At 39.0% G+C, this 49,067-nt stretch carries 46 protein-coding genes and 2 tRNA genes; 27 read left to right on the top strand and 21 right to left on the bottom strand.

Features of this window, described 5'->3' with window-relative positions; all coding sequences use genetic code 11:
• Positions 1-32 precede the first annotated feature (32 nt).
• Together ispG and B3E92_RS20125 are read right to left on the bottom strand one after the other, a co-directional pair.
• Positions 33-2,048, bottom strand: a complete 2,016-nt coding sequence (gene ispG / locus B3E92_RS20130) for a (E)-4-hydroxy-3-methylbut-2-enyl-diphosphate synthase (RefSeq protein ID WP_286753094.1) — start codon at positions 2,046-2,048, stop codon at positions 33-35.
• A gap of 45 nt (positions 2,049-2,093) precedes the next feature.
• Positions 2,094-3,041 (bottom strand): LiaI-LiaF-like domain-containing protein, encoded by a 948-nt coding sequence (locus tag B3E92_RS20125; protein ID WP_286898060.1) that lies wholly within the window; start codon positions 3,039-3,041, stop codon positions 2,094-2,096.
• Between the two features lie 246 nt (positions 3,042-3,287).
• On the opposite strand from B3E92_RS20125, the gene B3E92_RS20120 reads away from it, so the two are divergent.
• From B3E92_RS20120 to B3E92_RS20110, 3 genes are all read left to right on the top strand, one after another.
• On the top strand, positions 3,288-4,022 hold the full coding sequence (locus B3E92_RS20120; RefSeq protein WP_112375483.1) for an MlaE family ABC transporter permease: 735 nt from the start codon (positions 3,288-3,290) through the stop codon (positions 4,020-4,022).
• A 9-nt stretch (positions 4,023-4,031) separates the two neighbouring features.
• Positions 4,032-4,790, top strand: coding sequence for an ABC transporter ATP-binding protein (locus B3E92_RS20115; RefSeq protein ID WP_070563195.1), 759 nt, complete (start codon positions 4,032-4,034; stop codon positions 4,788-4,790).
• 107 nt (positions 4,791-4,897) lie between these two features.
• Complete coding sequence (locus tag B3E92_RS20110) at positions 4,898-5,803, top strand: class I SAM-dependent methyltransferase (RefSeq protein ID WP_070563192.1); 906 nt, start codon at positions 4,898-4,900, stop codon at positions 5,801-5,803.
• Between the two features lie 79 nt (positions 5,804-5,882).
• Here the strand turns inward: B3E92_RS20110 and B3E92_RS20105 are convergent, their stop codons facing one another.
• The 3 genes from B3E92_RS20105 to B3E92_RS20095 all read right to left on the bottom strand — a co-directional run bounded on the left by B3E92_RS20105 (position 5,883) and on the right by B3E92_RS20095 (position 10,478).
• Positions 5,883-7,661 carry a hypothetical protein gene (locus tag B3E92_RS20105; RefSeq protein WP_159333400.1) on the bottom strand — a complete coding sequence of 593 codons (1,779 nt, stop codon included), beginning with the start codon at positions 7,659-7,661 and terminating at the stop codon, positions 5,883-5,885.
• A gap of 83 nt (positions 7,662-7,744) precedes the next feature.
• A complete protein-coding gene (purU, locus tag B3E92_RS20100; RefSeq protein ID WP_112375486.1) occupies positions 7,745-8,587 on the bottom strand; it encodes a formyltetrahydrofolate deformylase in 843 nt (280 codons plus the stop codon).
• A 37-nt stretch (positions 8,588-8,624) separates the two neighbouring features.
• Positions 8,625-10,478 (bottom strand): DNA topoisomerase IV subunit B, encoded by a 1,854-nt coding sequence (locus tag B3E92_RS20095; RefSeq protein WP_070563183.1) that lies wholly within the window; start codon positions 10,476-10,478, stop codon positions 8,625-8,627.
• A gap of 167 nt (positions 10,479-10,645) precedes the next feature.
• On the opposite strand from B3E92_RS20095, the gene B3E92_RS20090 reads away from it, so the two are divergent.
• Together B3E92_RS20090 and B3E92_RS20085 are read left to right on the top strand one after the other, a co-directional pair.
• Positions 10,646-11,800 carry an SPFH domain-containing protein gene (locus tag B3E92_RS20090; protein ID WP_286770031.1) on the top strand — a complete coding sequence of 385 codons (1,155 nt, stop codon included), beginning with the start codon at positions 10,646-10,648 and terminating at the stop codon, positions 11,798-11,800.
• A gap of 23 nt (positions 11,801-11,823) precedes the next feature.
• Entirely contained in the window at positions 11,824-12,933 is a 1,110-nt protein-coding gene (locus B3E92_RS20085; protein ID WP_286770030.1) for a zinc finger domain-containing protein, read from the top strand.
• Between the two features lie 72 nt (positions 12,934-13,005).
• Here B3E92_RS20085 and B3E92_RS20080 read toward each other — a convergent pair whose 3' ends face one another.
• From B3E92_RS20080 to B3E92_RS20065, 4 genes are all read right to left on the bottom strand, one after another.
• Positions 13,006-14,001 carry a hypothetical protein gene (locus B3E92_RS20080; RefSeq protein ID WP_112375489.1) on the bottom strand — a complete coding sequence of 332 codons (996 nt, stop codon included), beginning with the start codon at positions 13,999-14,001 and terminating at the stop codon, positions 13,006-13,008.
• A 34-nt stretch (positions 14,002-14,035) separates the two neighbouring features.
• The gene (locus B3E92_RS20075; RefSeq protein WP_112375490.1) at positions 14,036-15,145 is read right to left on the bottom strand and encodes a hypothetical protein; all 1,110 of its coding nucleotides are present in this window, start codon (positions 15,143-15,145) and stop codon (positions 14,036-14,038) included.
• Between the two features lie 10 nt (positions 15,146-15,155).
• Complete coding sequence (locus B3E92_RS20070) at positions 15,156-15,902, bottom strand: hypothetical protein (protein WP_286770029.1); 747 nt, start codon at positions 15,900-15,902, stop codon at positions 15,156-15,158.
• 238 nt (positions 15,903-16,140) lie between these two features.
• Positions 16,141-16,638: a cupin domain-containing protein gene (locus tag B3E92_RS20065; RefSeq protein WP_046671961.1), complete on the bottom strand. Its 498-nt coding sequence runs from the start codon at positions 16,636-16,638 to the stop codon at positions 16,141-16,143.
• A 197-nt stretch (positions 16,639-16,835) separates the two neighbouring features.
• Here B3E92_RS20065 and B3E92_RS20060 point away from each other — a divergent pair, with 197 nt between their 5' ends.
• The 9 genes from B3E92_RS20060 to atpG all read left to right on the top strand — a co-directional run bounded on the left by B3E92_RS20060 (position 16,836) and on the right by atpG (position 25,044).
• Positions 16,836-19,061, top strand: coding sequence for a helix-turn-helix domain-containing protein (locus tag B3E92_RS20060; RefSeq protein WP_286898058.1), 2,226 nt, complete (start codon positions 16,836-16,838; stop codon positions 19,059-19,061).
• An 83-nt stretch (positions 19,062-19,144) separates the two neighbouring features.
• The gene (locus B3E92_RS24400; RefSeq protein ID WP_070563162.1) at positions 19,145-19,360 is read left to right on the top strand and encodes an AtpZ/AtpI family protein; all 216 of its coding nucleotides are present in this window, start codon (positions 19,145-19,147) and stop codon (positions 19,358-19,360) included.
• Positions 19,357-19,743 carry a hypothetical protein gene (locus B3E92_RS20055; protein WP_286898056.1) on the top strand — a complete coding sequence of 129 codons (387 nt, stop codon included), beginning with the start codon at positions 19,357-19,359 and terminating at the stop codon, positions 19,741-19,743. Before B3E92_RS24400 ends, B3E92_RS20055 begins: the two co-directional genes overlap by 4 nt.
• A gap of 106 nt (positions 19,744-19,849) precedes the next feature.
• On the top strand, positions 19,850-21,046 hold the full coding sequence (atpB, locus tag B3E92_RS20050) for a F0F1 ATP synthase subunit A (RefSeq protein WP_070563159.1): 1,197 nt from the start codon (positions 19,850-19,852) through the stop codon (positions 21,044-21,046).
• Positions 21,047-21,080: 34 nt separating this feature from the next.
• Positions 21,081-21,269, top strand: coding sequence for an ATP synthase F0 subunit C (gene atpE / locus B3E92_RS20045; RefSeq protein WP_021188666.1), 189 nt, complete (start codon positions 21,081-21,083; stop codon positions 21,267-21,269).
• 96 nt (positions 21,270-21,365) lie between these two features.
• Positions 21,366-21,866 carry a F0F1 ATP synthase subunit B gene (locus tag B3E92_RS20040; protein ID WP_112375495.1) on the top strand — a complete coding sequence of 167 codons (501 nt, stop codon included), beginning with the start codon at positions 21,366-21,368 and terminating at the stop codon, positions 21,864-21,866.
• Positions 21,867-21,895: 29 nt separating this feature from the next.
• Positions 21,896-22,438, top strand: coding sequence for an ATP synthase F1 subunit delta (atpH, locus tag B3E92_RS20035; protein WP_201640117.1), 543 nt, complete (start codon positions 21,896-21,898; stop codon positions 22,436-22,438).
• Positions 22,439-22,492: 54 nt separating this feature from the next.
• The gene (gene atpA / locus B3E92_RS20030; protein ID WP_070563151.1) at positions 22,493-24,067 is read left to right on the top strand and encodes a F0F1 ATP synthase subunit alpha; all 1,575 of its coding nucleotides are present in this window, start codon (positions 22,493-22,495) and stop codon (positions 24,065-24,067) included.
• Positions 24,068-24,144: 77 nt separating this feature from the next.
• The gene (gene atpG, locus B3E92_RS20025) at positions 24,145-25,044 is read left to right on the top strand and encodes an ATP synthase F1 subunit gamma (protein WP_070563149.1); all 900 of its coding nucleotides are present in this window, start codon (positions 24,145-24,147) and stop codon (positions 25,042-25,044) included.
• Positions 25,045-25,114: 70 nt separating this feature from the next.
• Here the strand turns inward: atpG and B3E92_RS20020 are convergent, their stop codons facing one another.
• Complete coding sequence (locus B3E92_RS20020) at positions 25,115-26,161, bottom strand: 3-oxoacyl-ACP synthase III family protein (RefSeq protein WP_070563148.1); 1,047 nt, start codon at positions 26,159-26,161, stop codon at positions 25,115-25,117.
• A gap of 78 nt (positions 26,162-26,239) precedes the next feature.
• Here B3E92_RS20020 and B3E92_RS20015 point away from each other — a divergent pair, with 78 nt between their 5' ends.
• From B3E92_RS20015 to B3E92_RS20005, 3 genes are all read left to right on the top strand, one after another.
• On the top strand, positions 26,240-26,521 hold the full coding sequence (locus B3E92_RS20015; RefSeq protein ID WP_046671971.1) for an ATP-dependent Clp protease adaptor ClpS: 282 nt from the start codon (positions 26,240-26,242) through the stop codon (positions 26,519-26,521).
• A gap of 99 nt (positions 26,522-26,620) precedes the next feature.
• Positions 26,621-29,062: a TonB-dependent receptor domain-containing protein gene (locus tag B3E92_RS20010; protein ID WP_286898053.1), complete on the top strand. Its 2,442-nt coding sequence runs from the start codon at positions 26,621-26,623 to the stop codon at positions 29,060-29,062.
• Positions 29,063-29,129: 67 nt separating this feature from the next.
• Positions 29,130-29,939, top strand: coding sequence for a 3-keto-disaccharide hydrolase (locus B3E92_RS20005; RefSeq protein WP_083295832.1), 810 nt, complete (start codon positions 29,130-29,132; stop codon positions 29,937-29,939).
• A gap of 32 nt (positions 29,940-29,971) precedes the next feature.
• Here B3E92_RS20005 and B3E92_RS20000 read toward each other — a convergent pair whose 3' ends face one another.
• Positions 29,972-30,676: a YjjG family noncanonical pyrimidine nucleotidase gene (locus B3E92_RS20000; protein ID WP_286898052.1), complete on the bottom strand. Its 705-nt coding sequence runs from the start codon at positions 30,674-30,676 to the stop codon at positions 29,972-29,974.
• 213 nt (positions 30,677-30,889) lie between these two features.
• Here B3E92_RS20000 and B3E92_RS19995 point away from each other — a divergent pair, with 213 nt between their 5' ends.
• The 6 genes from B3E92_RS19995 (at position 30,890) to B3E92_RS19970 (ending at position 35,709) form a co-directional block, all read left to right on the top strand.
• Entirely contained in the window at positions 30,890-31,765 is an 876-nt protein-coding gene (locus tag B3E92_RS19995) for a sensor histidine kinase (protein ID WP_070563141.1), read from the top strand.
• Positions 31,755-32,462 (top strand): response regulator transcription factor, encoded by a 708-nt coding sequence (locus B3E92_RS19990; protein ID WP_070563139.1) that lies wholly within the window; start codon positions 31,755-31,757, stop codon positions 32,460-32,462. Before B3E92_RS19995 ends, B3E92_RS19990 begins: the two co-directional genes overlap by 11 nt.
• Before the next feature lie 10 nt (positions 32,463-32,472).
• Entirely contained in the window at positions 32,473-32,991 is a 519-nt protein-coding gene (locus tag B3E92_RS19985) for a hypothetical protein (RefSeq protein WP_286898051.1), read from the top strand.
• Positions 32,991-34,028, top strand: coding sequence for a uroporphyrinogen decarboxylase (hemE, locus tag B3E92_RS19980; RefSeq protein ID WP_070563136.1), 1,038 nt, complete (start codon positions 32,991-32,993; stop codon positions 34,026-34,028). The genes B3E92_RS19985 and hemE overlap by 1 nt, the downstream gene beginning before the upstream one ends.
• A 171-nt stretch (positions 34,029-34,199) precedes the next feature.
• Entirely contained in the window at positions 34,200-34,739 is a 540-nt protein-coding gene (locus B3E92_RS19975; RefSeq protein ID WP_070563133.1) for a CopD family protein, read from the top strand.
• 76 nt (positions 34,740-34,815) lie between these two features.
• Positions 34,816-35,709: a DUF4476 domain-containing protein gene (locus B3E92_RS19970; protein ID WP_286898049.1), complete on the top strand. Its 894-nt coding sequence runs from the start codon at positions 34,816-34,818 to the stop codon at positions 35,707-35,709.
• Between the two features lie 21 nt (positions 35,710-35,730).
• On the opposite strand, the gene B3E92_RS19965 is transcribed toward B3E92_RS19970, so the two are convergent.
• The 5 genes from B3E92_RS19965 to B3E92_RS19950 form a co-directional block, all read right to left on the bottom strand.
• On the bottom strand, positions 35,731-37,164 hold the full coding sequence (locus B3E92_RS19965; RefSeq protein WP_286753103.1) for an NAD-dependent succinate-semialdehyde dehydrogenase: 1,434 nt from the start codon (positions 37,162-37,164) through the stop codon (positions 35,731-35,733).
• Between the two features lie 77 nt (positions 37,165-37,241).
• Positions 37,242-37,637, bottom strand: a complete 396-nt coding sequence (locus B3E92_RS24395) for a thiol-disulfide oxidoreductase DCC family protein (RefSeq protein ID WP_353681989.1) — start codon at positions 37,635-37,637, stop codon at positions 37,242-37,244.
• A 141-nt stretch (positions 37,638-37,778) separates the two neighbouring features.
• Entirely contained in the window at positions 37,779-38,993 is a 1,215-nt protein-coding gene (locus B3E92_RS19960; protein WP_070563122.1) for a bifunctional 3,4-dihydroxy-2-butanone-4-phosphate synthase/GTP cyclohydrolase II, read from the bottom strand.
• Between the two features lie 71 nt (positions 38,994-39,064).
• Complete coding sequence (locus tag B3E92_RS19955; RefSeq protein ID WP_070563119.1) at positions 39,065-40,549, bottom strand: LptF/LptG family permease; 1,485 nt, start codon at positions 40,547-40,549, stop codon at positions 39,065-39,067.
• A 102-nt stretch (positions 40,550-40,651) separates the two neighbouring features.
• Positions 40,652-41,029, bottom strand: coding sequence for an START-like domain-containing protein (locus B3E92_RS19950; RefSeq protein ID WP_070563117.1), 378 nt, complete (start codon positions 41,027-41,029; stop codon positions 40,652-40,654).
• Positions 41,030-41,095: 66 nt separating this feature from the next.
• Here B3E92_RS19950 and B3E92_RS19945 point away from each other — a divergent pair.
• From B3E92_RS19945 to B3E92_RS19935, 3 genes are all read left to right on the top strand, one after another.
• Positions 41,096-41,169 (top strand) — tRNA-Met (locus tag B3E92_RS19945).
• Between the two features lie 293 nt (positions 41,170-41,462).
• Positions 41,463-41,536, top strand: a tRNA-Met gene (locus tag B3E92_RS19940).
• A 134-nt stretch (positions 41,537-41,670) separates the two neighbouring features.
• On the top strand, positions 41,671-43,587 hold the full coding sequence (locus B3E92_RS19935) for a peptide-N-glycosidase F-related protein (protein ID WP_286898046.1): 1,917 nt from the start codon (positions 41,671-41,673) through the stop codon (positions 43,585-43,587).
• A gap of 94 nt (positions 43,588-43,681) precedes the next feature.
• Here B3E92_RS19935 and B3E92_RS19930 read toward each other — a convergent pair whose 3' ends face one another.
• From B3E92_RS19930 to B3E92_RS19920, 3 genes are all read right to left on the bottom strand, one after another.
• Positions 43,682-45,361: a hypothetical protein gene (locus B3E92_RS19930; protein ID WP_286898043.1), complete on the bottom strand. Its 1,680-nt coding sequence runs from the start codon at positions 45,359-45,361 to the stop codon at positions 43,682-43,684.
• Position 45,362: 1 nt separating this feature from the next.
• A complete protein-coding gene (locus B3E92_RS19925) occupies positions 45,363-46,139 on the bottom strand; it encodes an ABC transporter ATP-binding protein (RefSeq protein WP_070563110.1) in 777 nt (258 codons plus the stop codon).
• 158 nt (positions 46,140-46,297) lie between these two features.
• Positions 46,298-46,681, bottom strand: coding sequence for a hypothetical protein (locus B3E92_RS19920; RefSeq protein WP_070563107.1), 384 nt, complete (start codon positions 46,679-46,681; stop codon positions 46,298-46,300).
• Positions 46,682-46,876: 195 nt separating this feature from the next.
• On the opposite strand from B3E92_RS19920, the gene B3E92_RS19915 reads away from it, so the two are divergent.
• On the top strand, positions 46,877-47,137 hold the full coding sequence (locus B3E92_RS19915; RefSeq protein ID WP_070563105.1) for a hypothetical protein: 261 nt from the start codon (positions 46,877-46,879) through the stop codon (positions 47,135-47,137).
• Here the strand turns inward: B3E92_RS19915 and B3E92_RS19910 are convergent.
• Together B3E92_RS19910 and B3E92_RS19905 are read right to left on the bottom strand one after the other, a co-directional pair.
• A complete protein-coding gene (locus tag B3E92_RS19910; protein WP_286898041.1) occupies positions 47,134-47,955 on the bottom strand; it encodes a helix-turn-helix domain-containing protein in 822 nt (273 codons plus the stop codon). The two genes, B3E92_RS19915 and B3E92_RS19910, sit on opposite strands and share 4 nt — an antisense overlap.
• A 139-nt stretch (positions 47,956-48,094) precedes the next feature.
• On the bottom strand, positions 48,095-48,964 hold the full coding sequence (locus tag B3E92_RS19905; protein WP_286709740.1) for an SDR family oxidoreductase: 870 nt from the start codon (positions 48,962-48,964) through the stop codon (positions 48,095-48,097).
• Positions 48,965-49,067: the final 103 nt, after the last annotated feature.

The following is a 49,067-nucleotide window of genomic DNA, read 5'->3' as shown; positions in this document are numbered from 1 at the left end:
CCCCTTTGCTGTTTTATGTATAGCTTGATTTGTTAATTTTGGTCTTGTTGTAGTTCTTCGATCCACAGTCCATCATCTTGAATGATCTTGATCAATTCATCTAAGGCATGGGCTGAACTCACATTTTTCTTAACCACCTGCTGACCTCTATATAATGTCACTTTATCAGGGCCCGCCCCAACATAACCATAGTCTGCATCTGCCATTTCTCCAGGGCCATTAACAATACAGCCCATGATTCCAATTTTTAAGCCTTTTAAGTGATTGGTACGGCTTCGGATCATCTGCGTGGTTTCTTGGAGATCAAATAAGGTTCTGCCACAGCTTGGACAGGAAATATATTCTGTCTTGGATATTCTGGATCGTGTCGCCTGTAAAATTCCGAACGAAAGTGAGGCGATATTTTCCAATGCCGTTGCCGGAGAGTCAATCCAAATTCCTGAACCTAAACCATCGATTAATAATGCCCCTAGATCTGTAGAAGCGTACAGCTGTATTTTTGATATCGGTTCTTCGGGATTCATAAAATCACCAATGGGTCCTGAGAATTCTTCCGCCAAATAAGAACGCTTGATAATGACAGGATTGTCAATACCGATTTCCTGCAGATTTCGAAAGAACTGTCTTTGATCTGCCATACCGTGCAAGTAATCGGTTTCTACGATAAATACGATTGTTTTGTCTAGCTGTAAGGATTCAAACAATGGGGTTAATAAATCTGAATTACAGATTTTGACCATATTCAGGACTTTATCCTTATTGTTTGACTTTACGAATTCTTCTAAGGTAAAGAGCGGATGAATATTGGTTTGATCGGTAAGTTTTGACCAGGTATTATAGTTATATACTTGCTTCAGATTTGCCGGCATCGTAAAGGATGGTAAACTGTCTGCGAGATAAACAAAGTCTACAGACTGCTCACCCATGTGGTATTTATCTAATAGGATATCGTAGCGATAACCTACTTTGGTAAGGATCTGAGCGTCCTTTAGATTTTCCTTAGAAATGTCGACCACAACCCTAGGTACCAAGGAGCCGCCGATGAAGGTATTTACTTCTTGGCTGGCATAAGGAATATGTGGTGTCTCCGGAGAGAGCTGAACAATCTCTTGTTTGGGCTGACTCGCGATGTTTGCCTTTCTTTTGCTATATCTATTGACAAGTGCTATAGCGACCGGAGCTTCCCGTTCAGGCTCTTCGGTTAGCGATACACGTACCGTATCGCCCAATCCATCTTCCAACAGTGTTCCGATTCCGACGGCAGATTTTACGCGACCATCTTCACCGTCTCCAGCTTCAGTTACACCGAGATGTAGGGGATAGTTCATGTTTTCGGAAACCATTTTTTCGACCAGCAATCGATAGGCTTTGACCATGACCTGCGGGTTGGACGATTTCATGGAGATACAGAGATTGTAGAAACTCAGATCTTCACACATCCGGATAAACTCCATGGCTGATTCGACCATCCCTTCCGGAGTGTCACCATAATGACTCATGATCCTATCCGAAAGTGAGCCGTGGTTGGTACCAATACGCATGGCGGTACCATTTTCCTTACAGATATTTACGAGCGGAGTGAATTTTTGATAGATGCGATCTAACTCGCGCTTGTATTCAGCATCGGTATAAGATAGCTGATCAAATTTCTTCTTGTCTGCATAGTTACCGGGATTGACCCTTACTTTCTCGACGATGCGCGCAGCGACCTCGGCAGCATTTGGTGTAAAATGAATATCAGCGACTAAAGGGACTTTATAGCCTCTTCTGCGAAGTTCATCTTTTATGTTAGCTAAATTTTGTGCTTCTTTAATACTTGGAGCGGTAATACGAACGTATTCGCAGCCCGCCTCTACCATTCGAATGGTCTGCTCAACTGAGCCCATCGTATCCATTGTATCTACCGTAGTCATACTTTGAATACGAATGGGATTATCGCCACCCATGGGAATATCACCGATCTGAATTTCCCTTGTTTTCCATCTCGAATAATCTACCTTGGAATTGCAATAGATTCCAGGTAATGTCAACATATTACTTGTGTCCATATCTAACACAAAGTTAGCTTTTCTTGACTAAAAATCGGGTGTCAATTAATATCTTCTAATTTTTATTGACGCGATGCCACCGTTGATATCGAAATCGAATTTTTGAGCGGCAGAGTCGTAATTTGTCGATTTTACTTCGCCTTCACTTTTTAGGAAATCGCCCTCATAATCTGTCGAGGATAATGCATTGTCGCTTGTAATACGACAGGCCGCGTTTTTGGGGATGGAGATTTCAATAGAGGAGGCTCCAGCATCCATAGAAATTTTAGTTGTTGCCAGCGGTTGACCTAATTTTAACTTTAGACTAGTCGCTCCAGCATCGATATCCAATGTTTCTATCTTGTAGGGTGAAAGATCTAACCTGGCATCAATTGCACCTACATCAAAATTCAGATTCCATAGGATGTTGGGGTTTAAAGCGATAAACGTATTGTTGTTTTTGCTGTTAAAATCCTTGTTTTTGAATTTTCCCTTTAGGTTGATATCTAATTTGTCTGCAGATTCTCCATGTACAGTTATGCCCAGTAGATATTCTTTTGAGGTGTTAAATGCCGAGAAGATTTCTGAAGTAGTGCTACTATCATTTCTTAATGAAGTGGCCCCCAAATCGAGGTTTAGGGTAGCACTATGGATTTTATCATCCAGCGGGACGTTTAATTTTTCTGTTGTATAATTTGTTTTATCGTTGGGATCGTCGACATTGATGTTGACGCCTTTACTTTTTAAAAGCTGTGTTAAAAGTGGTTCCTTTGGTGTCGACAGCCCTATGTAAGTCAAAAAACCTAAAATTACGACGGTAGAACCGATGGCGACAAACTGTCCAATCTGTTGGCCTTTGGGTACCAGCATACGAATTCCGGCAAGCACAATAAACAGCGGCCAGTATCTAAAAATACCTACCCAGTTGAAAGAAATTGTGTTGAGCTGTGATAATAATAAGACAACTCCTATAAAGAGAATGGTGATACCAGTTGTTATTCTTCGTGTATTCATAACTAATTCCGTTTGTTAATATATCTCAAAAGTAAGTCGCTTTGGGAGATACCGTATGAATGTTTAGGCTATTATACATAAAAAATCGGTAAATGTGACTAATTGATCGGTAAGTAATTTCGTTTTTCGTATACTTTTTGGGTTTTTGCTTGTTTATATATTTGCTGGAATTAATTACCTTTAATGGATAGCTTGGCTCAGTATAACCGTTAAATTGGTGTAATACATTGAAATTAAATAGATAATATGATCTTTCATCACATTGGTGCATATCTCATACTCCTGAAATCAGTTTTTAAAAGACCGGAGAAAGGGCGAATTTATTGGAAGGAAACCGTATTGGCAATGACCGATATTGGTATAGGATCTCTGGGACTTATCGTTATTATTTCCACCTTCATTGGCGCTGTTATGACCATGCAAATTGCCTTTCAGATGGTATCCGACTTGATCCCAAATTCTATTATAGGTTCGATCAACCGGGATTCAAATATTTTGGAATTAGGACCGACGATCTCGGGATTGGTCTTAATGGGGAAAATTGGGTCGTCTATATCTTCACAGATCGGATCCATGCGTGTTACAGAGCAGATTGATGCTTTGGAAATTATGGGGATCAATGCTCCTGGTTATTTGATATTACCCAAAATATTGGCGGGTATCACCATGATTCCGATGTTGGTGATTATTTCTATCGTGTGCGCTTTAGTGGGCGGTTTGTTAGGTGGATCCCTTTCGGGCGCTGTGACACAGGCGGATTATATTTTAGGAATTCAAGATGGCTTCAACGGCTTCACGGTGACAGTTGCCCTTGTTAAAGCTGTTTTGTTTGGGTTTATTATTACCTCGATATCTGCTTATAAAGGGTATAATGTAAAGGGCGGAGCGTTGGAAGTTGGGCAAGCTAGCACAGAAGCAGTTGTCGTTGGCTGTATAACTATTCTTGCGGCGGATTATGTGATAACCGCATTAATGCTTTAAAAAGATTTTATGATTCAAATCGAAGATATTAACAAATCGTTTGGTGACAACCATGTTCTGAAAGGAATTAGTGCAAATTTCGAACCCGGAAAGGTGAGTCTGATTATTGGAGGGTCGGGTTCGGGAAAGAGTACTTTATTGAAATGTATCGTAGGCCTGCACCAACCGGAAAAAGGAAAGGTAATTTTTGATGGCAAGGATTTTACTCGGATGAATTTTGAAGAGCGTGTTCCTATTCGAAAAGAAATAGGTATGCTTTTTCAAAATTCAGCGCTGTTTGATTCGATGACGGTCGAACAGAATATCATGTTTTCGTTGGACATGTTTACGGATATGTCCAAAGCGGAAAAATTAGACCGTGCAAATCATTGTTTGGAACAGGTTAATCTGGAGGGACGAAATAAACTGTTCCCTGCGGAGCTTTCGGGGGGGATGAAAAAGCGGGTTGGAATTGCACGTGCAATTAGTATGAACCCTAAATATCTATTTTGTGATGAACCCAATTCGGGATTGGATCCGGAGACTTCGATTGTTATTGATGAATTGGTACTAAAAATTACGCAAGAGTTGAAATGTACGACAGTCGTTGTTACACATGATATGAATTCTGTGATGGGAATTGGTGAGTATATTTTGTTTCTCTATAAAGGAGAGAAATTCTGGGAAGGTTCCAATAAGGATATGATGCGGTCGGATGTGGAGGAATTGAACAACTTTGTTTTTGCAAGCCCATTAATGAAAAGTGCGAAAGCTTCTATGGGGCAATAAGGGCTGGGAACGTGGCTTTATTGCGCGTAATTTTATGTGTTTGATCTGTGTTAGCATCATGCAGATTTCTTTTATATTGAAATTTAGCTTAGTTTTGTCGGAAAATTTTGATTTTGGCAGCAACAAATATACAACTATTGACCCCACAGCATTGGAAGGACTATGAACTCATTGATTGTGGTGATTTTGAAAAACTGGAACGTTTTGGTGATTTAATTTTAATCAGACCAGAACCTCAGGCTGTATGGCCTAAAGCATTGACTGATGCGGAGTGGAACAAGCGTTATCATATCAAATTCAAAGGTCGTTCGGCTACTTCAGGAGAATGGTTGAAGAAAAATCCTAAGGCCCAAGACCGTTGGCATATCGAATATAAAAATAAGGATGTGGCCATCAAATTTAGATTGGGCTTGACATCTTTTAAACACGTCGGGATATTTCCGGAACAGGCTGTAAATTGGGACTATATTTCGGAATCTGTACGTTCATTTAAGACGGAAAGACCGAAGGTTCTAAATCTTTTTGCATACACTGGTGGAGCATCTTTAATAGCAAAGGCTGCGGGCGCGGATACGACTCACGTAGATTCGATTAAACAGGTTGTTACCTGGGCAAATGAAAATATGGAAATTTCCAATTTGGATAACATTCGTTGGGTGGTTGAAGATGCTTTGAAATTTGTAAAGCGTGAGCTGAAAAGAGGTAATACGTATAATGGAATTATTTTGGATCCACCCGCATATGGGCATGGGCCAAAGGGTGAGAAATGGAAATTGGAAGATCACATTATGGAAATGATGACTGAAGTCGTTCAACTATTGGATCCTAAAGAGCATTTCTTGATTTTGAATACGTATTCATTAGGGTTTTCCTCTGTTATTGTTGAAAATTTAATTAAGACAGCTTTCCCAAAAGTGGAAAACTTGGAAATAGGCGAGTTGTTCTTACAAGCAACTGCAGGACCGAAACTTCCACTTGGGGTATTCGGTAAATTTCGCAAAATAGCGAAGTAAGGCTTGTCAAAAGATTCCTGATAATAACACGGGGCGCTTATTTAAGCGCCCCGTGTTTGTTTAAAGTTATATTAGGAGGTTACATATGGATGTCTTTTAAACGTAGTGATGCCAGTTCAAGCTGTCTGGGTATCGCTGTGCTGATATTTTGTGGAATAAGCGATAAGTGCTGGGTAAGTTCGTTGTAATAAGCTATTCCAGCTTGTAATTGTGCTTTGAATCTAGCTACATATTTTATCTTTTTATCGTTCATGATATTTTTATTGTCTGTGACATATTTTTGAATATGATCGATATACAGGTTGAGTTCGTTGATCATAACAAAAGGTCTGTTGTCATTTTCAAAAACTGATATACGGCCATAGATGTGGTCGATCATTTCCCGCAAAGAATATTGTTTTTTGAACCAGACAAGATTCGGGCCTGGGCAGATGGATACAGCGGTCTGTTCTTTGCTCTTTTGGATATTGTACTTAAGATAAGCTGGTGCTGCGAGCCCTTCACAAAGACAGGTTTTTTCTGTAATGGCGTCAAAGGCTTTATCGTATTCCGCAGCGGACAGATTTTGTTTTTGTAGTTCCTGGATCTTTTGATGTTGATAGACGCGTGATGCAGTGCAGATCGGTTTATCACCAAACTCGGTGTTCGAAATAAGGTATTCTTTTTTACAAGGGCTACCGGGGCGCCCTTTTTTTATACGTTCCAACCGTAGGTACTCTGCGCCACTTTGTCTGAAATTGTTAAAGGGAATTCCCAATGGAGATGCTCCGCTACAGTAGAAGTCTTCTTTCTTGGCAAGTTCCAATGCTTTCAGGGTTTCTTGATCTACTGTGGTTGCTTCGGGAACCATCAGGAATGGGGATCCCCATCCTACGGCATCGAATCCATAATAGTCTAATAAGAACTGATGTTCTGAAGCTGTTCCCACGCCTCCTTGAACTGTATATTTGATGCTGGGAGGAGTTGTTAATGAGCGCTCCTGGGAAACCCAATATGCGTGGTATATCTCGAAAAGTTCGGTTTTCAAACTTTCTTTTTTCTCTTTAAACTCTTGAAGGATTGGTCCCAGAAGAAAACCATCGGTTGCGAAAGCATGACCACCGCAGTTCAAACCGGATTCTATTCTGAATTCAGATACCCATACACCACGCTTAGCGAGATATTTTGCCTGGATGAGCGCCGATCGAAAGTCACTTACTTTCAAAACGACTTTTTTGTCAAATAGACCTTCACTATTGGGGAAGAAAGCCGGTAATTCAGCGAGGTAAGCGTATAGGTGTGGATTCATCCCTGCGGAAAGGATAAGGGAGGAATGCAAGTTGGAATTTGCAAAACCACGTAAAGCTGCTGAAGCATCAGAATAACGCTGATCCAATAGGTTACCATCCTGGTAATTCATTTTATCTACTTTGGACATAATATTAACATCGATGTCTCCCGGTTTGAGATAATTGATCAATAGATCTTGCAGCTCGGTTTTAATCGCGCGATTGGTTTCCATTTCCATCGCGTGATAAATCGGTTTTGAAGGATGTGACTCGGGTAAAAGCTGAAAATATTTGGTAAGTTCTGAATTTTCGGTGAAGGGCTGACGCTTCAAGGCCGCGACTTGCTTATTGACCACAAACTGTACGAGATTGAGATAGGCCGTAATTCTTTTTGCCCGGTAATCTTCTTCTGTTTTAGTGATCGGATGATAGACGATTTGATATTGTCCGCAGTAATAGCGGCGCATGCGCTCGATGAGTTCATCGTCAACAATAGACATTACGGTGGAGATACCATATTGTGCGACCTTAAGTGCGGAGTCGATGGAGAAAGCTAAGCCTAATACGGGGATATGAAAAGTATGCGTCATTCTTAAATATTTCTTTTACGAAATAATGGAGAATAACGCTGAAAAAAAGTAATGATTGTTTTATCGGGACATGATTGTAATCACTATTCAAATACAATTGTCTTGTAATCGTTGCGCATCACACGATCTTCACTAAGCAGACGAATTGCTCTGCTCAGAACAGCCTTTTCTATTTCTTTGCCGGCAGTTACCATATCTTTTACAGTATAGGTGTGATTGACATGTCGTATATCCTGTACGATGATGGGGCCTTCATCGAGTTGGTCGGTAACGAAATGCGCTGTGGCACCGATGATCTTAACGCCTCTTGCATGAGCCTGCTTGTACGGGTTGGCACCAATAAAAGCGGGTAAAAATGAATGGTGTATGTTGACCAGTTTATTTTCAAAGGTACTGACAAACTGAGGAGACAAGATTCGCATGAACTTCGCCAGAATGATGTAATCGAAATTATAGTTTTGGATTTGTGCGATCAGTTGTTTTTCGAATGTTTCCTTTGTCAGGTTTTCATGTGAGATGCAATGAAAAGGAATATCAAACTTTTCCGTAAAGGAGCGTAATGATTCATAATTACCAATTACGGCCTGTACTTCGGCTCCCCATGTTTCGAAGTGTTGACGTACCAGGATATCGGCAAGGCAGTGATGCTCTTTGGTCACGAGGACGACGATTTTTTTGCGGTTATTGGGGTTTATCTGTATCTGAGCAGATGGGGGAAGTACTTCGGCAAGGGAATCCGAAAGCTGTTTCTGCTCAGGCACGATACCGTTACACACGACACGCACGAAGAATTTGTTGGCTTCTTCATCCACATATTCACGCATGGTGACAATATTGAGTTGATATTTTGCCAGCGTATTTGAAATGTTGGCGACCAATCCAACGGCATCTTGACATTGGATCAGAATTAAGGTTTGGTTGTGCATGAAAGATGGTTGTAGGTTGCTAAAAAAGCGGGTTATTTTAACCCGCTTTTTTTGTTAGTTCTTCTTCAAGGTCAACTTCAACACGCAGATTTTCGACAATATGCTTTTGTCGATCTGGTGTGTTTTTGCCCATGTAATATTCTAATAACTGTTGAATTTTATTGTCTTTGGACAAGATAACCGGGTCAAGACGGATATCTTTTCCGATAAATAATCCAAATTCGGAAGGTGATATCTCACCCAAACCTTTGAATCGGGTAATTTCAGGTTTAGCGCCTAATTTTGCGATTGCTTTTTGTCGTTCTTCATCGGAATAGCAATAGATCGTTTCCTTTTTGTTGCGGACACGGAAAAGTGGTGTCTGTAAGATGGAAACGTGGCCAGCTTTGACAAGGTCTGGGAAAAACTGCAAGAAAAATGTCAATAGCAACAGGCGGATGTGCATGCCGTCGACATCGGCATCGGTAGCAATTACGATATTGTTGTAGCGTAATCCATCGAGACCGTCTTCAATATTAAGCGCATGTTGTAAGAGGTTAAATTCCTCGTTTTCATAAACAATCTTTTTGGACATACCGTAGGAGTTTAACGGTTTTCCTTTCAGACTGAAAACAGCTTGAGTCTGCACATCCCGCGATTTGGTAATAGAACCAGATGCAGAATCCCCCTCGGTGATAAACAACGTTGTTTCTTGGTTACGTTCATTTTTATCGCTGAAGTGCACTTTACAGTCACGTAGTTTACGGTTGTGCAAAGAGGCTTTCTTCGCTCTTTCGTTGGCGAGTTTTTTGATACCGGCGATATCCTTACGTTCACGTTCCGATTGAAGAATACGTTTTTGAAGAGCATCTGCCGTAGCCGGATTTTTATGTAAGTAATCATCCAATGCTTTTTTAACAAAGTCATTGATAAATCCTCTTACCGTAGGGCCTTCCGGGCCTACACTTTGAGATCCTAGCTTTGTTTTGGTCTGTGACTCAAAAACGGGTTCCTGCACTTTGATGGCGATGGCACCGATAATTGATGAACGAATATCCGATGCGTCAAATTCTTTTCTGTAAAAATCGCGGATTGTTTTGACTAGTGCTTCACGGAAGGCTGCCTGATGTGTTCCACCCTGTGTGGTGTGCTGACCGTTGACAAAAGAATAATATTCTTCTCCATATTGCTGGCCGTGAGTCATCGCGATTTCAATATCATCCCCCCGTAAGTGGATAATTGGATAGCGCATGGACTCGGCATCAATATTTCGTTCCAATAGATCTTTTAGTCCGTGCTCAGAAATAAACTTTTGCCCATTAAAGTTGATCGTAAGACCTGAGTTTAGAAAAACATAGTTCCAAATCATATTCTCTACAAATTCGGGACGGTATTTGTAGTTTCTGAAAATAGAATCGTCTGGATAGAATGTTACAGATGTACCATTCCGTTGCGTCGTATCTTTTTGTTCATCATTGACTAATTCCCCTTTAGAGAATTGGGCAATGCGTGTTATATTTTGACGGTATGACTGGACGGTAAACTGACTGGACAAAGCATTTACGGCTTTTGTACCAACACCATTTAAACCGACGGACTTTTGGAAAGCCTTACTATCATATTTGCCACCCGTATTGATTTTAGAAACAACATCAACCACAGAACCAATTGGGATACCACGTCCATAATCGCGTACGGAAACTTTATTTTCGTTTACCGTGATATCAATAGTTTTACCGGCACCCATAACAAACTCATCAATTGAGTTGTCAACGACCTCTTTCAATAAAACATAGATACCATCATCATAGGCCGAACCGTCCCCCAACTTTCCAATGTACATTCCCGGACGGAGGCGGATATGCTCTTTCCAATCCAGGGACCTAATGCTGTCTTCGTTATATGTACTCATAAATTAATGTAGAACTTAGCTAACAAAAGTAAAAAAAATAAACTACGATAAGTAGTTTAAAAGGCTAAATTTTTTAGATATCGCTAGTTTGCGTACTGCTGGAGAAAATTGCCGGTTTGCGGGGAAATGTTTACATTTAGTGTAAGTAATTGTAAAGAGAATAATTTATGGGATTATTTGATAAAATCAGGAATGAGTTTGTCGATATTATCGAATGGGTCGATAATAGCACAGATACGATTGTGTGGAAGTTTCCACGGTATCAGAATGAAATAAAAATGGGGGCACAGTTGACTGTGCGAGAAGGGCAGGCTGCGGTATTTTTGAATGAAGGCGTGGTTGCGGACGTCTTTCAGCCTGGTCGTTACGAACTTACGACCCAGAATATGCCGATCATGACAACCCTCAGAGGTTGGAAATATGGGTTCAATAGTCCATTCAAAGCCGATGTTTATTTTGTCAACCTTCGACAATTTGTCAATCAGAAATGGGGAACTAAAAATCCGATTATGTTGCGGGATCCTGAATTTGGTCCCATTCGACTTCGGGCTTTCGGTAATTTCTCTTTTCAGGTGAAGAACGTTACTGTTTTTATGAAACAGCTTGTTGCGACGACGCCTGTATTTACAGTTGAAGATATCACAGAGCAGCTTCGAAACATTGCGGTATCGCGGGGGATGGATGCTATTGCTGAGTCGAAGATACCGGCCTTGGATCTTGCATCCAACTATGATGAAGTTTCGGCCTTGATACAGCAAAAAATTGGGGTTGATTTTGATGAGTTGGGTTTGAGCTTAACGAAGTTCTTAATTGAAAATATTTCATTCCCAGAAGAAGTCGAGAAAGCCCTTGATAAGCGAAGCAGTATGGGGGTCGTTGGTAATCTGGGGGCCTATGCCCAATTCCAAGCCGCAAATTCAATGGAGAAAGCTGCTGAGAATCCCAGTAGTGGAGGGATTGTAGGTGCTGGATTTGGTGCTGGGTTGGGAGCAGGAATGGTTGGTCAAATGGGTAATGTATTTCAGCAAAACAGTTTTGATGGGAATAATCATACTGGTACGGGATCAGCTGCTGCGGCTTCGTCTGCAGGGGCCGTTGGACCTCCTCCATTGCCCAAAGCGGTCGCTTATTACCTGGCCGTTAAAGGTAAACAGGAAGGGCCCTTTGATTCGGAACAGTTGCGCGCTCTGATAAAAGAGGGGACGATGACACTTGCTACCTTGGTCTGGAAAGAGGGACTTGAAAACTGGATTGAGGCTGAAAAGGTAGTCGAATTAAAGGATCTGTTTTCGCAGAACCCGCCACCGATACCAGGAGTTTAGGGTAAAATGCATTACCGAGTTTTATGAGTTTTGAAGAAAAAACCTCCGAAATAGAGCAGGGGTTAAAATGTCAGGGCTGTGGTGCTATTTTGACTTATCAGCCCGGTACGTCCTATTTAGCGTGTTCCTATTGTGGAACCAGGAATGAAATAGCGGATCAGCTACCGGAAGATGGGCATATTGAATCTACAGATTATAAAGTTTTTGGACAAGCAATGGAGGGGCTCGCCGATGAGCGCTATAGCTATTTGGCTGAAGTTGTGCATTGTAGTAACTGTGGTGCAAACTCGCGTTTGAATCCACATGTTACGGCAGATTTATGTGCTTTTTGTGCTTCACCTTTGGTAATTGACCATCAACAAAAGCGTATTGTGAAGCCACATGGTCTTGTTCCATTTTCCGTTGATTACAAAAATGCTTTTGGGCTATTGACACAATGGGCGGGTAAGATATGGTTCGCTCCGAATGACTTCAAGCGAATTTTTAATTCAAGAAATGATCGTTTAAAAGGGGTGTATGTGCCATTTTGGTCATATGATGCAGATGTACAATCTGATTACGTAGGATCACGTGGAGAATATTATTATGTGACGCGTACAAGACGCAATTCGGATGGCGAGACGGAAGAATACGAAGAAAGACGCACAAACTGGTATCCGGCTTCAGGAAGTATCTATAGCCAATTTAAGGATATTGTTATATCGGGATCAACATCTCTTCCCGAAAAGTTTTCTGATAAAATTGGACCTTGGAATTTGGGTTACCTAAAACCTTTCAATGAGCAATATTTAAGTGGCTTTATCGCTGAAACTTTTAGCGTGGATCATGTAAAAGCGGGGGAGACTGCCCGGACTATTATGGATCGGGAAATCGAACGTCAGGTTGAGCATGACATCGGTGGTGATACACAGGATATTGATTCTATTGATAGCGATTTTAAATCCATTAAATTGAAGTACATTCTTTTACCTGTATGGTTATCTGCTTATCAGTACAAAGGAAAGAGCTATCAGATCATGGTCAATGCTTTTAACGGTAAAGTTTATGGACAACGACCTTATAGCTTCTGGAAAATTGCTTTTTTGATATTGGCGATCATTATTGTGTTGTATCTATTGAGTTTTATGGGATAACAAAAACGGTTATAAAAAAAACGCTGTTCTCTTTTATTGAGAACAGCGCTTTTTTTATGCTAATCGTCTTGACTATTTGTTTAGCGAAAGTAGGAATCCGATCGTGAAATTGGCATCCCAATCAAATACGAAGGTGTCGCAATTGGTTGCATCTTTAATTGCTTTATAGATGTTGACACCGCTCTTTGTTTTTACTTTATCTGCTTTGTAAGATGCTGGATCGTTCAAAACTGTAAAACGCTCTTCACCTTGGCGTGTCTGCGATGCTAATTCAAAAGGAACCCCGCCAATAATAAAACAAACCTCTCTTTTATTTGCCGGAATTTTTTCGCCTAATTTTTTTACTTCTGTATAGACCGCATCATCTTTAAGGTCTTTTTCATAATATTTCGCACCAGGTGCTTCTACCGATTTTGTGTCACCGTCGATCCAGGAGATTTTGGTGTTACCGGAGCCAATGTCAACAACAAATGAATTGTCTTCGTAAGCTTTCGGAAGAACCGATTTTAACGCTAATTTTCCTTCCTGCTCTGCTGTAACTAGGTTGACCACAAAGCCCATTTTTCTAAGTTCAGCACTGATAACTGAAGTTTTAGGTTCTTTTTGAGCTCCGGAGCTAATAACGAAATGTATGTTTTTGGATTTGACGCCTTTATCGAGCATCATGCCTATATAATCTTTTAATCCTTTACGGATGTCTTCCGTATTTGCCAATCCTTCGTATGCAAATGACTTTCCAAAGTCTTTGGAAATGATCTCCCAGCGATTTTCTTTGTCCATATTGACGACAAAGGAATTGAAACCCGAAGCGCCCACTTCAACGACACCCTTGTATTCGCCGTCGACTGGTTTTTCGGGTTGATAGTTGAATGAACGAGTCGTTTCTGAGCCTGATGAAGGTGCGGCCGCATGACCATTATTGCTTGTTGAATCTGTTGTTTGGACTGTCGAATTAGCATCAAATTTGCCTGATTGAATGGCCCAATAACCGATTGCGAGAATAGGTAAGGCGATGATAATTGCTTTGATTGGCCATCTTAATCTTGCCCATGTTGATTTTTCTTCCATAATGTTCGTATAGTAAGTTTGATTTTAGTTAATATTAATCGAGTAATGTAAATCCTTTATCTACTTTTTCTTCGGGTTTGAGTTCATAGCTGGCATCGGCCATTTGCGTTACGTTTAATACATTTAGATTACGTTCGTCAACTTTTCGGATAAACTCTTCCAGTTCACCTTGAGTAGGTGTACCACCCACTGTGATATTGTTGTTTTGATCCAAGAAATCAAGATTGGATCGGATAGAGGCAATATTTTGACTGATGGCACCTGTTGCTGCATTCATGGCCTCTTGAAATGCCCAGCCATCTTTAATATTGAACACATCGGCTAGGCCATCGGTGGCATTTTTCATCTTTTGCGTTGCTTCCAGCTTCTTGGAAATAATGGAAATGCTGCTATCCAAGGTGCTGACATAGATACGTGCTGCGCTTTCATTATCTTTTAGGACTTCCAATACTTTTGCAAATTGATTGGCATATTGTACATAACTGCGCGCATTTTGCTCTTCAGATTCACCTTCTTTCCCCAATAGAAATGCTTTGGTGCGTGTTTCTTTGGCATCTCTTGCATAAGCATTGGCCTTCTCTGCATTATTTTTGCTCGTTTCCTCCTTTGATTTCTCGTCGAGATTAGCCGCTTCTGCGGTGAAACGTTTCGCATAGGTGTACTTCTCTTCGGCTGTTTTTTGAGCAGTTTCACCGCTTTGAATCATGTCGATGCGGACACCGTCTACATTGCTGATTTTTTCCTTCACACGTTTCAGGGTGTCTTTTGCATCTCTTGATAACAGTTGTAAGGTTTCTATGGGGTTATTTCTAATGATGGATTTTTCACCTTTAAAAAGTAGGACGGTTCCCAATCTGTGCAATAGCGCAATGATCTTTGGCGCTAGCAATAATAAGGTAATCAGGATTATACTGAATAGCACAAAAAGTATACTTTTTCCGGCATATTCCAGCATAATCGGTAAGTATTTGAAAAAAGCAAAGGCTCCGCCAAGTAAAAGCGCCCAAAAGAAGATCGACGAAGCTGTCTTCTTCGCTTCTGGTGATTTTAATTGTGCAGGCAAATGATCGCCCAGTACTTGAAATATCGGAAGTTGCGTTTTTATCTCAGCGGGAATATTAACATACTGATCTTTTCTTTCCATTGATTTGTTTTTATGTTATTGATTGATTAATCATACGCAATGCAGTGTTGATTTCGGTGACCACTTCATCAACGGCCGCGTTGCCGATGTTTATTTTTTGTTCGATATCTTTAATCCTTGGTTCGTACTTTTCATTAATTTGTGCCAAAGCGAGTTGTTTTTTCTGTAGATCATCTTGCAATTTGGCGATATTCTCCGTTATTGTTTTGATTTCAGTGTTCAGATTTGCAATCTCCATGGTTCGGTCCTGTTCAGTCTTTTTCTTTTCAGCCTGTTTTTGTTCCGATTCTTTGGCAATGGTTTCTTTCAATTTATTAGCATAATTTGTGCCAGTTGCTACCAGTTTATCCTTGGTTAACGAACTGTCTACAAATTTCAATGAAGTATAGGCCGCTTTTAATGTATTTTCCTCTACTTTTCCCATTGCGGCAGCAGCGTTCCATACTTCGAAAAAATCGACACCCTGCTCGTTGAGTTTTTCAAGAATGGCATAGACCTTTAATTTCATTTCTTTGAGGTCGGTTGTTCCGTCATTGGCTGTTAGGGGAATTGGGGGAGGTGTTTTTCCAGTTGGAGCCTGGGCCGTGGGCGATGAATATGCCGGTGGTACATGGGGTCTTTCTGGAGCAGCGTTAGTAGCTGGTGCTGGAGGGGCTTGTGCCGGTGGCGTTTGCTGCGGCTGATCGTCCTCAAAAATTAATTTCTTTAGACTGTTTAATATACTGGATCCTCTTTTAGTATCGTCGTTACTCATCATATCATAGTTGATTATATCTCTACTAAAATAATAAAAATTAATATTCTCTTCTAATGAATTGCGCTATGGAATACCTGAAATGGATACAGGAGGTATAGGAGCTTGGATAGAAGCGATGAAATGGACCTGTAGGGCGAGTGAATCAGCTGCTATCGCATTTTATGTTAGGGATAAAAACAAAGATTCCCAATTGTTGATTGGGAATCTTTGTTTTGGTGGTCATGGTCCTGTGGGACTACTATCTGCCAAAATCATCTTGTACGCGAACAATATCGTCTTCATCAGAAGGGTTGTTGGCATCGGTGTGTTGCCAGATCTCGGCTAGAATACCGAAGCCATCCAATCCAATTAAACGGTGACGCTGTCCTTGGCGTAATCTAATTGTTTCGCCTTCTTTCAAGGTTGAAACAACCGATTCTTCATCGGTGTCAGAAACCATAACACCTACGTTACCTTGGATAACACGCCATATTTCGGCACGACGGTGGTGATATTGCCATGAAAGTCTTTTTTCTGGTGCAACAATTAAAATTTTTGGACTTAATTTTCCTGAGATTCTTAATTCTTGTACATCCATTCCGCCGAAGTACTCATCGGCAAATTCTTGCGCTTGGGATTCGTCGATTACGAAAAATCCTCCCCAAGGGCGTGCAGCATCTGATTTATCAATACGAAAACCTTTGGATGTCAGCATTTCCTGTACTTTTTCAAACAATGCGATTTTATCTATAGCCATATTAAAAATTCTAAAAATTTGTTATTCGTTAATTCAGTTGCTAAATATAAAAAAAATCCATTTAATATTTTAAGTTAACCGTTTTAGCTTAATCTAAATCCTTTATAATGGAGCTGCGTTAGATACCCTAAGCTATACTATATCGCGTGAAGTTAAAAATGAAATTGCTAATTTTGTGATCAATCTAATTTCAGGATATGTCAAACTTTCAAGTCGATCGGGAAAATACTGCATTTATGCAGGCTGTTGCTTTTGTTAACCAAACGAACCAGAATGTATTTATTACAGGAAAGGCGGGTACCGGAAAAACGACTTTCTTGAAGTATATCCGTGAGCATAGCTACAAAAAGATGGCTATTACTGCACCTACAGGTGTTGCGGCGATGAATGCGGGCGGAACAACTTTACATTCTTTATTTTGGCTTCCTTTTGGGACTTTTATTGAAGATTATGAGTTACGTTGGGACGAACAGGATAGTCATATCTACAATAAATCACGTTTATTCAGCACGATTAAATTGACCAAGCAGCGTCGGGCCATCTTGCAGGAGCTAGAGCTTTTGGTGATTGATGAGGTTTCGATGGTCCGTGCAGATACATTAGATGCGATTAATGTAATTCTGCAATCTGTTCGTCGCGATATGCGGCCTTTTGGTGGATTACAGGTGCTGTTTATCGGAGATTTGTACCAGTTGCCGCCAGTTGTGAAAGATGCCGAATGGAATGTTTTGCGGGATCATTATTCTTCTGTTTTCTTCTTTAATGCTAAAATTTTGAGGGATAATCCGCTGGTGATGTTAGAGCTCAATAAAATCTATCGTCAACAAGATGAAGGTTTTATTTCAATTTTGAATGCCATACGAAACAATCAGTGTACAAGTGACATGCTCACGACCTTAAATGGTTATTATCAACAGGACTTTGTTCCAAATGAAGAGGAACAGTATATTACATTGACCTCCCATAATCGAAATGCGGATGAAATAAATGGAGCCAAGCTGGCATCATTATCGGGTAAAATGTTAAATCTTAAAGCAGTTGTAAAGGACGATTTTGCGCAGGGCTCCTATCCTGCTGAAGAAACGTTGTCCTTAAAGATAGGGGCTCAGGTGATGTTTATTCGAAACGATTCCGGTGATGAACGTAAATATTACAATGGAAAGATCGGTACGGTAAAGGACATCGATACGGTGCAGGGCACGGTAACGGTTACATTTCCTGATGGGTCGGAATCTGTAACGGTAAAAAGGGAGACCTGGGAGAATATTCGGTATAATTACGATAAGGGGCAAGATCAGATTAAAGAGGAGATATTGGGTACATTTTCGCAATTTCCACTTCGATTGGCTTGGGCTATCACTATTCATAAAAGTCAGGGTTTAACTTTTCAAAAAGCGATCATTGACGCAGGGACCTCGTTTGCCGCGGGACAGGTGTACGTTGCATTGAGCCGTTTAACGAGTTTAGATGGACTTGTATTAAAATCCATTATCCCTTCTTATGCCATCCGTACCGATTACCAAGTGGTCGAATTTGCACAGCGTGCTCAGGGGCAGGCTGACGTCAATGAGATTTTGGAGCAATGCCAACGGAATTATCTTGGCCAGATTTTAATGCACGGTTTCCGTTGGGACGGACTATTGGCCGAGACTTCGGAGCTGCTGAAATCACTTGAAGAGCGTAATATTGATGGAAAGGAACAAGCCGTATTATTTTTCCAACAATTGGTCAAGCACCTTCAGAACCAAGAGAAAGTTGCACATAAATTTATTGTTGTACTGTATGATTTGTTGCGGGATAAAAACGCAATCGATTATGACGTCATCTGTGAACGTTCTACTGCTGCGGTCAATTGGTTTTTACCGAAAATGGATGTAGATCTGATTGAGGCTTTAACCAAACATATTGAGGAGTACCAGATACGAAAACGTACGATGAAATATATTGATGAGTTAAAAGCATTATTGCTTGATTACAAGCGAAAACGCGAGCAGTTGCAACATTGTCTACTTATTGCTGATACGCTTTCAAAACGGGAAGATTTTCAAACAGCGATGCTCGATGTTGCTGCTAGTGTGAAGACCAAAGAAAAAGATGAATTGGCTGCGCAAAGTGCAGATGAAGAAGGGCCGAAGAAGTTGGATACAAAGGAGATTTCCTTAGAAATGTTTAAAGATGGTATGAGCATTGCTGATATAGCGGTTAAGCGCGGGATGGTCGCAGGTACGATATATGGACATTTAATTAATTTTGTTGGTACGGAAGTGGAAGCAACAGAGTTGATCGAGCAGGAGAAGTTGGATCGTATTCTTGGTGTTATTCGTGCAAATCCGGATAAATCCTCTTCGGAACTTAAGATGCTTTTGGGCGTGGATATTGATTATCCGGATATTAAAATTGGACAAAAAGTTTTGGGATTGTAGGCAATAAAAATTTATAGCGTATATTTGTAACAAATTGTGTGATATAGTTTGTTGAAAGCCCATTGATAACCTTAAGATTGCTTATGGAAGACAAGAAAGATCCTAACAAGTGGCTTGTGCTGACGACTATTTCAACCCAGATGGTTTTTACCATTTATGTATTTTATTTATTAGGGGATTGGCTGGACGGTAAGTTTCATGCGGAGAACCAACTATGGATGAAGATCTGTACCCTTGGCGGGATTGGAATTTCTCTATATCAAGTCATTAGACAAGTGAATCGATTAAACGATAGATGATAGTATATATAAAGCAGACCCTTATTTTATTTTTTGTTGCGGTTTTGATTTTTGCCGTTCATTTCTTTTTATTAAAATCTTTTGATGGTATTCATTCCTTGGAAGATCTACATTTTCCATTGTATGAAATTTATATTTTTCAACTGATATTATCCGTGATCATCATGGTGGGGATAAGTTACTGTTCGCAGAAATTTCCGCAGTATATTGGTTTTGTTTTCTTGGGATTATTGACTTTAAAGTTTGTCCTAAATTATGTATACATCCATAATGGGTTGGCAAAACCGCAGGCTGATATTTTAAAATATAACTATTTGATCGTTGTCGTTTTATTCCTTTTTTACGATGTTATATTTGCTTACAAGGCTTTAAACAAATCCTAAGGGAGAAAAACGATAGTTTTTTCAAAAAAATGTAATATTAAAGTAGCTTTTGTGCTTTATATATAGTATTTTCGCAAAAAATTTTAAATAACATAATAGTAGTATCGTGAGTCTTAAAAGAACACTTCAATTTTTAGCAGTTATTCTGTTTGCAGTTGCGCCATTTTTAACAAAGGCGAATGAGAATGCACACGGAGAAAAATCGCAGGCTGAGGAAATCAATAGCCATATTGAGCATCACTTACAAGATGATTATTATTTTAGCTTCTTTTCGGATGAAGAGACAGGTAAACATTATGGTTTTTCATTGCCCGTTATTTTGATCGATAATGGCTTGAAAGTTTTTATGGCTTCGGCATTCGATCACGGTAATAAAGTTGCTGAGGTTGACGGTCAGTATTATGCATTGTACCACGGAAAAATTTATAAGACTGATGCTGCCGGTAATTTGGCTGGTCATGAGTATCGTAAAAATGCTGATGGTAGTTATGTTATGACTATAAATGAAGATGGAAAAGAAGAGAAAAAGGAATTTGAAACTTCTTATGTGATTGGTTCTCATGAGATTCATGATGCTGTTGATTTTCATCCATCTGTAGCGATGCCTTTAGATTTCTCGATCACTAAAAGTGTTGTCGGTTTGTTTTTGGCTGCATTTTTAATGTTTTGGGCATTTATTAGTTTGGCTAAAACGTATAAAAAAGGTGCTAACAATTTGCCAAAAGGTGTTGGACGTGTATTGGAGCCTTTGGTTATCTATGTACGTGATGAGATGGCTATTCCAAACATTGGTCATCGTTACAAGGAATTCATGCCTTATTTATTGTCTGTATTCTTTTTGATCTGGATTTTGAATTTGGTTGGTTTGACACCACTAGGGTTTAACGTTACAGGAAACATCACAGTCACTTTATGTTTGGCTCTTTTTACATTCTTAATTGTCAATATCAAAGCAAACGCAAACTACTGGAAGCATATTTTTTGGATGCCAGGTGTTCCGGTTCCATTTAAATTTGTTTTAGCACCAATTGAAGTATTGGGATTGTTTACAAAACCATTTTCGTTGATGGTACGTTTGTTTGCAAATATTACAGCTGGTCACACTGTCGTAATGGGACTGATTGCAATTGTTTATTTATTGCAACACCAATTGACTGTAGTGGGTAGTATCGGTGTTTCCATGTTCTTGACAATCTTCTTGATGGTTATCGAATTATTGGTAGCATTCTTACAAGCATTTATTTTTACGATGTTGTCATCCTTATTTATCGGTATGGCTGTTGAAGAACATCACGATCATTAATTAGTAAATTTTTTAATTATTCAAATCATACATTATGTACAATTTAATTGGAGCCGGTTTAATCGTTATCGGTGCAGGTTTAGGTTTAGGTAAAATTGGTGGTTCTGCAATGGAAGCTATCGCTCGTCAACCAGAAGCAGCATCTAAAATCCAAACTGCAATGATTATCATTGGTGCCTTACTTGAAGGTTTAGCATTCGGTGCTTTATTATTAGGTAAATAGTCACAACGGTTTTATAATATAACCTGCAACGGTTGGTTGCAGGTTATATTATTCCTGAATCTTAAAAAATAAGAATTATCATTATATAGTATAACAATGGATAAATTAATACATTCGTTTTCGTACGGTTTGTTTTTTTGGATGGTCATCGTCCTTGTGGTTATTATCTTTTTATTAGGTAAATTCGCTTGGAAACCAATTGTTGATGCCCTAGACGAACGTGAAAAAGGTATTGCAGGTGCTTTAGAGGCTGCTGAAAAAGCGAAATTAGAAATGGCTCGTTTAACAAATGAGAACGAACAATTACTAAAAGAAGCTCGCGCAGAACGCGATGTTATCCTTAAGGAAGCAAAAGAACTTAAAGATAAGATTGTAGCTGAGGCAAAAACGCAAGCACAGGCTGAAGGTGCAAAATTGATTGCACAAGCAAAAATCGAGATCAACGAACAAAAGAACAAAGCTTTGGCTGAGGTTAAGTCTCAGGTTTCTTCTTTGTCTTTGGATATTGCTCGTAAAGTGTTAAACAAAGAATTTGAGGACCAAGGAAAGCAAGAAGCTCTAGTAGCAGATTTGCTTAATGACGTTAAATTGAACTAATCCGGTCACTCAAATTACGAAATAGAATTATGTCAGTATTTAAAGTAGCATCAAGATACGCTAAGTCATTAATTGACTTGGCTAGCGAGCAAGGCTCACTGGAGACAGTCAAGGCGGATATGGATTCATTCATTGCTGTTTTAAAATCCAGTACAGAATTGCAAGCTGTTTTTGCCAATCCTATTGTTCCTTTGGACAAGAAGAAAAACATATTGGATGCGCTATTTAAAGATAAGATCAATCCCAATATCTTGGCATTCTTTAAGATCATGATCAACAAAGGTCGTGGCGAGATTGTGTATGCCACTGCTCAAGAATTTATTCGTGAGTATAACGAGGTAAAAGGAATTGTGAAAGCTACAGTTACATCTGCAGCGCCGCTTTCTGAAGCTAATTTGGCAGCGATGAAAGATGTACTTGCGAAGGAAACCAACGCTCAAGTGATATTGATCAATAAAGTTGATCATAGTTTGATCGGTGGATTTGTAGTCAATATCGGCGATCGCCAAATTGATGCAAGTATTGCTGGTAAGTTGAATAAATTGGAAAGATATTTGAATCAGAATAATTAATTTGTTCTGATACTTGAAGTAAAATAAATCAAAAAACCCCTTATAATAATTAAAATGATAGAGGTAAGACCAGATGAAGTTTCGGCAATTCTAAGAGAGCAATTGTCGGGCTTTAAATCAGAAGCCGAACTAGAGGAAGTGGGTACCGTACTTGCTGTAGGTGACGGTATTGCTCGTATTTACGGCTTAACTAAAGTTCAGTCCGGTGAGTTGGTTGAATTTGATAACGGATTACAAGGTATTGTATTAAACTTAGAAGAAGACAACGTTGGTGTTGTACTTTTAGGTCCTTCGGATGAGATCAAAGAAGGAGATACTATTAAACGTACCAACCGTATTGCATCCATCAAAGTTGGTGAAGGCTTGTTGGGACGTGTTGTAAATACTTTAGGTCAACCAATCGATGGTAAAGGACCTATTCAAGGTGATTTGTATGAAATGCCTATCGAGCGTAAGGCTCCGGGTGTTATCTACCGTCAACCGGTAACTGAACCATTACAAACAGGTATTAAAGCGATTGATGCGATGATTCCAGTAGGTCGTGGTCAACGTGAGTTGGTTATTGGTGACCGTCAAACAGGTAAAACAGCTGTTTGTATCGATACAATCTTGAACCAAAAAGAATTCTATGATGCAGGAGAACCTGTATTTTGTATCTACGTTGCCGTAGGTCAAAAGAATTCTACAGTTGCGAATATCGTGCGTACATTGGAGGAAAGAGGTGCTATGGCTTATACAGTAGTTGTGGCTGCATCTGCTGCTGATCCAGCTCCACTTCAGTTTTATGCACCAATGTCAGGTGCTGCTATCGGTGAGTTTTTCCGTGATACAGGTCGTCCAGCATTGATCGTTTATGATGATTTGTCTAAGCAAGCTGTAGCTTACCGTGAGGTTTCTTTATTGTTACGTCGTCCACCGGGCCGCGAAGCATACCCAGGTGACGTATTTTATCTACACAGTCGTTTGTTGGAGCGTGCAGCGAAAATCAACTCTTCAGATGATATCGCGCGCAACATGAATGATCTACCTGAATCGATCAAACACTTGGTCAAAGGCGGTGGCTCATTAACTGCCCTTCCGATCATTGAAACCCAAGCTGGTGACGTTTCTGCATATATCCCAACCAACGTAATTTCAATTACAGACGGTCAGATTTTCTTGGAGTCTAACTTGTTTAACGCAGGTATTCGTCCAGCGATCAACGTAGGTATCTCTGTATCTCGTGTAGGTGGTAATGCGCAGATCAAACCGATGAAAAAGGTCTCTGGTACATTAAAGTTAGATCAAGCTCAGTACCGTGAATTGGAAGCTTTTGCGAAATTCGGTTCTGATCTAGATGCTGCTACTAAATCTGTCTTAGATAAAGGTGTTCGTAACGTTGAGATCTTGAAACAAGGTCAATATTCTCCAGTTTCTGTAGAGAAACAAGTTGCGATTATTTATATCGGAACTAAAGGTTTATTGCGTAATGTTCCTGTAAATAAAGTGAGAGAATTTGAAGAAGAATTCTTGACTCAATTGGAACAACGTCATCCAGAAGTATTGTCAGCTTTCAAAGCTAATAAGTTCTCCGATGAATTAACTGCAGTGTTAGAAACAGTAGCTAAGGATTTAGCATCAAAATATTAATAGTAATGAGTATTTGGTATTGAGTCTATTGACTAGGCTCAATACTCAATACTAGGTACTTAATACTTAAAACAAATATGGCAAATTTAAAAGAAGTAAGAAACCGGATTACCTCGGTATCATCAACACAGCAGATCACGAAAGCTATGAAAATGGTTTCGGCTGCTAAATTGAAGCGCGCTACTAACGCTATCTTACAATTGCGCCCATATGCGAATAAACTAAGAGATATTTTGGCGGATGTTTCTGCGAGTGTTGAGGGAAGTAACTCTCCTTTTACAGTGGATCGCGAGCCAAATAAGGTATTAATCGTTGTTGTTTCTTCTAATAGAGGTTTGGCTGGAGCATTCAACGCAAATGTTATCAAAACGACTAATAACTTGATCTTTAACAAATATGCTGAGCAACATGCTAAGGGCAATTTGAGTATCATTGGTATTGGTAAAAAGGGTTATGACTTCTACTCGAAACGTAACTTCAATGTGGTAGCTAATCACTCTGATTTGTTTTCTGATTTAAATTTTGGTTCTGTATCTGTGGTGACTGAATTTATCATGGAGCAATTCAAAGAAGGTAATTTTGATCGTGTTGAAGTGGTTTATAATCAGTTCAAAAATGCTGCAGTTCAAGAGTTGACTGCAGAACAGATTTTACCATTATTACCTGCGGAGGAAAACAAACAACATACGCATAAAGCAAAAATAGAAGCTGAGGTGGATTATATCATCGAGCCTTCCAAAGAGAAGATTATCGAGGAATTGATTCCTAAAGCAATCAAGATTCAATTATATAAAGCTGTTTTAGACTCGAATGCTTCTGAGCATGGAGCACGTATGACGGCAATGGATAAAGCTACAGAGAATGCCGGCGACTTAATCAAATCACTGAAGCTATCTTACAACCAGGCACGTCAAGCTGCAATTACAACAGAATTGACGGAGATCGTATCTGGTGCAGCAGCATTATCAAACGGATAATCTTTTATTCGGAAATGTATAAAAAAGGTGATAATCGAAAGATTATCACCTTTTTTATATATGCTATTTTTTACCATCGAATTAAGGCTGAACCCCACGTAAATCCTGCTCCAAAAGCTGCCAAACATACGAGATCACCGTCTTTAATCTTTCCTTCTTCCCAAGCCTCGCATAGTGCTATCGGTACAGAGGCTGCAGTGGTATTACCATATTTCTGAATATTGTTGAATACCTGATCCTCCCTTAATCCAAGTGTTTTCTGTACAAATTGCGAAATGCGAAGATTGGCCTGATGTGGAATTAATAAATCGATATCATTAGTTTTTAAATTATTTTTTGCTAGCGCTTCATGAATAACCTCAGGGAATTTGACAACAGCTTTTTTGAAGACGGCCTGTCCATCCATATTTGGAAACGCAGTCCCATCTTCGAGCATCTCCTTGGTCATCAATAATCCCCCCAATTCTTGGTCCGGCCAATCGGGCATTTTATCCAGCCAAATTCCACTGGATGCACCGGGATAATACATAGCTAGCTTTTCGGCATCGTCTCCGTCTGAATGTAAGTGCGTGCTCAGGATTCCTTTGCCGTTTTCGGCTGTGGGTTGCACAACCACTGCTCCGGCACCATCGCCGAAAATAACAGAAACGGCTCGTCCTCTCGTAGAAAAGTCAAGTGCAAAAGAGTGTTTCTCCGAACCAACCACTAGCACATTTTTGTACATCCCTGTTTTGACAAATTGATCGGCAATAGAAAGTGCATATATAAAACCTGAACATTGGTTTCTAATATCCAGCGCCCCGACCTCCTTCATCTTCATTTCCCGTTGCAGTAGAACGGCGCAGCCCGGGAAATAATAATCTGGCGATAAGGTGGCAAAGATGATGAAGTCGACATCTTCAGGTGTAATATGGGCTCGTTCGATGGCAATTTTAGCGGCTTCGACCCCCATAGTGGTGGTGGTTTCGCCTATTCGGTCTGCATATCTACGTTCTTTAATGCCAGTTCGTTCTTGAATCCATTCGTCACTGGTATCCATAAAGCGTGTTAGGTCATTATTGGTATATACATTTTTTGGAACGTAATAGCCAATTCCTGCAATTTTTGACTGTAACATAATAAATTCCTCTAATTGATTGTATTCTTCCCTTTTATATTATCGTTAATTTAGAAAAAAATATTCTATTTTTGCAGCATGGGTACCCAAACTGCTGAAGAAACCTTTACGTTAGAAGAGATATTAGCCTCTGTGAAAGAGTCTAATCGACTCATTTTGTGGAATGATGAAACCAATACGTTTGAACATGTGATTCATTGTCTCATCTATCATTTACAATATACCGAGAAGCAAGCTGAGAAGATTGCCTGGAAAGTACACACTGAGGGGAAATGTGCTGTATTGGAAGGCACCTATACGGAGATGGAAATCTATCGTAAAATTCTGAAAGCCGAGGGATTGACTGTTTCTGTGGAGTAATTTACTATTCTTTTGTTACCGTAATAATATGGTTACGCTTCAATTTTGTCTATAAGTTTTAGTTTTCTTTGCACTATAACTTATAAACTAAGCTGAAGCATGTTTTTTTACGCTAAATCGTTTAAATCTTTCTTATTTGTATTCTTTTTACCTGTTGTCCTTTTTGCTCAAACAGGTCAAATCAAAGCTATTTTAGTTGATAGCGAAACCTCTAAACCTATTTCATCGGCTAGTGTCGCGCTCTTGGACGCCCATAGTAACGTTCTTGTTAAGGGGGGACAGTCTGTATCCCAAGGATTCCTTTTGTTGTCTGATATTAAACCTGGTAAATATATTGTCCGTATCACTTATGTTGGCTACGAGACACAAACTATAGATAGTATAGCGGTCTTAGGGGGTAAAAGTAAGGACTTAGGTCGAATTGCTTTGAAACCTACGGGTAATATGTTGAATGAAGTTGTTATTGAAGGACGAGCTCCAGCCATGCAGATTGGTATAGACCGTAAAATCTTCAATGTAGGTGAGAGTTTGGTCAGCGCGGGTGGAACAGCGACTGATGTGCTTGCTAATGTTCCCACTTTGCAAGTTGATCAGGATGGATCGGTCAGTTTGCGTGGATCAAGTAGTGTGAAGATTTTAATCGACGGCCGGGAGTCTGCTTTGGCAGGAAATGATGTAACTTCTTTGCTTCAGAGTCTACCTGCCAATTCAATTGAAAAAGTTGAAGTCATCACAAATCCATCCTCTAAATATGATGCAGAGGGCCAAACTGGGATTATCAATATTGTTTTAAAGAAAAATATTCGAACAGGGCTGAACGGATCGATAAATACATCCGCTGGTTCTTATGATAATTATATGGCTGGTATAACATTGAATTATCGTGATCGGAAATTCAATTACTTCGGATCCTATAACTTCAATAAACGAAACATGTTGGGAAGTGGGAAAACGGACAACACGTTTTTTGGTGATAGCACGCGTAATTATAGCGAATCCGAATCGTCAAGAAAGGGCAATAGCCATACGGTAAAAGCTGGGTTTGATTATAATATGTCAGATCGAACTTCATTGAGTTTTTCGGGTAATTTAAGTATACGTGATAACAAGCGAATAGAGGACTTGAATTATGAGTTCTTCAAGCAATCGCAGATGACAGGAACGAGTGTTCGAAATTCAACGCAATTTGAGGACGATCTGGGTTATGAATTAAATGCTGATTTTAAACATCAATTTAAGCGAGAAGGAGAGGAGTTGACGGGGAATGCAAGTTATGGAAGAGACAAGGAAGATGGTACAAATGATTTTTCTCAAAATTATACCGATGGACGGAAGGCCACTTCACGGAAGAATGTTACGTCTGAGGATGGCAAGAATATCAACCTTCAATTAGATTATGTTTTACCTTTCTCTGAAGTAAGCAAATTTGAGGCGGGTTACCGTTCTCAAATCAGAAAGTCATTTGATACCCAGTTTTCCAGATCACTCGATTCTATAGGTAACTATGTGCCAGATTATAGAATCAGCAACGATTTTGATTTCACGAGTACAGTCCATGCGATCTATGCGAATTATCAAAATAAATTAACGGATAAAATTGGCTATCAAATCGGACTACGTGGAGAACAATTTGAGCTGAAGTCTACCTATTTCTCCAAGGATCCAGCTGCTGTGGAAACGGAATCCAATGCTAAACAGAAATTTTTTAGGTTATATCCAACACTGTTTTTAACCTACGATGTTGGTGAAAATGGGGATAAAGTTCAATTTAGCTACTCGCGCCGTGTTCAACGGGCTCGTGGTTGGCAAGTTAACCCATTTTTAAACGTATCCGATGATTTGAATTATCGTCAGGGAAATCCGAATCTGAAACCGGAAGATGTGCACAGTTTGGAAATGAGCTTTGCCAAAACCTTTGGTAAAGTAAACCTCATATCTTCGGCTTATTTCAATCACGCAAGTGAGGTTATTCAGCCATTTGTTTACAAGATAGAGGATGGAAGAACATACAGTAGATGGGAGAATATGACCAGTCGTAATCTTTCGGGTTTTGAGTTTATTTCAAAGATCAACGCAACGAAGGATTTTGACTTTACATTTAATCTCAATTTGATCCACATTCAGTATAATGCAAACTCGGACTATGATATTAAAGAACGAAAGGATTTCGCTTATAATGCTAATCTGACCGCTAATTATCGTTTTACGCCAACATTTTCTGCACAAGTGCGCGGCGAGTATAATTCTTCCCGTGTAATGGCTCAGGGACAGATGAATGCAATGAAAGGTATGGATCTGGCCTTGAAAAAAGATGTGTTTAAGAAGAAAGCTTCAATTATGTTGAATGTTAGAGATGTATTTAATTCGCGGAAAATGAATGGTGTGACAGAAACCTCTCAACTTATATCCAATTTTGAGCACCGTTGGATGAAGCGGATGGTAACTTTATCACTTTCCTATCGGTTTGGTAGCCAAGATTTAAACAAATCAAAGAAGAAAGAGTCAAATACAAATGAAATGGGCGGTGGAGAGGAATATTAAAAAATATTCCTCTTTATACACTCAAATGCTTAAATTTAATTTTAAAACAAACCTAAAACTAAAAAGAATGAAGTTATTAAAAACAGTTCTTGCGGTATCGGTGATTGCTTTTTCAGCACATCTTAATACTGCCGTAGCGCAAGCAAAAAAAGAGGTTCCTGCTTACAAAATCTTAGATTTACCTCGTGTAGATATCAAGAAATTTAAAAAGAATAAAGCTGGAGCCTATGTTATTTTTGATGGTACTTCGCTGGAAGGCTGGAGAGGATATGATAAGACCGTAGTCCCGAAAAGATGGGTAATTAATGAGGGGGCGATCAAATTTGATAGCCAAGCTAATGTTGGTAAAGAAGAAGGCGGAGATTTGGTCTTTGCTCATGATTTTAAGAATTTCGAATTGGAGATGGAATGGAAAGTTGCTAAAGGAGCAAATTCGGGTATCTTCTTTTTAGCGAAGGAAGTGGAAGGACAGCCGATTTATATCTCGTCTCCAGAATGCCAGGTCCTGGACAATGAAAACCATCCTGATGCTAAAATGGGGGTAGATGGAAACCGTAAATCGACTTCATTGTACGATATGATTCCTGCCAAGCCGCAGAATGGTAAACCGTATGGCGAGTGGAATAAGGTTAAGATCAGAGTAAACAATGGCAAGGTCGAGCATTTTCAAAATGGTGTAAAGGTTGTTGAATATACATTATGGGATAAGTCGTGGATTGATTTATTGCAAAAAAGTAAATTCAGTGAAGAAAAATGGCCTTTGGCTTTTGAATTGTTGAGCCATGTTGGTGGCGATAGCAAATCAGGGCTTATCGGTCTTCAGGATCATGGAAATGATGTCTGGTTTAAGAATATTACCGTTAAGGTTCTAAAATAGAAAAAGCAGCTTTAAGCTGCTTTTTCTATTTGCTATAGTATCGATTGTAACTCTTTTAAGTCGATAATCATATGTGATACATCGTCCGGTTTTTCAATAACATTTGGGTTAAAGAAAATGGCATCTATGCCTACATTTACGGCTCCACGGATGTCGGCATCCAGGTTATCTCCAATCATCAGTGATTGCTGCGCCCGAGCTTGAGCAGTCGTCATAGCGAACTCAAATATTCGGGGGTCCGGTTTATTCACGCCGATGACTTCCGAAATAAAAATATGTTTGAAATATTTGCTGAGGTTGCTTTTTTCCAGTTTGGTCTCACAGGCCTCTTTAAAACCATTCGATATCAGGTGAAGATTGTATCTGTCACCCAAATAAGCCAAGGTTTCATGTGCATGTGGAAACAGATTTGTTTTTTTGGGACAGATAGCGAGGTATTCCAGTTCGAATTCTTCAGGAAACAACTCCGGATCGACACCGAGCTCAGTAAAGGTGTCGGCAAAGCGTGCTTTCCTGAGTTCTGGTTTTGATATCTTTCCGTGATGATAGAGCCCCCAAAGGCGATGATTGTTAACCGTATAAGTTTCTATAAAACGAGTGGATGACTCTTGATTGAACAAGTGATCAAACTTGTATTTAAAATATAACTCGTGCAGACTTTCTTCGGCATTTTTATCAAAATCCCATATGGTATGATCCAGGTCGAAGAAAATGTCTTTTTTCTCGTGATTAAACATATACAAAATTAAAACAAATTAATTTTAAATTCCAAGTCAGTTGGGTTAGCTAGTGATGAAATTAAAGGTCACTTTTAGCGCTATCGGGTCTCCGATGGTTTATATGAGTCTGTTTGGTGATTTTAGTCTTATTGCGAATCGGTTAATTTTCTTCTTTGTGTCATAATCCTCCGGATATTTCCGAATACATAGGTGAATACCTATTTTTGTCACATGAAGAAAGCGCTGTTACTCTTTTATTTTCTATTGTTCTATGCGGTTATGCAACTGATATGGTGGGGGGTGATGTTTATTCGTTTTGATCCGAGTAAAAAGAACATGATCATAGGGGAGGGAATATTCTTCTTGATTATTTTCTTGTGGGGTGCATGGCGATTGAAGCGACTGGTTGAAAGGGAGCAGAAACTGTTGCAGCAACAGCAGAACTTTCTTTTGGCTATCACACATGAACTTAAATCGCCGTTGGCTTCTGTCAAATTGTATATTCAAACGATTTTGAGACGTGATCTTGACAAGGAGCAACAACAAACGTTCTTGAGAAATTCGCTGAAGGATATCGAGCGTTTGGATGATCTGGTTGAAAATGTATTGATGACAACCAAGTTGGACAGCCGTAACTATAGTATGCCGAAAGAGGATTTTAATTTTACTGCTTTGGTAGAACAGGTTGTGGATAGACTTCAAAAGAATTCCTGTAGTTCGCAAGTCTTGAAACCTTATTTGGAGTCGGATATCATTATTCATGCTGATAAGTTTGCGATTAGTAATGTGGTTACTAATCTGATAGAAAATGCCATTAAGTATTCACCGGCATGTGCTATGGTGGATGTGAAATTATATACGGAGAATAATAAAATAATTTTTTCTGTTGCTGACCATGGTATCGGTATCAGTGATGAAGAGAAAAAACTTATCTTTAATAAGTTTTATCGCGTGGGAAGTGAGGCAACACGAAAAACCAAAGGTACAGGTTTGGGGTTATATATCGTGAAAACCGTATTGCAGAAGCACGACGCGACCATAAAAGTTAAAGATAACACTCCTAAAGGGAGTATTTTTGAAGTAACATTTGAAAGAAATGCAAAGTAAACAAAGAATATTACTTGTCGAAGATGAAGAACACTTGTTAGAAGCTATCAAGTTGAATCTCGAAATGGAAGGTTACCGTGTTACTACGGCTACCGATGGAAAAAAAGCACTAAAAGTCTTCAAGGAGGAACGTTTCAACTTGGTGGTTTTGGATGTGATGATTCCCGAAATAGATGGATTCCAAGTAGCTGAAACTATTCGACTGCAAAACACTGAAGTTCCTATCATGTTTTTAACTGCGAAAAATAGCAGTGAGGATCGAATTACGGGTCTTAAGAAAGGGGCGGATGATTATTTGGTAAAACCTTTCAACTTAGAAGAATTGATCCTTCGCGTTGGAAATTTGGTGCGTCGTGGCATGAAACCGGATGATTTGAAAGAACTAAATTCTTATCAAATCGGTGATAAAACGATCTATTTTAATTCGTATGAGCTACATCATGCGGATGGCACGATCACTTCTTTGACAAAGAAGGAGACTATGCTGTTGAAACTGTTGATTGAACGACGTAATGAGGCAGTATCACGGGAACAAATATTGGAGACCGTATGGAATTACGATGTTTATCCATCTACGCGTACCATCGACAATTTTATCTTAACCTTCCGAAAATATTTCGAACCAGATCAAAAGCATCCGATTTATTTCCATTCTATCAGAGGTGTTGGTTATAAGTTTACCGACAATAACGCATAGGTAGAAAGAGATGATGACAATCAAGGCTAGAATAGCCGTTATTTTTATTGCTGCATTATTTTTAGGCTATGGCTTATACCAGGGGCATTATCAAACTGCTGTGCTGATAGCGGGTGGAATAGGCTACTTGATTTGGAGTCATTTTAGAGAAGGGTCCGTTTTTTTGGCAACGCAGGCTTTTCATAGACAAGATTATGAAAAGGCAAAAAACTTACTTGCTGAGATAAAGAATCCGGATGCACTTCGTAAAGGCAGGCGCAATTTCTATGAATTTATGATGGGAAACATTGCGCTTAAAGAGGAACGCATCGATGAGGCTGAATATCATTTTCAGCTAGCTTCGCGTCTGCCTTGGAAAAAAGATAATGAAAAGGGTATGGTTATGATTAATCTAGCAAATATAGCGCTGCGAAAGTTGGATTATGAAAGAGCTAGAGCTTATACAGATGTTGCCAATAAGCTACATCTGACGGCTAGGCAGAACAGCATTATTACAAAAATAGAAAACGAAATTTCAAAACATTTATAGTGAGTACTACTTTACAAAACGACTTATTGATTAGAGCTGCGTTCTCGCAGCAAACGGAAAGACCTCCTGTGTGGATGATGCGTCAAGCTGGACGCTTTATGAAGGAATATTGGGATATCAAGAATAAATATTCCTTTTTGGAGATGTGCAAAACACCAGAAATTGCTGCGGATGTCACTATGCTCCCAGTAGATTTGCTAGGCATTGATGCCGCTATTTTATTTTCTGATATTTTAGTTACAGCTGAAGCTATGGGAGGGGATCTGTCCTTTGAGCAAGGTGTCGGTCCTCGTTTTTCTAATCCTGTTCGCTCTGTAAAGGATGCTGAAGCTTTGTCTACCAACTGTTTGGATAAATTGCAGTATGTTGCTGATGCAATCAAGGTCATTCAACAACGTCTTGACAGCCGCATCCCTTTGATTGGTTTTGCGGGCGCACCATTTACAATTTTAAGTTATTTGGTTGAAGGTGGATCTTCAAAAGATTTTAAGTTAACGAAGTTGATGTTGAACAATCAGCCTGAGTTAGCACATCTGATCCTTCAAAAGATTGCAGATGTAACGGTTGAATATCTTAACATGCAGATTGCAGCCGGAGTAAATGCAATTCAATTATTTGATAGCTGGGCCTTGGCCTTATCTTGGAATGATTATCGTGATTTTTCGCATTATTATAATAAGCAGATTATTGCGAAGTTGAACCGTAAGGATATTCCAGTCATTTCCTTTTGCAAAGGATCTTCTGTTTTTGCACCAATGATGGTCGAAGCGCAACCTGATGTTGTTTCTATCGATTGGAATGCAGATTTAAAAAATATTAAACAATCTCTGCCGCAGGGTATTGCTGTTCAAGGGAATTTGGATCCATTTGTTTTGTATGCAGATAAACCTGTTATCAAAAAGAAGATTATCGAACTATTTGAGCGCATGAGAGGTGAAAATGGTTTTATTTTCAATTTGGGTCATGGTATTATGCCGGATATTCCTTTTGATAATGTAAAATATGCCATTGAGGTTGTAAAGGAATTTAGCTATTAGTTTGCTATCCACTTCAACAACAAAAGCGACTTGCCTCTGGCAGGTCGTTTTTGTTGTTACATGCTACAATCTCGTGTTTTTGATAGTGTTCTTTTGTATAATGGATGTAAGATTTGTGCAATTGATGTTTGGACGTATTGATTGCTCTTAACTTTTCTTATTTTTGTACCTATGGTCTATTTATATGCAAAAGCAGTTCATATTATCTTTGTGATTTGTTGGATGTCAGGTCTGTTCTATATGCCTCGACTCTTTATATATCATACAGAAGCTAAGGACAAGAGTCAGGAAGCATTTGATGTTTTGCATAAAGAATTCAGTAAGATGGAAAAATTACTGTGGTGGGTAATTACTACTCCTGCGATGTACATCACAGTCTTTTCTGCACTAGTTATGTTATGGTATTCTCCTGGCTTATTATCCATGGGGTGGATGCATGTAAAACTGACATTCGTTCTGGGAATGATAATTTATCATTTTACCTGCCAGAAGATTATGTTCAAATTAAGCCGTCAAGAATCCAAATTAACCTCAACAAAACTCCGTTTGTTTAATGAGGTCGCGACAGTTTTATTATTTGCGATTGTTTTTACTGTTGTCTTAAAGTCAGCCCTGAATTGGATATTTGGTGTTTTGGGGCTCTTAATTTTATCCATCGCTTTAATGATGGCCGTAAAACTTTATAAGAAGTACCGGAACAAGAAAGCATAACAAAATGTTAAATTCGTCTGGTTTCTTAATCCTTTTTTATGCTGTGTAGTCGAAAGATTATAAATTGAATCGGATTATGTACAGGAAAATTTTGGTGACGGTCTCGTTGCTTATTGTCGCAACGGCTGGGTTCGCGCAGCGATACAGACCTTTTGGAGGAGCATTAAATATCTATTCTACTGATGTTCCATTTTTTCTTTATATCAACAACGTTTTGTATAACAATAGAGCTTCCACGGATATCAGGGTCCCCAATTTGACGAGTCGTCGTTATGATCTGCGTATTGTGTTTGCTGATAGGCAGCAACGAACGTTGAACGGTAGCGGCGTGCAACTTGTCAATAGAAATGGACAATATATGAATGTTGTATTTTCTGTCAGTAGCAGACGTGGAAATAGGGGGATTATCTTGGAGTCCATGAATCCTGTTGATCGGTATAACAACGGTAATTATCGTGAGGATTTACCTTATACTAACCGGGACGGATATCGCAATGAACAAGGTAATGATCGATACAGACAATCAGAAGATCGTGACGATTTGCCAGACAATAATCGTGAAGGATATAACAAAGGATGGAATAATGATCGATATAGGCAATCAGGAGACGATAAGGTTTATCGCGACGGTGTAGCGAATCAAAGAGGATATGCTGAAAATGAAGATAATGATCAGTCTGATAACGGAGTAATGAATAAGACGAATTCTAATCGATTGAACGATCTATTGAATCAGAAGGAAAACGATCAGGATAGGCTTGCTGTAGCTGCTCAGGAATTAAAAAGTATGCGCCTAAGTGTTACTGAAATTGTTGATTTAATGGAACTTTTTATACGAGATGATAATAAACTGGCTTTTGCCAAATATGCTTATCCGACCTGTGTGGATAAACAGAATTATGAGAGAGTAGGGGATGCCTTATCGTTCAGTTCAACCCGGGAGAAGCTAGTGGATTTTTTAAAAAAATAAAAGGAGCATTTTGCTCCTTTTTTATTCACCGCCGAAGCAGATATATTTTAATTCCATATATTCATCCAAACCGTGTTTAGAACCTTCACGACCTACACCAGATTGTTTTACTCCACCAAAAGGAGCTGCTGCATTTGAAATAAGACCTGTGTTAATACCTACCATGCCAGCTTCTAGCTGTTCAGCAACACGAAAACAGCGATTTATATTTGTACTATAGAAATAGGAGGCTAGGCCAAATTCAGTAGCGTTGGCCATTGCTATTCCATCATCTTCTGTTTTGAAACTGAAAAGAGCGCAAATAGGACCAAAAGTCTCCTCGCGGAATATAAGTGCTTCTTTCGGGACGTTGGTCAGGACAGTTGGTTGGAAAAATAGGTCTTTGATGACCTTTCCTCCTGTAGCCAATTCGGCACCATGATTTAACGCGTCTTGCACATGATGCTGCACTTTTTCTAGCCCTTTTGTATTGATTAATGGACCTACCTGGACGCCTTTGTCAAGTCCATTGCCAACTTTCAATTTACTGACAGCATGGCTAAGTTTCATCGAAAACTCATCATAGACTTCTTCTTGGATTAGAAACCTATTGATGGAAACGCAAGTTTGCCCTGAGTTTCTAAATTTTCCGGCAATAGCTCCTTCGACTGCAGCATCAATATCCGCATCGTTAAAAACCAAAAAAGGAGCATTACCACCAAGCTCCATAGACACTTTTTTAATGTTAGAGGCTGATTGTTCTATGAGTGTTTTTCCGACTTCGGTTGAGCCTGTGAAAGATAGTTTTCGTATGAGGTTGTTCGTAGCGAGTTCTTTGCCGATACCAGCACTATCTTTTCCAGTAATCACATTAAAAACGCCTTTTGGAATCCCAGCATCTTCAGCCAGTTTAGCCAAAGCTATAGCAGAAAATGGTGTTTGAGATGCCGGTTTTAGCACAATGGTACAACCAGATACCAAAGCTGGAGCAACCTTTCGGGTGATCATCGCTAAGGGGAAATTCCAGGGTGTAATTGCAGCAACAACTCCGACCCCTTGCCTAATTGTAAGCATTCTAGTTCCTTTTTTTTGAGAAGGTATCGTCTCACCATAGGCCCTTTTTCCTTCTTCTGAAAACCATTCTACGAAGGAACTACCGTAGTCAACCTCTACCCTCGATTCGCTAAGGGGTTTGCCACTTTCTAAGGTCATGATTTCCGCTAGATCGTCTTTATATTGCTGAATAAGATCGTACCACTTTCGGACGGTGTTGCATCGTTCCAGTACAGTTGTGTTTTTCCAGCTTTTCCACGCCTTGTCAGCATCAATTATGGCTTTAGTACAGTCAGCTACTTTTAGATCTGGCAACGAAGCAATAACTTTCCCTGTTGCAGGATTTACCACATCAAAGGTGTGTTTTGACTTGATAAATTTCCCATTGATATAGGCACTGTCAATTAAAAGTGTATTTTTCATCGATGTAAATTTAATTGTCACAAGTATAATTAGAAGATTTCTGAACTAAACTTCACTTCAATATGATCGTTGTTTGTTCAAATGAATCTCTCTCGCTCAGATTTTGACGGTATTGTACAAAACTCATTTTTTCCAAACCATCGATAGCGATTTTTAGCAAAATAATCATAGAGCGTATCTCTCCATTTGAGTGGTAAAATCTTCAGTAAATAACATGTCATGTAGGGGAAGCCCAATTGCTTACAAATCTTTAAAACAGCTTCACTTTTGAGATAGATACCGGTTGGAGATAGGAAAACGATGGAGTCAGTATTTTTGGGAATATTTGTTAGTGTGGTCCGGGCAAATTCAGACTGCAAAGAACTAAATAAGAATTTCTTTCTGCGATCTATTCTTAATAATAGTTGAACAAAGCGATTACAGATCAAGCAATCACCATCGAAAAAGATGATATATCTCCCTTGTTGTTCCATATTATAAAGTTACTCCTATTTATTGAAAGTACTGCCACAACAAGATCATAAAAGGGAGAGATTTTATCATTAACCGAGTTTAGTCCTCCATGTAAAAAAGGCGGTGTTTCTATTGGAAACACCGCCTTTTTTAATTCCTTTTTATAGGTTTTTCATGATTGTATGTCCCATACGATCCCTTTTGGTTTTTAAGTACTCTTCGTTAAAGGGATTTGCAGTTATTTCAATAGGTACATTTTCTATAATTTCAAGACCATAACCTACTAGGCCAGCACGTTTTGTCGGATTATTTGACATAAGACGCATTTTTGTGACACCAAGATTTCGAAGAATCTGTGCTCCGACACCATAGTCTCTTAAATCTGCTTTAAATCCTAATTGTACATTGGCATCTACCGTGTCCAAGCCATTTTCTTGTAACTTGTAAGCATGTAGCTTATTGATCAGTCCAATACCGCGACCTTCTTGATTCATATAGACAATAACACCTTTCCCCTCTTGCTGGATCATTTCCATTGCTTTGTGCAATTGAGGACCACAGTCACAACGGCAAGAACCAAAAATATCACCCGTAACACAAGAGCTGTGCACCCGCACCAAAATAGGCTCATCTTCATTCCACTCCCCTTTGTAAAGCGCTAAATGTTGTTCGCCAGTGTCTTTTTGTGTAAAGGCTTTCATCTTAAAATCACCAAATTGCGTTGGCATATTAACAGTGACTTCTTCATTGATTAAAGAATCGTGCTTAAGACGGTATTCAATTAGATCTTCAATACTAACGATCTTTAAATCAAATTTTTTAGCAACCTCTATTAGTTCTGGAAGTCTGGCCATTTCACCATCTTCTTTTAGAATCTCAACCAATACACCTGCTGGTTCAAATCCTGCTAATCGAGCAAGGTCAACGGTAGCTTCAGTGTGTCCTGTGCGACGTAATACGCCACCATCTTTTGCTATTAGCGGGAAAATATGTCCTGGTCTACCTAATTCTTCATAATGAATATTAGGATCAATCATTGCTTTAATTGTTTTCGAGCGGTCTGACGCAGAAATTCCGGTTGTACAACCGTATCCCTGTAAGTCAATGGAAACTGTAAAGTTTGTTTCATATACTGCTGTATTCTGTCCCACCATTAGATCCAGATGTAATGCATCTGCTCTTTCTTTTGTAATTGGGGCACACACTAGTCCACGACCATGAGTCGCCATAAAGTTGATGATTTCGGGAGTTGCATTGCGGGCAGCTGTGACAAAGTCTCCTTCATTTTCGCGATCTTCGTCATCCACGACGATTACTACTTTTCCTGCTTGTATATCAGCGATCGCTTCTTCGATCGTGTTTAATTTGAAATCCATTTATTGATATATTGTAATTGGTACAAAGTTAGTGTAGAATCTAAATTTATTTATAATAGCGTTGTCACAATCTAATGTGATTCTTTCAATTTATTCTTTTTTGCAAGCTTTTCCTTAATCCATTTCCAAGCGGCTTCTACTTTTAATTTATATTGATCAATATCAAATAACGCGGAATCTGTCGTTGACTTGTATGTTAGAAAAGCGGCCAATGGTGTTAAGACAATAATGGCCATCCACATGCCAACGGCTGATGATATGGCACCATCTTTAGCTGTTTTTTCTGCTACTGTAGAGATAATGTGATAGATCAGAAAGAAAATGATGGCCATCACCACAGGAAGACCAAGTCCACCTTTTCTGATAATGGCTCCTAGTGGAGCTCCAATTGCAAATAGTAAGAGACAGGAGACAGCTAGGGTAAACTTGCGATGCCATTCAATACGATAACGGATATCTTTCGATTTGTAATCTTTAAATTCAAGTGTACGGCCGTTTAGATCTTCCTTTAAATAATTCAACTGGTTCAGCGCATTCATAGTGATTTGTGCTCGTTGTTCTTGTGGAACGAGATCGGTAAGCAAATTTTTAAAAGGTTTGATCTTAGCCTCTTTGACCTTTGGCTGTCCGGGTTGATTCACACTAAAATATTTCGAATAGATATTATATCGGGTGTCTAATGTACGGACGATTGCCTTTCCCATGCTGTCTATTTTGATATGATTGGAATCGATGTACATGTCTAACTGTTTCAGGTTTAACATGGCATGGTGGCTCTTGAAGAGGTTTTCGTCAGTTTTACCCTGTTGAAAACTTCCCATATCAAACTTTTGCTCTGTTTCCTTAAACTTAAACCGCGTAAATTGCTGGCGTGGATCGTAGGTCTTGGAGTTTTTAGTCCGTGCTTCCTCGTAGCGGATACCATCCTTAAGTTTAAGGATCATATAATTGTTGTCAGGAGAGTTATAGATATACCCTTCTTTGGCCATAAGTACATTATTGGCTGTATTACCGCCACGATGATCATAGATCATCAAGTCATAGAGAATTGTTCCCGCTTTGTTTTTTCCTCTAGCGCGGATTGAGTAACCTGGAATGGTGTTGTTAAAGATTCCGGGTTTGATGAGGAAATCTGCCTTTTTATTACGTACATCAGTAAGTAGCGTACCCATTTTTAGGTTCACTACGGGGAGAATATAATCGGAGAACAGAAAAGAACTTGTTGCGAAAATTGCAACGAGTATAAATAGCGGGGTCATTGCTTTACGTAAAGATACGCCTGCAGCCTTGATTGCAACTAATTCATAGCTTTCACCCAGATTTCCGAAAGTCATAATGGAGGAAAGGAGCATGGATAAAGGCATTGCCATTTGGATTTGAACAACGCATTGATATCCAATTAGCTCCATGATGGTATACCATTCAAATCCTTTTCCAATCAAATCATCAATGTACTTGAATAGGAAAAGCATCAATAAGACAAACATCACAATAAAGAATGTGACAATAAATGGTTTTATGAAAGCTTGAAGAATAAGTAAATGAACCTTTTTCATCCGTGACGCAAAGCAAATTGATGCCTTTACATTAAGGCATCTCCCAACTAAGAAGCTCCTGCTGGAGCCCCTAGTGGAAATATATTGCAAAGATAGGCTTTTTTATGCACCTATAACACTTTGAAGATAGACTATTGAATTTTTCCAAATTAACTTTCTATTTTCAAGGTCTTCTTCTTTAGCGTAATCTGTTATCTTAAGAGCAACATCATTCGTTAGCTCGTCTTGATCGATCTCCAGATCGAAATAATAGGGATCATCATCTAGCCATTTAAAGCGTACAGATTTATTTTCTTTTGATGCTACAATTTTTGCTCGGTGAGGTTCATCATCCCAAATGAAAGTATAAACGGTGTCTTTATAGTTTACATCATCTGCAAACCATTGTGCCAATTCGTTTGGTTCTTGCAAATACGGAAATAAAATTCTAGGTGAAGAGTTGATGATATATTCTAGTTGGAATTTTATTTTATCTGCCATAAAAATGTTTTTTTAAATTTTAGTTTGTTTAAATCAAAAATAAGCTATATTTGCATTCCCAAAAATGGCGGGGTAGCTCAGATGGTTAGAGCGTTGGATTCATAACCCAAAGGTCGGCAGTTCGATTCTGCTCCCCGCTACAAATCTCTTCCAAAATTGCTTTTTATTGCATCAACTTATTATTTGTAATAATACATATTTATTTTGTTATTGCAAGTTTTTTTGTAAAAAGTTGCTCCCGTTTTTTAATAAACATGTTGTTTTTTGGGCTGTCAATTTTTTTAAGTTCATTTTCTATTTTTCAATGCTAAATTTATTGAGTTAAAAATGAGTTTGTTGTGTTTAATACAAGTTTTAAATAGGCCAGAATCAGTAAAAAAATAAAAAAATCTTTTGAATTGACATACGAAGTGGTATATTTGCATACCGAAACGGCGGGGTAGCTCAGATGGTTAGAGCGTTGGATTCATAACCCAAAGGTCGGCAGTTCGATTCTGCTCCCCGCTACTAAAAGCATCAATCTAACAAGATTGATGCTTTTTTTATGATTGCATGTATTTCCTTTTTATCGCATTTCCTTTTTTTCACTGCTGGCAAGATTACATCTATCTTTGTATTGTTTTATGGATAATATTTAAATAATGAATATAAGACCTATACTAACCCTATTTTGCTTTTTTATCTGCCATCATGTTTTTGCACAACAAGGCACAAAAAGCCGCGTCGTTACACATCAACGGAAAACCATTCTATGTGATGCACAGAAAGGCGAGAATTCTTACCCGGCTTGGGGAGTATTTCCAAAAGAAAATTATCCTATACGAAAGGTTACTATGTTTGTTACGCTGGGGAGCCCGGATAGTTTGCGCACGGCGCATTGGGACTATTTGGATCACATCGTATTACGTCGTAAAGGAGGGAAAAATGGACCAGCACTAAATTATGAATTAGGAAGAATGCTTACGCCATATGGTAGTATTTACAATAAGGGATGGAGTTGGAAGTGGCAGGTCGATGTAACTGATTTTGCTCCTTTCTTAAGGGATAGCGTGGAAATTGTCTATACTCATTCTGGTTTTGAGGACAAGACTGTGGGATGGGCACTTACCGTAGATTTTGAAATTTTATCAGGTCCACCAGTTGTTACCCCATTGGGAATAACAACGCTGTGGAATAAAGCCTATAAATATGGGGATGTCAACGAAAAGATAGCAGAAAATCTACTGCCAATAACATATACCTCGAGTGCGGGAGCAGCATTGAGCCGAATACGCATTCAGCATACAGGGCATGGTATGGATAAACCACGTGGCTGTAGCGAATTCTGTAGCCGGTGGCGCGAACTAACCTTCGATGGAAAGACTGTGGACAAACGTGATATGTGGAAGAAATGTGGGGGTAATCCACTTTATCCACAAGGCGGGACCTGGGTACATGACCGCGCATATTGGTGTCCTGGAGATTTACAGCAGCCTGATTTTATTGATGTATTTACTAAAGTTGGTACCCATCAAATTGCCTTACAGATGGAACATTATACAGCGACTGATAATGTGCAGGCTGTCGAAAATATATCCGCTTACTTGTTTCAATATTCTGCCCCTAAGCAAAAAGTTGATGTTGCCGTTGAGTCAATAATGGTTCCAAGTGATGAACAGCGTTTTTCTCGATTAAATCCGGCGAGTGTTGGCCCAAGGATCTCTTTCAGAAATTTAGGTGCTGAGCCGATTCGTACCCTAGAAATTGTTTATGGCACGAAGGGATTCCCTGCCAGAACTTTTCATTGGAAAGGTAATCTTTCTTTTAATCAGGTTGCAGAAGTTATACTGCCTGGAGAAATACAAGAAAGAGATCAGGAGAATGTATTTACGGTATCACTTCTAAAACCGAATGGCAAGTCGGATGCGTGGCCTATAGACAATAAGGCGGAAAGCGTCTTTACCGCGCTGCAGCTATTTCCCACTGATTTTGTTTTGGAGTTTATGACCAATAATAAACCGGCGGATAATCGTATATTTCTAATTAATGCAAAGCAGGATACGGTCTTTCGCAAAAATGGCGCCCAACTGGCTGCGGCAACGATGTATAGAGATACTTTACACCTTAATGATGGAAACCACTCACTCTCTTTGGCCGATACCGCAGGTAACGGACTGCAGTTTTGGGCACAACCTGAAAATGGTGATGGCCATTTACGAATCTTCGATTTGAAAGGAAACCTTATTCATGCTTTTGAAAGCGATTGTGGAAATGGCGAAATGTTTAGTTTCCATGCTAAACGTGGATTTGAGACGGGTCTAAGTTCAACGCAATATGCCTTCTCGCTTTATCCAAGGTCGGTTGTGGATAAGACTCAACTAAGCGTAGTCTCCAATGAACCGAGTGAGATGACTGTGCTTTTTATGGTTGATGGCGTTTTGTGGCAAAAACACGAATACAAATCCATTCAACAGGCTGTGCTGAATTATGATGTGAGTCATTTACCATCAGGAAGAATAATCGTAGAAGTTTTGATGGATGGTATTAGCCAGTTTAAAGGACGAATAAATAAAAGATAACCGGATAAAGAAAAGCGTGAAGATATTTTGTGCTTAGATTTTGAAGAATTTGATAAAAAAAGCTCCATTATGGAGCTTTTTTTCATCTGTTTAATCAATTGTCGTCGTAAGCTAAGCCTTTCCAGTCTTCTCGCTGTAAGTACTTCAGCATTAAAAAGAAGATGAACCATGCAAGTCCAGCTAAGATCCAAATTAGTGTTTCATAGTGGAAAATGGTTTTATGTAAGTATCCCAAAATACCCAATAGACCTAATATCAGTAGATTAGTTATTGCTTTTGAATTGGATTGACTAGCCTTCGAAAACGGATAGCTTTTGACAATAAAAAGCATAATCAGAATACTTTCGATACCGCCAATAGCGGAAGATAATAGCAGATCATTAATAGAACTGAGACCAAATAGTGGTACACAGATAGAAAGAAACAGAATGTTGAACGGTAAAACATATTTGATAAGACATGCTTTAAGAACTCCAGTCATCAGTTGTCCTGGTTTTTGTATGGGAGTCACATGGTAGACCCAGGCCGCTTTATATTTATTACTTTGCGTAATAAGCTGGAAAACGGTTAGTATGGTTAATAACGAAAGATAAAACATAATTATATACAAGCCTGAATCACGAAGCTTCGCTATTTTGCCAGCTATTGGGAGATCATCTCCTGTACGTAGAAATAAAAAAACGAGATAAATAGGTAGATAAGCCAACGAAGGGTATAGCTGTTGCTTAAATTCTCTCGTTTTAGAACTTATCAGCCATACAATGCTAAATCCTGCCTCTTCAACCGGGGATGAGCAAACCTTCGAGGAAATTCTTTTATATAAAGGTAATTGGGATGGATTATTTCGAGTTAATTGTGAAGCTTCATCAGGAAGGCTATCGGCGGTTGCAAGTGCAGCTATTTTCGCATTAAATCCACGTGAAAATAGCTTAGTACAAGCGTAAATACCAGCAAGAGGAGTTAGTATTCCTAATGTTGATAAGACGACCATATGTACACTGTGGCTGCCAAAGAGTAATGGTTGAAATGATGCAATCCAGGTACTTGGGAATATCCAAAGAAATCTGAGCTGTTCCATCGTTAAATGAGATTCTACAATAGATTGAATCAAATTAGGGCCAACATAATAGGATAGGAAAAGAACTAGCGAGAGACCGATCTGTATATAAGTAATTACATCTTTAAACTTTTGTATGGGGAGATATTTGATGCTAATCAGATAAAATCCGTTGACAAATATCAGCGCGATCAATGTGCTTAGTATAAGCTGCAGACATAGAAGAAGGACGGAGACGATATCCCAATTGAAAGATACATAAATAAGCACAGGTAAGGTTAACGCAATTACTTGATTAAAAAGCTTGATTGCAATAAAAGTTATTCGGGAAATAGCTAAAGTCTTATCATTAACTGGTCTGGGCATAATGATATACTGATCCCGAGTATCTAATAGTATGGGCGAAAAATCGGACACCAGTGTAATACTTAACATGCTAATGAAACTGAGTAGCATGATCGAAATGGCTAAGTACCTATCTGGAATCGACAAAATAATGACCATGAATATCAGGCCAAAGATGAGATACAATAAGAATTGTAAAATCGATGACGACGAAGATGATTTTCCCGAGCTACGTTTGCGAAAGCTAATAGGCTTTCGATTATCTAGGATTATTTTGGTTTCTAAGATGATTTTAAACTGTTCATAATTGATACCTAAGCCTTTCCAAACCCCACGAAAAAGAAGGATAAATTTTAAGATAAATTTTTCCATGTTATTGAATTGCTGTAATGATATTGGAAGCGTCCAATGCGCTGCTGCCCGTATTGGTTAATTTAGCAAATATATGCTCCAATGATTCGTTAGGATCTGTTTTTAGTTCCTCAATCGTACCATCCGCAATGATGCTCCCCTGGTTTATCAGTAAGATCCGATCAGATACTTTTTCAACAACGTCCATCATATGTGAACAATAGAAAATTGTTTTCCCTTCTTTTGCAAGTAATGAGATAAGTTCTTTAACAAAGATAACAGCATTAGCATCGAGTCCAGATAATGGTTCATCCAGCACGATAATTTGTGGGTTATGAATAATTCCTGAAATTAAAAGTACTTTTTGACGCATTCCTTTGGAGAAGGTATCCATCCTATTATTTACATTAGATTCAAGGCCAAACGCCGCTAACAGTTTTAAGGAACGTTCCTGAATGACCTTATCTTCCATTCCATAGAGTTTACCTACAAAATCCAGGTATTCCATGGGAGTCAGTACATCATATAATTCTGCGTTTTCGGGAACATATCCCAATAATGCTTTTACTGCAAGTGGATCTTTTTGAATATTGATGCCATTAATTTCTACAGTGCCTGTGAAGTCCTCGATAAGTCCTGTTAATATTTTAACAGTTGTGGATTTGCCGGCACCATTTGGGCCAATATATCCGATAACTTGACCTGGGAATATGTCGAGGTTGATTCCTTTCAATATTTCTTTTTCTCCGTATGATTTTTTTAGGTCAACAATCCGGATGAGAGGTAATATACTTTCCATATCATTATAATCTTCAAAGTAAACTTACATAAAAAATTGGAGTTATAGTTTCCAATTGAAAAGTATATGATACCTAATTTTGAGAAGAAAGTCTTTATTTTAATCAATGGAAAAGGGACCTTCCGGTCCCTTCAAAAATTATGTTATTTTCGGAAAAACTACCTATCGTTTTTAGGATATCCCTCTTCATCGAGATCATCTCTCAAATCTTCTTCGTTCTCGGCTAATTTCTTGTCCAAAGGGGATAAACGTTCATGATCAAAAGTCTCGATTCGCATGTTAGCATTATCTAGATCTTCCTCTTTGAGTTCATCTTGTGTTGCATACTCATCTCCGACAAAAGGATTAGAGTCATCGTATGTTGAATCATCATCAATTGCACCTTCAGCTACTGTATCGTAGTCAGCCGGGTGATCGTAGTCTGGATCGTTGTCATCGACATCCATTTCATAACTGTCAAGTTCTTCATTAAAAGCAAGGTCCTGCTCTTTATCTGGATAGTCTTCTTCGACTTTCCCATTTTTACTTTCTTTTTTCGACATAATCCTGCTAATTTTTATTTATCTGTAAAACAGTTCCCGTAAAAAAAAGTTTTTGATTTATCTGTGAAAGCGAATGTTCCAGTGCCACTAGGAGGTCAGGAATGTGAAGATTCTTTTGGAAAGATAAAATCCAAAAAATGGTTAAAGCAGTAAAACAATATAATTATATGTTTGTTTTATTCTAAAATAGGAATTATGATCTTCAAGCGTTTAAATTATCAGACTTTACAGAGTTTACGCCTACAAGGCTACAATATTTTATTGACCATTGGTCGGGCTGAAGATGAGAACCCAATTTATTTCCCAATGAAATTGGAATCTTTTAATTCCAGTAGCTCAAATTTTGACAGTCATGATGCAGCGACCTTTCAAGGAAAGAAGATTCTTATTTTGGATGAAGCCATTCAACGCTCTTTAAATCACGATCTTAATGGTGTAATCCAACTCGATAACTAAGCACTATTTTTAGCTCTTTTATAAGAGCTGGGTGTAATATTTCTTTTCTTCTTATAGAAATTGGTTAGGTGACTTTCATCATTAAATCCGAGTTCTTCTACAATTTGTTTCATCGTGTATCTATTGGATGCTAGTCGCTCCTCAATTAGTTTAATACGAATATCGTCTATATACACTTTGTAGCTTTTTGAATATCTTTTTTTAAAAAAGGCCCCAAAATAATTTGCTGAAATTTGGAACTGATCTGCAATCGACTTGATTTGTAATTTATCCGGGAAATAGATATTTTGCTGTATGTATTGCTCGATCTCTTGAGACAATTCATAAGACTCGTTAATAGGTAGCTCCAGATCTTTCAATATATTTTCTACTAAAGCGAAAAGGGACATTGTCTGGTGGAATATAAAAATTGATGCCGCTTCATGTTCACTCTCATATTGTTGAATTAGCGAAATTACCCCCTCGATCAGTTTTTTATTTTCCTTTTTAAGGGATAGGCTCTTATTTAACAATGTCTTCGAGTTAAAGATATCAACCGGGTTGTGAGTAAGTCTAAAATTTTGTTGTATAAAGTGCAGATCTTTAAAGTAGGAGTTGGAGAAATAGAGTACAAATGCAGTTGTATCTTTTTTTGTCTCAAGTGTTTCGAAATCTTTATTCAAAAAAAGTAAATTCTCTTTGGAAAATTTTAAATTATTCCCTTTCGATACGAGTGTGCCTTCGGTTATATAAACTAACGCAAAATCAAAACCCGTTTTATTGAGTTCTAATTTTTCTTTATGCTTGATTTTTTGAGATTCGAAAGATAAATTCATCATATGTACAGAGTCTATTGGAATAATCGCTACAAACCTAAGAAAAATGGATTAAAGACCTTGCTATTTCCTCTTTTAAACCGGCATGTAATACAGTTGCGTATTCACCATAAAATAAATCATTCGTTATTTTAAACGATTATCAGGTGCTTTTTGCATTTCTGGTCATCTGTTCAATAGCATCCCATTGATCTTCAGGAATAATATCCAATCCATTGAACTCACCTGCTCCCTTAAGCCACTCGCCGCCATCTATCGTGATAACATCACCGTTGATATAACTGGCGTAATCGGATACCAGATAGGCCGCGAGGTTGGCCAATTCCTCCAGTTTGCCCAAGCGGCCCAAGGGGATACGTTTGGTAGGCGAGAGAAGTTCGCCTAATTCACCTGGAAGTAGCCGTTCCATGGCACCTGAAGTTTGGAATGGACCCGGAGCTATAGCATTGAGTCTTATCCCTTTTTTTCCCCATTCAACGGCTAACGATCGAGTTAATGCAAGAACTCCGGCTTTAGCTGTTGCAGAAGGAACAACGTAGCCAGAACCCGTCCAAGCATAGGTTGTGACGATACTTAGTATAGCTTTATTATGTTCGTTGGCCTCAATCCAACGCTTGCCCAGTGCTAGGGTATAGTTTATACTACCTTGGAGAACGATACCAATAACAGATTCGAAGGCGCGGTGGCTTAAACGTTCGGTAGGGGAGATAAAATTTCCGGCAGCATTGTTTATGAGTATATCTATCCCGCCAAAATGTTCATATCCACAGGAAACGACGCGCTCGACATCCTCATAATTTCGGACATCTCCAGCTACTGCAAGACATTTCGCCTGATATTTTTCCGACAATTCGTTCGCTGTATGCTGTATAACATCATCTTTACGGCTCGTGATCAGGCAAGAGGCGCCAAGCTCGAGAAAGTAATCTGTCATGGCTTTTCCGAGGCCTGTACCACCACCCGTAATCAAAATTCGTTTTCCTTTTAACGCGTTTTCCTTTAAAATACCCATATGCTGTCCAGTTTTTATGTATCCTTAAGTTACACAAATTTGAGATAAAATAAAAGTCAAGGCCAGCGGTGAAAAGTAGTTCGGGAATAAATGAAGGAAGAGA

It is taken from the genome of Sphingobacterium sp. UBA6317, from assembly GCF_002440385.1.
In the GTDB taxonomy this organism is placed as follows: Bacteria; Bacteroidota; Bacteroidia; order Sphingobacteriales; family Sphingobacteriaceae; genus Sphingobacterium; species Sphingobacterium multivorum.
The sequence above is the reverse complement of the archived record's forward strand: the minus strand, read 5'-3'. Positions and strand labels throughout refer to the sequence as shown.

Excerpts from the sequence above, each read along its gene's own strand:
- ispG (WP_286753094.1), bottom strand. The coding sequence starts at position 2,048 with ATGGACACAAGTAATATGTTGACATTACCTGGAATCTATTGCAATTCC.
- B3E92_RS20125 (WP_286898060.1), bottom strand. The coding sequence starts at position 3,041 with ATGAATACACGAAGAATAACAACTGGTATCACCATTCTCTTTATAGGA.
- B3E92_RS20120 (WP_112375483.1), top strand. The coding sequence starts at position 3,288 with ATGATCTTTCATCACATTGGTGCATATCTCATACTCCTGAAATCAGTT.
- B3E92_RS20115 (WP_070563195.1), top strand. The coding sequence starts at position 4,032 with ATGATTCAAATCGAAGATATTAACAAATCGTTTGGTGACAACCATGTT.
- B3E92_RS20105 (WP_159333400.1), bottom strand. The coding sequence starts at position 7,661 with ATGACGCATACTTTTCATATCCCCGTATTAGGCTTAGCTTTCTCCATC.
- purU (WP_112375486.1), bottom strand. The coding sequence starts at position 8,587 with ATGCACAACCAAACCTTAATTCTGATCCAATGTCAAGATGCCGTTGGA.
- B3E92_RS20095 (WP_070563183.1), bottom strand. The coding sequence starts at position 10,478 with ATGAGTACATATAACGAAGACAGCATTAGGTCCCTGGATTGGAAAGAG.
- B3E92_RS20090 (WP_286770031.1), top strand. The coding sequence starts at position 10,646 with ATGGGATTATTTGATAAAATCAGGAATGAGTTTGTCGATATTATCGAA.
- B3E92_RS20085 (WP_286770030.1), top strand. The coding sequence starts at position 11,824 with ATGAGTTTTGAAGAAAAAACCTCCGAAATAGAGCAGGGGTTAAAATGT.
- B3E92_RS20080 (WP_112375489.1), bottom strand. The coding sequence starts at position 14,001 with ATGGAAGAAAAATCAACATGGGCAAGATTAAGATGGCCAATCAAAGCA.
- B3E92_RS20075 (WP_112375490.1), bottom strand. The coding sequence starts at position 15,145 with ATGGAAAGAAAAGATCAGTATGTTAATATTCCCGCTGAGATAAAAACG.
- B3E92_RS20070 (WP_286770029.1), bottom strand. The coding sequence starts at position 15,902 with ATGATGAGTAACGACGATACTAAAAGAGGATCCAGTATATTAAACAGT.
- B3E92_RS20065 (WP_046671961.1), bottom strand. The coding sequence starts at position 16,638 with ATGGCTATAGATAAAATCGCATTGTTTGAAAAAGTACAGGAAATGCTG.
- B3E92_RS20060 (WP_286898058.1), top strand. The coding sequence starts at position 16,836 with ATGTCAAACTTTCAAGTCGATCGGGAAAATACTGCATTTATGCAGGCT.
- B3E92_RS24400 (WP_070563162.1), top strand. The coding sequence starts at position 19,145 with ATGGAAGACAAGAAAGATCCTAACAAGTGGCTTGTGCTGACGACTATT.
- B3E92_RS20055 (WP_286898056.1), top strand. The coding sequence starts at position 19,357 with ATGATAGTATATATAAAGCAGACCCTTATTTTATTTTTTGTTGCGGTT.
- atpE (WP_021188666.1), top strand. The coding sequence starts at position 21,081 with ATGTACAATTTAATTGGAGCCGGTTTAATCGTTATCGGTGCAGGTTTA.
- B3E92_RS20040 (WP_112375495.1), top strand. The coding sequence starts at position 21,366 with ATGGATAAATTAATACATTCGTTTTCGTACGGTTTGTTTTTTTGGATG.
- atpH (WP_201640117.1), top strand. The coding sequence starts at position 21,896 with ATGTCAGTATTTAAAGTAGCATCAAGATACGCTAAGTCATTAATTGAC.
- atpA (WP_070563151.1), top strand. The coding sequence starts at position 22,493 with ATGATAGAGGTAAGACCAGATGAAGTTTCGGCAATTCTAAGAGAGCAA.
- atpG (WP_070563149.1), top strand. The coding sequence starts at position 24,145 with ATGGCAAATTTAAAAGAAGTAAGAAACCGGATTACCTCGGTATCATCA.
- B3E92_RS20020 (WP_070563148.1), bottom strand. The coding sequence starts at position 26,161 with ATGTTACAGTCAAAAATTGCAGGAATTGGCTATTACGTTCCAAAAAAT.
- B3E92_RS20015 (WP_046671971.1), top strand. The coding sequence starts at position 26,240 with ATGGGTACCCAAACTGCTGAAGAAACCTTTACGTTAGAAGAGATATTA.
- B3E92_RS20010 (WP_286898053.1), top strand. The coding sequence starts at position 26,621 with ATGTTTTTTTACGCTAAATCGTTTAAATCTTTCTTATTTGTATTCTTT.
- B3E92_RS20005 (WP_083295832.1), top strand. The coding sequence starts at position 29,130 with ATGAAGTTATTAAAAACAGTTCTTGCGGTATCGGTGATTGCTTTTTCA.
- B3E92_RS20000 (WP_286898052.1), bottom strand. The coding sequence starts at position 30,676 with ATGTTTAATCACGAGAAAAAAGACATTTTCTTCGACCTGGATCATACC.
- B3E92_RS19995 (WP_070563141.1), top strand. The coding sequence starts at position 30,890 with ATGAAGAAAGCGCTGTTACTCTTTTATTTTCTATTGTTCTATGCGGTT.
- B3E92_RS19990 (WP_070563139.1), top strand. The coding sequence starts at position 31,755 with ATGCAAAGTAAACAAAGAATATTACTTGTCGAAGATGAAGAACACTTG.
- B3E92_RS19985 (WP_286898051.1), top strand. The coding sequence starts at position 32,473 with ATGATGACAATCAAGGCTAGAATAGCCGTTATTTTTATTGCTGCATTA.
- B3E92_RS19975 (WP_070563133.1), top strand. The coding sequence starts at position 34,200 with ATGGTCTATTTATATGCAAAAGCAGTTCATATTATCTTTGTGATTTGT.
- B3E92_RS19970 (WP_286898049.1), top strand. The coding sequence starts at position 34,816 with ATGTACAGGAAAATTTTGGTGACGGTCTCGTTGCTTATTGTCGCAACG.
- B3E92_RS19965 (WP_286753103.1), bottom strand. The coding sequence starts at position 37,164 with ATGAAAAATACACTTTTAATTGACAGTGCCTATATCAATGGGAAATTT.
- B3E92_RS24395 (WP_353681989.1), bottom strand. The coding sequence starts at position 37,637 with ATGGAACAACAAGGGAGATATATCATCTTTTTCGATGGTGATTGCTTG.
- B3E92_RS19960 (WP_070563122.1), bottom strand. The coding sequence starts at position 38,993 with ATGGATTTCAAATTAAACACGATCGAAGAAGCGATCGCTGATATACAA.
- B3E92_RS19955 (WP_070563119.1), bottom strand. The coding sequence starts at position 40,549 with ATGAAAAAGGTTCATTTACTTATTCTTCAAGCTTTCATAAAACCATTT.
- B3E92_RS19950 (WP_070563117.1), bottom strand. The coding sequence starts at position 41,029 with ATGGCAGATAAAATAAAATTCCAACTAGAATATATCATCAACTCTTCA.
- B3E92_RS19935 (WP_286898046.1), top strand. The coding sequence starts at position 41,671 with ATGAATATAAGACCTATACTAACCCTATTTTGCTTTTTTATCTGCCAT.
- B3E92_RS19930 (WP_286898043.1), bottom strand. The coding sequence starts at position 45,361 with ATGGAAAAATTTATCTTAAAATTTATCCTTCTTTTTCGTGGGGTTTGG.
- B3E92_RS19925 (WP_070563110.1), bottom strand. The coding sequence starts at position 46,139 with ATGGAAAGTATATTACCTCTCATCCGGATTGTTGACCTAAAAAAATCA.
- B3E92_RS19920 (WP_070563107.1), bottom strand. The coding sequence starts at position 46,681 with ATGTCGAAAAAAGAAAGTAAAAATGGGAAAGTCGAAGAAGACTATCCA.
- B3E92_RS19915 (WP_070563105.1), top strand. The coding sequence starts at position 46,877 with ATGATCTTCAAGCGTTTAAATTATCAGACTTTACAGAGTTTACGCCTA.
- B3E92_RS19910 (WP_286898041.1), bottom strand. The coding sequence starts at position 47,955 with ATGATGAATTTATCTTTCGAATCTCAAAAAATCAAGCATAAAGAAAAA.
- B3E92_RS19905 (WP_286709740.1), bottom strand. The coding sequence starts at position 48,964 with ATGGGTATTTTAAAGGAAAACGCGTTAAAAGGAAAACGAATTTTGATT.